The organism is Nostoc sp. FACHB-133, assembly GCF_014698055.1.
Taxonomy (GTDB): domain Bacteria; phylum Cyanobacteriota; class Cyanobacteriia; order Cyanobacteriales; family Nostocaceae; genus Nostoc.
Genome location: NZ_JACJSH010000034.1, coordinates 1 through 57,671 on the forward strand (window position 1 = coordinate 1; position 57,671 = coordinate 57,671).

Here is a 57,671-nt window from a genome sequence, read left to right on the forward strand (position 1 = left end):
CAGAGAAGGGAAAATATAGTACACAGCGTATAAGATTTAACTCCAATTCTTCTGCTTAATTTTTTGTTACATACTTATAAATTTTTCCCACGGCTTACTTAGACCGGAGAGTGTAAAACATAAAAATGGAACCCACAATTGAACAGTTAAAGGCTTTCTACGATTTATGTGTGCGAGTAAGTAAGCTACTACAAACAATTGATCTAAGTAGGTACAAAACCTGAACGCAAAGAGTAGTAGTGTTCGTATTCAATCGTACCAACTAGCTCCCAACTTTTCAGTTTCTTTTGATGCTGCACATACTCTCGTAATGTCTCTTCAATAACAGCGTCCTTAGTTAGATGACCAGCAAGTTCGAGAGCTTCTTTAATAAAGTTTTAGTCTATTTCTAGATTAGTAGCCATCTGCAAATTCTTCTACTTACGAATTACGTAGCTTGCTTCTCATTTTTTGAGAGTATTATGAATTACCTCTCTCACTCTACAAGAGATTTGAGTGCATTTAGTAGTTGCTGTTTAGTAAAAGGCTTAGTTAAATAAACATTTGCACCTTGTCGCATTCCCCAAATCCGGTCAATCGGCTGATTTTTAGAACTACAAATAATAATTGGTACTTTTTGAGTCACTGGATTTTTTTTAATTGACGGCAGAATTCAAAACCGCTAATTTCTGGCATTACCACATCAGTAATAATTGCATCCAAATGATGATTGATTGCTTTGCTTATCCCATCTTTGGCATCATAAGCTTTAATCACCGTGTATCCACTGTCTCTTAAAAAACTATTGATTAATTCCAATTGAGAAGGAGTATCTTCAACAACCAAAACTGTAGCCATATTTATCCTTACTAGCTCACCATTATTAGATTTTGTGGTTAATTTAAGTCAAATGCATGAAGACTATTTTAAGTAATTCTGCGCGAGTAAATGGTTTAGTCAGATATCCAGATGCCCCAACCAATTTAGCTTTTACTTTATCCACAATTCCTTTATTCCCAGTCACAAAAATAATGGGAGTCTTTTGAAATATCGAATTATTTCGTATAATCCGGCACAACTCATAACCATCTATTCCTAGCATATTTAAATCCAACAAAATTAAGTCTGGTTTGTGCCTTATAATTGATAAAACGGCTTTTACTGGATCGTTAATAGTCACTACAGAAAAATTTTCATTTTCTAAGAAACGACTAATTTCTTTGAGAATTGTGGGGCTATCATCTACAGAAACGATTTTGTGGACTTTTTGTGCCGTTACAGTAGCAGCTGTTACTTTTTGGGAAGCAGGATTTATGTTATTTGATATTGTTGGTTCCTGAAATTTTTCTTGGGGAGGAAGAGAAATCTGTGGTAATCGTGGAACAGGAGATATATTCTCTTCAGCAATATCAGGGTAAGAGTTGATGCTGCTATTTAGCTCTTTTGTGGTGTTCTCTATCTCTGGAATTAATTTTGAGAAAAGCGATTGCTCTTCAAATAGCTTTGGTAACTTATCAAATGGTGGATCGGGTTCATGTAAGATAATCGCACCATTAAGTATGTAAGGGTATAAATTGCGGGCTAATTGAATTTCATCTTGATTCAAAATTGTTGCCAGATGACACAAGCTGAAACCCTTCATCCAATTAATCAAATCTGGCTGAAGTTTTGGTAAATCTTTTTCCTCAATTTTGCTGTTAATCAACAGATATGGACGTTGATATGGAGAAGAGATTTGCGGAACAAAAGCTTGCCAATTCTGTAATCTTCCTTGACAACGTTCTAGAATCTTTTCTACATCTAGCCTACAAATTCTTGGCATTCTCTCAAGTGGTTCTGTTAATTCATAAGTACCTTCTTTAATAAGCAAAAATGATTCAACCACTTCTTTAACTAATTCTTGAATCAGCACTACTGCTTGTGTAGAATGTAGATGTTGTTGACTAACAAGCCAGGATATCGCCTGATATTCAGGAGGGTGGCTTCTGGAATTGCTGTCATATTCGAGTAACTGATTGTGTGAGTCAGGTTCAAACATCAGACGGACTTGAACCCGCACCTCGCTAGTAAGCAGGGGAATTTGGTGGCTGAGGCGGCGCAAATGGCGTTCTAGTCGATCAAAAGGTTCTACTGAATGAGTCGCGTAAGTTATTTTACCCTGTTCTAAGTAAATTGACCAACGAACTGAGTTACTTAATGCTTGTAAACAAGTACTATCAAAGCAATTGGATAACTGTCTTAACAAACTTAGAGGACGTAGTTTGGTGAATGCGCCTGAGTTATTCATATTTTTCAAGTTTCTTGCGGAATCAACAACTGAACATTTGTAGATTGAAAATATCAACGATGAAGTCTTCTCTTCTTTGTAATATTTATCTACGGACAAGTTATTCCTTTTAAAATATGTATATATTTTAAAAATTATAAGTTTTATAACTTATTTGTTACATTTGGTACTTTTACTTAATTTGTCTCAAACCACAAGTAGGTATGAATAAAGAGAAACATTTATCATAGCTAGCCTATCAGTAAATATTGGTTAATTCTGGATTTTACCAACTCCTGACAACTCTTACCTTAAGACCTTAGTAATGACGTTTATTTATGCCTACTCACAAAAATCATGCAAATTTGATTCCACGTTAAAGCAGTTACGCTGGTATACTTCTGGAGCTAAAGATATTAATTATGATTAATAATTTTTCTGTAAAGGAAAAATTCTTCTACATAAAATCTTTAAAAACTTATCTGGGAAAGTTTACGTATTTATTGTACTGTAGGTTTAATGGATATAAATTTTTGGTAGATACATTACAACAGGTAACACTGGGTTTTGATAAACTCTTTTTTGCTAAACTAAGCTGTACTCAAGTTTTTCTTAAAAAATATATTGAGAACTTCATGAAAATAATTTGTTTAATAAAGATTAGAGCATCTACCACTAGATACTATATTCTGTAGTGACCTCGACGGCTGAAATTATATACTCGGACAAAAAGGAAATAAAGCTTTGAACTTTAACATAACACAAAAAGTTATGCATGATACATTAAGACTTGATGAAGTAGTAGAATTTGCTGAGAACCCAGAACCTCGTTGTCCTTGTGTACTTTTACTAGATACATCTGGTTCGATGCAAGGAGATCCGATTGAGGCTTTAAATCAGGGTTTGCTCAGTCTAAAGGATGAATTAGTCAAAAATTCCTTAGCCGCAAGACGGGTGGAAGTGGCGATCGTCACTTTTGATAGTAATGTCAATGTAGTACAAGACTTTGTGACTGCCGATCAATTTAATCCGCCCATTTTAACGGCACAGGGCTTGACTACAATGGGTGCAGGCATTCATAAAGCTTTGGATATAATTCAAGAGCGGAAATCTCAGTATCGTACCAATGGGATTGCTTACTATCGTCCTTGGGTATTCATGATTACCGATGGAGAACCCCAAGGTGAGTTAGAGAATGTAGTGGAGCAAGCATCTGTGCGCTTACAGGGAGACGAGGCGAACAAGCGTGTAGCATTCTTTACGGTGGGTGTAGAAAATGCGAATATGACGCGTTTAAATCAAATAACTGTACGTACTCCCCTCAAACTCAAAGGACTAAATTTCATCGAGATGTTTGTCTGGCTATCAACTAGTATGTCAGCTGTTTCTCATTCGCAGGTAGACGAACAGGTAGCACTACCGCCGATTGGTTGGGGGACTGTTTAATTAAAAATCGCAGCTTGATGTTGACACAGCGAGCTGTTGAAAAAAAATCTATGAAAATATCAAAACAGATTGCTCAATGGCGGATTGTGGCTGCGTCGGTATGTGGTACAAGTCACTTAAAAAACAAGCAGTTATGTCAGGATGCTCATCACTGGCAAATATTGTCCGATAATGTTTTGGTGGCAGCCGCAGCAGATGGCGCGGGTTCTGCTAGCCTTGGGAAAGTGGGAGCGATGATTGCTGTGGAGACAGCAATAGAAAGCATTTCTAGCAGAGGAATCACCCAAAAAGTTTTGAGTGATGATACGTTTGTGCGATCGCTCTTAAATGATGCCATACTAGCTGCCAAAAAAGCTGTGGAGGCTGAAGCGGCTACTTGTGACAAACAGCCTCAAGACTTAGCAACTACCTTAATTATGATGGTTGCCACACCAGAAGTTGTAGCTGTAGTGCAAATAGGTGATGGTTTGGCAGTGGCAAAAGATAGCACGGGCAATCTCCTCGCTCTAACTATACCTGATAGCGGCGAGTACATCAACGAAACCACTTTTTTAACTTCTCCTACGGCCTTAGACACAGCGCAGATGAGATTATGGCGCACTGACATAGTTAATGTTGGTATCATCACCGACGGACTACAAATGCTGGCTTTGAATATGGTTGTTGGAGAACCTCACAAACCATTCTTTTTTCCACTGTTTGAATTTGTAGCTAATACCGAAGATAAGACAGAAGCGAAGGAGCAGTTAGTAAAGTTTTTACGCTCAGACCGAATTACACAACGCACTGATGATGATTTGACACTCATTATAGCTGCATTCAACGACTCATGAGCAATCAATTTACAGGTTTCACATCTTAAATAACTTCCGTTAGCGGTAATTTCATTATGCAGGTACTACGTTGTTCCCCTAGAAAAGAAATCCTCAGCCTCAATGTCAGTTTGGGGCGTGGCGGTGAAGCTTGTGTTTATGCAGTGCCATCTGATAATGACTTGGTGGCGAAGATTTACCACAAGCCAACTACAGCCCATGCTGACAAATTACAGGCGATGCTTGCCAACCCGCCAGAAAACCCTACAGCTAGTTTGGGTCATATCTCTATCGCTTGGCCAGAGGATTTATTGCGGACACCAGATGGCAAAAATAGCATCTTGGGCTTTTTGATGCCACGGATTCAGGGGATGCGTCCAATCATCGACTTCTACAACCCCAGAACCCGTCGTCAACACTGTCCCCTATTCAACTATCAGTACCTGCTCCGCACGGCTCGTAACTTGGCGGCAGCTTTTGCCGCTTTGCACGCTAGTGGATATTGCATTGGTGATGTGAACGAGTCAAATATCCTCGTCAGTGACACCGCACTGGTGACTTTGATAGACACAGACTCTTTCCAAGTACTCGACCCCAACAGCAATGTTGTTTATCGCTGCCCAGTCGGAAAACCAGAGTTTACGCCACCAGAACTACAGAATAAAACTTTTGCCCAACACGATCGCGAAATTTCTCACGATTTATTTGGGTTAGCAGTGCTGGTATTCCAACTCTTGATGGAAGGCACTCACCCATTTTCGGGGATTTTTCAAGGCTCTATTGAGCCACCGCCCTACGAAGCCCGCATTGCATCAGGGCATTTCACTTATAGCCAAAAGCGGTACGTACCCTATCTACCTACCCCCATTGCACCCCCTTGGGAAATTCTTCATCCCAGCCTACAAGAACTATTTGTCCGTTGTTTTGAAGATGGTCACAACAACCCACAGCTGCGTCCCAATGCCCAGACTTGGCTCACAGCCATCGCTGAAGCCGAAGATTCTTTAATTACCTGCACCACAAATCCCCAGCATCGCTACAACAACCACATGCGTAGCTGTCCGTGGTGTGAACGTACCGTGCGATTAGGCGGACGCGACCCCTTCCCATCACATCGGGCTATAGAAGCGAGAGAACATCTCCAACCGCGAATCAAAGCGAAAAAGCGCTACACCCAGACACCGCATTTTCCCCAGCGCAGTATGTCACCGCACTTAGGTAATTATTGGCAGCCAGTAATTACCCCAAGCGGTTCATCTTATAAACGTTCCAAGAAGTCAAAATTGTACCCGGTTCTTTGTTGTTTACTGGGTTTCGGTTTATTGGGTTATGCCGACGTAATGATTAAATTTACTCAGCCGTTGGTTTCCCAAAATGCTTACACTCAACAAACATTAAAGTCTCGTCAGACAATTAACAAACTCAGCTTCGCTGATTACTATCAGCAGAGTCAAACTGCTTACAAAGACCGAGATTACGAAAAAGCAATTGCCAGCTTAACCGCAGCAATTGAACAACAACCAACACATACCACAGCAATTGTAAATCGGGGCAATGCCCGCTATAACCTCAAAGACTACGAAGGAGCAGTTACAGATTATAGCCAAGCTCTTAAAATCAATCCCAATCAAACCAAAGCCCTTGTGAATCGGGGTAATGCCCGCTATATGCTCGCCGAATATAGCAACGATCCTGATGCAGAGTATAACCTAGCGATCGCAGACTATAATCGAGCTATCGGTCTGGATAAGAACGAAATTGAAGCTTATATCAGACGGGGGATTGTCCGCACCCAAATGGCTAAATATAGCGGTGAATCTCAACAAGCTTACAAAAGAGCGATCGCAGATTTCACTCAAGTCATAAAACGTAATGTATCGAAAGCAGAAGCTTATTTTCAGCGAGGTGTTGTCTATTATCAAATTGCTCAATATAGCAGCAATTATGAACAAGAATACAATCAAGCGATCGCTGACTTTAACCAAGCATTAACTATCAGCCCTAAACTAGCCAAAGTATATCTCAAACGAGGTATGGTTCGTTATGAACTGGCACAATATGGTGGTAGTGAATCTAACAAAAATCAGGCGAAAGCTATCGAAGATGTAGAGGCATCTGCCAAAATGTTTCTTGAGCAAGATGATATGGATAATTATCAGCAAGCACTCAGTAACTTATGCGTAGTCGTAGAACGCAAATGCGATCCTTTATTTCAAAGCTCAAGTAATTTAGAAAAAACTAACTAAAAACAAGTAAGTTTTTTTACTACCATATTATCGGTTTTGATTGGAGAAATCAAGCCTAACTAGGGTTAGCATCAGCTAGCCCTAGTTATTTATTTGGTAACATTTTTATTTAATTAAGTAATTTATTCTCATGTTTTTAGATATTCATAGAGCTTTTATATAGAAAAGATGTTAATTTATCTTTCCTTTATAATTTCGGGGGAAATTACAGTTAGATTGTTGACGGAGAAAAACAAATCAGAAATCAATTTTTCTCTATCTAAGTGCATCCTCTTCATGTCGAAAAGTCAAATAAAATAATATCCCTACAAATCTCCGAGGTAATTGCATGAAAGCGGTGATTTTGGCTGGAGGGCTTGGTACACGCCTCAGTGAAGAAACTAGTATCAGACCCAAGCCGATGGTTGAGATTGGTGGTAAGCCAATTCTCTGGCACATAATGAAGACTTACTCCGCCCACGGCATTAATGACTTCATCATTTGTTGCGGTTACAAAGGTTACATAATTAAGGAGTATTTTGCTAACTACTTCTTACACATGTCAGATGTTACCTTTGATATGCGATTTAACCAGATGAACGTGCATTCTGGTTATGCAGAACCCTGGCGTGTTACCTTAGTCAATACGGGTGATAATACCATGACAGGTGGACGCTTAAAGCGAATCAGGGAACATCTTGGTAATAATACCTTTTGCTTTACTTATGGTGATGGTGTAAGTAATATTAATATCACCGAGCTAGTGAAGTTTCACAAAGAACAAAATACATTAGGAACCCTCACAGCGGTTCAACCAGCCGGGCGTTTTGGAGCCATTTCCTTGGGCTATGAGCAAACTAAAATTACCAGCTTTCGGGAAAAACCCGAAGGTGATGGAGCTTGGATTAATGGCGGTTATTTTGTGTTAGAACCAGAAGTAATCAATTTGATTGCTGATGACTCTACAGTATGGGAGCAAGAGCCATTAGAAAAGCTAGCTGATATGGAACAACTATCTGCTTTTAAACATGATGGTTTTTGGCAACCGATGGATACTTTACGCGATAAAAACTATCTAGAGGGGCTATGGAAAAACAATCAGGCTCCTTGGAAGGCATGGTAGAAAGAAAGTCAAAAGTCAGGAGTCAGGAGTCAGAAGTTAAATGACTAATGACTAATGACTAATGACAAATAAATTTACTGAAATTTTAAGTGCGATAATACTAATGTATGATTTTGCGATTATAGGTGGGGGAATAGTTGGACTCTCTACAGCATTGGCTTTAGGAAAACGCTATCCCAATGCGCGTATTTTAGTACTAGAAAAAGAGAGTCAATGGGCATTTCACCAAACCGGCAATAATAGCGGGGTAATTCATTCTGGTATTTACTACAAGCCAGGGAGTTTCAAAGCTAAATTTTGTCGTGATGGTTCTCGCTCTATGGTAGAGTTTTGCCAAGAGCATGGAATAGAACATGAAGTTTGTGGTAAAGTCATTGTTGCAACAGAAGAACAAGAACTACCACGTCTAGAAAATCTCTACCAACGCGGCTTAGACAATGGTATAGAAGTTAAGAGAATCAGCCCCGAAGAAGTCAGGGAAATTGAACCTCACGTAAAATGCGTAGGTGGGCTTCGGGTATTCTCAACTGGGATTGTTAATTACAAGCAAGTTTGTTTGAAATATGCCCAGCTAATTCAACAACAGGGTGGAGATTTGCATCTCAATACAAAAGTTCTGAAAATCTCCCCAAGTGGTAAAAATCAGGTACTAGAAACAAACAAAGGTAACTTTGCAACCCGCTTTGTAATTAATTGTACGGGATTGCATAGCGATCGCACCGCCAAATTAGGTAAAGTTGAACCCCAAGCCAAAATCGTCCCATTCCGGGGAGAATACTACGAACTCACCCCAGAAAAACGCTATCTCGTCAAGACACTAATTTACCCAGTTCCCAATCCCGATTTTCCCTTCCTGGGTGTCCACTTTACCCGGATGATTGATGGTAGCGTTCATGCAGGGCCAAACGCAGTTTTGTCACTCAAACGCGAAGGTTACAAAAAAACCGACTTTGACTTACGAGATTTTCTTGAAGTCGTCACCTATCCAGGTTTCTGGAAATTGGCAGCAAAACACGCTGATGAAGGCATCCAAGAAATCATTCGTTCCTTTAGTAAAGCAGCCTTCACCAGAAGTTTGCAAAAACTAATTCCCGAAGTCCAAGCAGAAGACTTAGTTCCCACCCACGCAGGAGTTCGCGCTCAAGCCTTAATGAACGACGGCAAACTTGTAGACGACTTTTTGATTGTTTCCGGTCAAAACTCCATCCATGTTTGCAATGCTCCTTCTCCAGCTGCCACATCTTCTCTAGAAATCGGCAAAGCGCTTGTAGCAGAAATTCCCCAACCATCGCATCTAAATAATGTAGTAACTGCATAGATAACATTGTTATTACTTCCGGGCTGCTGAATAAAAGGATGAATCTTGTATAGTGGGCATCTTTTCCAGCCTGGAAATATAAGAGACGGGTAAGATACCTATCTCACAAGAAAAAAGTGTAGTGCATCAATTAAGAACCGCTATAAAGTGCAGTTACCCAATAGGTAAGTCGGCAAACTATGTAATGACTGTTAGCCGAGTTATATGACCTAACCCCCAATCCCTTCCCTACAAGGGAATGGGAGCAAGATTCAAGAGCAAGATTCAAAGCCTCTCTCCTAAGAGGAGAGAGGTTTGGAGAGAGGTCAAATTATTGCATACAAACGAAAAATATAGCGGTTCCCTCTTGGATGCAACACCCTTTAGGACGCACATCTGTGCATCCCTACTAAACGAAAAATTTAACTCATCAATACAAAGGCGTTAACCACAATGAAAATATTAGTAACTGGAACAGAAGGCTATCTAGGTTCATTATTACCGCCTCTGTTAATTGAACGTGGACATGAAGTTATCGGTCTAGATACCGGCTTCTATAAAGTTGGTTGGCTATACAACGCTAATGGGGTAACACCCAAAACCCTTAACAAAGATATCCGCAACATCACCCCCGATGATTTGGAAGGCGTTGAAGCAATAGTTCATATGGCGGAACTCTCCAACGACCCAGCCGGACAATTAGCACCCAATATTACCTACGAAATTAATCATGTAGGTTCAGTTCGTCTCGCTAGCCTAGCTAAAGCTATGGGTGTGCGTCGTTTTGTATATATGTCTTCGTGCAGTGTCTACGGTGTTGCTACCGCAGGTGATGTTACAGAAGAATCCCCAATTAATCCTCAAACAGCCTACGCAGAGTGCAAAACTTTGGTAGAACGGGATGTCACACCACTAGCTGACGATGACTTCTCTCCCACCTTTATGCGGAATGCCACAGCCTTTGGTGCTTCTCCCAGAATGCGCTTTGATATTGTTTTAAACAACTTAGCTGGGTTGGCATGGACTAGCAAACAAATCAAAATGACCAGTGATGGTACACCTTGGCGACCATTAGTCCACGCACTGGATATTTGCAAAGCAATAGTCTGTGCTTTAGAAGCACCACGGGACATTGTACATAACCAAATCTTTAACGTCGGAGATACAGCGAACAACTATCGTGTCAAAGAAATTGCAGAAATTATTGCTGATATTTTCCCAGATTGTAAATTGTCCTTTGGTGACAACGGCTCAGATAACCGCAGCTATCGGGTATCCTTCGAGAAAATCAACACAATTCTCCCCGGATTTAAATGTGATTGGAATGCCCGACTTGGTGCCCAGCAGCTATTTGATTTATTTAGCCAAATAGATATGGCTGAAGACACTTTCTTGTTTAGAGGATTTACTCGCTTAAAACAGCTAGAGTATCTAATCCGCACCGAGCAAATTGACAAAGATTTCTTCTGGAATAAAAAGTAGATAGAGTTGCCTATCAGCAAAGAAGAAATAATCTAAGTTTCCGAATCAACAATATTTGGTTCGGACTTATTTCATCCATCAAATTATTTGTAATCAGTGAGTTGAAATTTATGGCGAACGCAAAATGTCGTTTTAGTGGTCAACCTCTGCACCAAACCTTTATTGATTTAGGAATGTCACCTTTAGCCAATGCTTATCTGACAGCAGAACAGCTAAATCTTGCCGAAAAATTTTATCCACTCCATGCTTATGTGTCTGAAGAAACCCTTTTAGTTCAATTAGAACAATTTGAAACTCCCGATCATATTTTTAGCGATTATGCTTACTTTTCTTCTTACTCAGTAAGTTGGCTAAAACACGTCAAAGCTTACACCGATATGATTGTAGAGAAATTTGGTTTTAATCATCATAATCAAGTTGTTGAGATTGCCAGCAACGATGGCTATCTACTGCAATATTTTGTAGAAAAGGGAATCCCAGTTTTAGGAATAGAACCAGCCGCAAATATAGCTAAGATAGCTCAAGATAGAGGTATTCCTAGTATCAACAAGTTTTTTGGGGTTGAGACTGCCAAAGAACTTGTGATACAAGGAAAACTAGCCGATCTTTTGATAGGCAATAATGTTTTAGCTCATGTACCAGATTTAAATGATTTCATAGCTGGAATGAAACTCATCCTCAAACCGAATGGTATTTTGACGATGGAGTTTCCTCACATTTTGCAATTGATTCAACAAAACCAATTTGATACTATTTATCACGAGCATTTTTCTTACTTCTCATTTCTGACTATCGAAAAGATTTTTGCAGCACACAATTTGCAACTTTTTGATGTGGAAGAATTATCAACTCATGGCGGTTCACTAAGAATTTATGCCAAACATAACGATGCTGATAGTCCTAACATCAGTGACCGAGTTAGCCATCTAAAAGCAAAAGAAATTGCTGCTGGGCTGCACCGGATAGAGACTTATATTACATTTGGTGAAAAAGTCAAACAAACAAAGCATAAGCTATTAAATTTCCTTCTGAGTGCAAAAGCAGAAGGTAAATCAATTGTTGGTTATGGCGCACCAGCCAAAGGCAATACATTGCTTAATTACTGTGGAATTGGGAAAGATTTTATCGATTACACAGTCGATTGCAACCCTTACAAACAAGACTTATTTTTGCCTGGGACTCATATTCCCATCTTTGAACCAGACAAAATCCGCGAAACTAAACCAGATTATGTCCTAATTTTACCTTGGAATCTCAAAGAGGAAATTATGGAGCAAATGGCATTTATTGGCGAGTGGGGCGGACAGTTTGTTGTACCAATTCCTGAAGTAAAAATTTATCCGTGTCCTATTCCGGATAGGCTTTTAATAGCGTCGTAATTACTAAATATAACCCAAAAAGCGCCTTTTATTACTATTTTATTGTTTTCAATATGAGCATAGAGAAGAGGTAAAAAGTAATTAAAAGGCGTAGTTTCATAAAGCTTTTGTTGCTAAATATCAAAAAAACAAATTAAAAGCAGCTTGTTAATAAACAAGCTGTTGTTAGTAGCCTCCTAACTATAGATTTAAGCTTAATATGAATAAACTCCTGACTATTGCCATACCTACTTATAATCGTGCCAGTCTACTTGATAAACAGCTAACATGGTTGGCTCAAGCTATCAAAGGTTTTGAAGATGAGTGTGAGATTTTAGTATCCGATAATTATTCAACAGATAATACTCAGGAGGTGATCCAAAAATGGCAAGCGACACTTAACAATATTACATTTAAATCAAATAAGAATTTAAAGAATTTAGGCGTAGTTAAAAATATTATGTATTGCCTAAAGTCTACAACAACAAAATATGTTTGGACAATCGGTGATGATGACCCAATTCAAGATAGAGCAATTGCTTATGTGATTAGCAAACTCAGACAACACGAAGATTTATCATTATTATTCCTCAATTTTTCCGGTCGTAACCAAATTACTGGTGAACCAGTTCATCCACCAAAAATAGTTGGTAATCGCTGGTTTGATGTTGATAGTGAAGATGGTAAGGGTGATGGTAAAGCCATATTTGAACATTGTTTTTCAAAAAGTGTCGGTGCAGTCATTTTTCTGACCGCTACAGTCTATCGCACTGACTTAGTAAAACGCGCTCTACAAGATTGGCAAGATGCTGAGAATAACTGGATATCTTTAGCATATTTAGCCGGATATTGTGCTGCTAATGGTAGTGTCATTGTCACTAAAGAGACTTATTTAGAATGTATTGTTGGTGTGAGTTATTGGCAGAAAGAACCAAAATCAGCACTGTTAATGCAATACAAACATATTCCTGAAGTGATTTTGAAATTAGAGCAAAGTGGATATTCTAAACAATTTTGTAGACGGATGCTTTTGCAGAACGGTAAAGAAGTTAACTTAAAAGTTTTCTTGGGTGCTTTAAGAAGATGGCCGATGTCCGCCATCAAAACAGTAGTTCCATTTTTGGCTTTAGTCAGCTTATGTGCTTTTGATGTGATGGTTTCTAAAGAATTCGGTTTAGCAGAATCAAGCGAAATATCTACTGAAGAAGTACGTACCTATAAGCCATAAACGACCTAATTACTAACAACTATATATCAATAAGAGAAGGATTTGCGCCATGTTCGACGCGATTAAACGCAAAATAGCTACACTCTCATCTGACTTTGAATATTACCTAGCTCGTTGGAAGCATAGCAAAAATCTGCCAGCATTAGCAGGAAGCGATCGCAACATCCTTAAGACTCTCAAAAAAGATGGTGTTTACGTCACTAACTTGGCAGATTTAGGGTTCGACTCTAGCTCCGAACTGCTCAAAGCTGCTCACCATCAATTGCTTCAGATGGAAAATCCCACCAATGAGCATCTAGATGAAAGGTTGCCACAAATTTATACAGTTACAGGTTTACCAGAATTTTATGCCTGGGGGGTAGAGAAAAGGCTACTCAACATCATCGAAAATTATATCGGTCTTCCAATTGCTTTTCATGGTGTACATTTACGCAAAGATTTCAAGAGCAAATATCAGTTTGGGACGCTACTATGGCATAGCGATGCAGAAGACCGACGGATTATCAAAATCATTATTTACTTGAATGATGTAGAAGAAAAAACTGGGCCTTTTCAATACATCCCTCGCTCCCTAACTTCCTTATTTAGTTGGAATTATTTTCGCCTTTACTACAAACTTTGGAAGTCAGGCTATATGGGTATCGACGATGAACAAGTAAAACCAGTCATCCCCAAATCAGCTTGGAAATCATGCCCAGGTCCAACAGGTACAGTCATTATTGTAGATACGAAAAATGCTTTACATCACGGCACAGTTCGTACAGAAGACCGATCAACATTATTCTTTTGTTACACCGCCAATCCTCCTGAACGGCAAGACCTCTGCACTCAATACTGGGATGATACTTATCCCAGAATAGAGTTACAGTCTGCATCAGATGCAGTTAAAGTTTCGAATTAAAAACGTAAATTTAATTAACCGCAGAGGCACAGAGAACACAGGGAAAAAGAATGAGCTTCACGTAAAAGTAGAAATAAGGGTTTATGTGTCAATTCAAAAATGCCAGAAAAATCAAATTTTTAGGTTTAGGACTGACACAAAATATCTCTCAAACTCTCATATCTCCGTGCCCTCTGCGTCTCTGTGGTTCGTTAAGCAGTTAGCAACAACATTCATCTCAAAGGAATCATAATGATTTTCACCGCAACCGAACTCAAAGACGCATTCATTATTGACTTAGAAGAAAAGCCAGACCACCGTGGTTTTTTTGCTCGGTCTTTCTGCGCTCAAGAATTTGAAGCACACGGATTAAAGCCAACAGTTGCCCAATGCAACCTGTCTTTTAACTACAAAAAAGGCACTATCCGGGGAATGCACTATCAAATTCTGCCAGCAGCAGAAACGAAGTTAATTCGCTGTACTAAAGGCGCTATCTATGACGTAATTATTGATATGCGTCCTGAATCTCCTAGCTTTTTATCACACATTGGGGTGGAACTAACACCAGAAAACCGCCGCGCTTTGTATGTTCCAGAAATGTTTGCTCACGGCTATCAAGCACTGACGGATGAAACTGAAGTTGTATATCAAGTAGGTGAATTTTACACGCCAGGCTATGAAAGAGGTTTACGCTATGACGACCCATTCTTTGCCATTGATTGGCCTCTAGATGTGACTGAAATCTCTGAGAAAGATTTGAGTTGGCCTTTGTTGAGAATGATGACTGTTGGCGGTGCTTCTAAATAAAATTAGGGATATTGAATGGTTCGTGAAATTATTTTTTAACGAACCGCATAGACGCGGAGCGGCTACTCTTACGAGAACGCTTTCAGCGAACCCGCAGGGTAGGACGCAAAGAGCGCAAAGTAAAGAAAGAAATTAGAATTGATGTAGACACAACTATCAATTACTAATTAAATTTTGAGATATTAAGTTAATGAAATTAGGTAGAAATAAATGTCAAATAAGATTCTATCTCGTATCGCTAATACTATATCTTTTGTCTCCAACAAAGTACAAGCTCGGATTAATTACGCTAAGACCTTACAGGTTGTTTCTCTAAAACCAAAACAACCTTCTAAGGGGAATGTGCTTCTTTCTTATCGGATTGAGCCATTCCTCTTAAAACCTGGCCAGCCAATGCCTAATGACCATACTTGGTACTGGGAAGTTTGGCAAATAGCCCAAACTTTTTTAGACTTGGGCTATAACGTTGATGTTATCCAGTTCCACAATGATAAATTCGTTCCGCAAAAGCACTACGCATTTTTCATTGATATCCGTCATCGGATGGAAGCACTTGCACCAAAACTCAATAAAGATTGCATCAAAATTTTCCATGTTGACATTGCAAATATGGTGTTTCGCAATGCAGCTGAATGCAACAGGCTTTTAGAAGTACAACAGCGCAAAGGTGTAACCTTAAAACCACAGCGATTTGAGGTTCCTAACCTGGGAATTGAACATGCCGATTGTGCCATTGTGTTAGGTAACGATTTCACAACTGATACATTCAAGTATGCCAACAAACCAATGTATCGTATCCCAATTTCTTCGCCTAGCGTTTATCCTTATCCCGAAAAGAAAAATTTTGAAGCGGTAAGAAAACGTTTTCTGTGGTTTGGTGGTAGTGCTTTAGTCCTGAAAGGATTAGATTTAGTTTTAGATGCCTTTGCCCAAATGCCGGAATACCATTTAACAGTTTGTGGCCCGGTAAGTAATGACAAAGAATTTGAGCAAGCTTTCTATAAAGAACTGTACGAAACACCTAACATTCACACTTATGGGTGGATTGATGTTAGTAGCCCTGACTTTATAGAGGTTACAAATAACTGTCTAGGGCTGGTTTATCCTTCTGTTTCTGAAGGACAGTCAGGAGCAGTAATTAGTTGCTTACAAGCTGGGCTAATTCCCATTTTAAGCTACGAATCTGGTGTTGATGTTCATGATTTTGGTGTGATTTTTGATAACCTTTCCCTTGAAGAAATTAAAGACAAAGTTAGAAGTATTTCCAATTTGCCTGTTGAAAACTTAAAGCTGATGTCTCTGAAGGCGTGGGAATATGCCAGAGCAAATCATACCAAAGAAAAATTTGCTCAAGTTTACAGAAATGTTGTAGAGCAAATTATCGAAAATCACAGCCAGAAAAAACAGACTGCTTCCACATCATCTAGCAAACAACCAGTTACTAGCAATCACTAATCTTAATTCCGATGAAAATGTACTTAATATTTAGCTGTAAAAAATCATTAAGTGCAAGTTTATAGAGAATTTGTATCACAACCAACAGTTCCAAAAAGGAGTTTAGTTCATGATTATTATCGATCGCGCCTTACAAGCCCGTGCAGCAGCAGGAAATCCTATCAAAGTGGGAATGATTGGTGCTGGTTTCATGGGTCGAGGAATTGCCAACCAAATTGTCAATTCAGTGCCAGGGATGGAGTTAGTTGCTATCTCCAATCGTCAGATTGATGCAGCTAAACAAGCTTATTCGGAAGCAGGAATTGAAGATATTCAAGTTGTTGCAACTGTCAGCGAATTAGAAGATGCGATCGCAAACGGTAAGTATGCAGTCACAGAAGACGCTAAGTTACTATGTCAGGCTGAGGGCATCGATGCCTTAATCGAAGTCACAGGTGCAGTGGAATTTGGCGCTCACATCGTTATGGAAGCGATCGCTCATTGCAAACATGTGATCATGATGAATGCCGAACTCGACGGCACTATTGGCCCCATCCTGAAAGTATATGCTGACAAAGCAGGTGTCATTCTCAGCGCCTGTGATGGCGATCAGCCAGGGGTGCAAATGAACCTCTACCGCTTTGTAAAAAGCATTGGTTTAACTCCCTTATTGTGCGGTAACATTAAAGGACTCCAAGACCCCTATCGCAATCCCACCACCCAGGAAGGATTTGCTAAACGTTGGGGTCAAAAGCCCCACATGGTGGCTAGCTTCGCTGACGGAACCAAAATTTCCTTTGAGCAAGCGATCGTTGCCAATGCCACAGGGATGAAAGTCGCCAAACGGGGAATGTTAGGGTATGACTTCAACGGTTCTGTCGATGAAATGACCCAGCTATATGATGTTGAACAACTCAAAGAACTGGGCGGCATTGTCGATTATGTAGTTGGAGCAAAACCAGGCCCAGGCGTATATGTATTTGCCACTCACGACGATCCCAAGCAACGCCACTATCTCAACTTATACAAATTAGGCGAAGGCCCTCTTTACAGCTTCTATACTCCTTATCACCTCTGTCATTTTGAAGTTCCCCTGTCCGTAGCGCGTGCTGTCCTCTTCGGTGATGCCGTTATGTCTCCGCTAGCAGGCCCGTTAGTAGATGTTGTTACCACCGCCAAAATCGACCTGAAAGCTGGAGAAACCCTAGATGGCATCGGTTACTACATGACCTACGGACAATGTGAGAATTCCAATATCGTCCAACAGCAAAATCTCCTACCAATTGGTTTAGCTGAAGGATGTCGCCTGAAACGGGATATTAATAAGGATCAAGTTCTCACTTATGAGGATGTAGAATTACCTGAAGGCAGACTCTGCGACCAACTAAGAACTGAGCAAAACAATTATTTCGCCCCAGAAAAAATCTTGGTAGCAGTTGGGTAATATCGATTCCAAAAATATTTGCGACAAATGAATTGGCTGTAGGGACATACAGTTGTACGCCCCTTATAACGGATAAGATCCCCCCGCCTGCGGCGACCCCCTTAAAAAGCTACGGTGTATACACAAGTCCTTCTGACCCCCTCTAACTCCCCCTTGTAAAGGGGGAGAACCGGATATTTCCCCCCTTTACAAGGGGGGATTAAGGGGGGTAAATCCAGAATTTGGGCTTCATTACCAAGATGTGTAGCTGTAGCTTAAAAAGGGGGTAAAAATTACAAAAAGCCCCCCTTTTTAAGGGGGGTTGGGGGGATCTCCGAAGCCCCTACCAACATATTTGTCGCCAGAATTTCGTAAAGAGGATAGGAAGCTATACTGCGGGACACTAAAGTTGTTGATAATAACTTGCTGGGGAGCCTTGAAACAAACCCGATCGAAACTTTAGGTTAAATTCATGAAAATTGCTCTAGTCCACGATTATTTAACCCAGCGAGGTGGGGCAGAGCGTGTATTTGAACTGCTTTGTAAGCGTTATCCTGAAGCAGACATTTTCACATCTCTGTACGATCCTCAAAAAACTATTGATCTAGGCGATCGCATAGTCAACACAACCTTCTTACAAAAAATCCCTGGTGCAGCAAAGTATTTCAGGTCAATGGCTCCTCTATACTTTCCTGCCTTTCGCTCTTTGGATCTGCAAGACTACGATCTAATTATTAGCAGTAGTACCAGCTTCGCCAAAGCAGTACGAAAAAATCCCAATGCCCGCCATATTTGTTTTTGCCATAACGTCACCCGTTTCTTATGGGATACAGCAACCTATTTAAGAGAGTACGGAGACTATAGATATTTTGCACCTTTAATTGAACAAGTATTTCAAGTAATGAGAAAGGTAGACCTGAAATATGCACAGGAACCTGACCTTTACATTGCTAATTCTAGTGTTGTTGCCCGCCGTATTGAAAATATTTATGGCAAAAAGGCAATGATGGTAAACTATCCAATTGATACTAGTAAATTTGTTTTTTCAGATATAAAAGATGAATATTATCTGGCTTCAGCCCGGATGATTAGCTATAAACGCCTTGATATAATAGTCGAAGCTTTTAACTGGCTGGGATGGCACTTATTAATATCAGGTGACGGGCCAGAACTAGAACGGTTAAAATCTAAAGCATTACAAAATATTGTGTTCTTGGGACACGTAAGTGATAGAACCCGCAAAGACTTGTTTTCCAAAGCCAAGTCTATTATTGTCGCAGCCTTAGAAGATTACGGGTTAGTTCCAGTAGAGGCAAATGCTAGCGGCACACCAGTTATCGCTTATGGAGCAGGTGGAGTATTAGATACTCAAATACCAGGTGAAACAGGAGTCTTTTTCAAAAGACAAACACCTGACTCTCTACAAATTGCATTACAAGAAGCCAATGGCATTTCTTGGGATTACGATCACATCCGTAATCATGCAGTAGCAAACTTTTCAGAGAATGCATTCTTTGGGAAAGTTGAGCAAATTATTAACCAAGCTTGTGGCGGGCATCAAATATTCATTTGATTTCGGAATCTCTTGACACTATAAGATTACCTATTGATTTTCTCTCCTCCTTGGCGTACTTAGCGCACTTGGCGGTTCGTAAACAAATAGGTACTCTTCGGGATATCTCTTAGCGTAAGTCTTGAAGACAAGGATAATAAAAGTGGTTCAAACTAGCCTAAATCCTCAAATAAATCCAGCCTCTGAAACTGAACCAAGTTACGGACAATTGTTTGCCGTATTTGTGCGAAGATTTCCTTGGTTTTTAGCAGTATTGATTAGTTCTATTGCTATAGCAGGCATCGTAACTTTAAAAACTAAACCAACTTATAAAAGTTCAATGCAACTGCTAGTAGAATCCAACTATCAAGGTAAGAAAGAAGGAGCAGGGGTAGATAGCCAGTTTACTGACTCTAATATTGTCATAGATACTGCAACTCAGCTTAACTTGATGCAGAGTTCTGGACTTATCCAAAAAGCAGTTGATAAACTTCAGTCTGATTATCCAGATATCAGTACAGGTGAAATTAAAGCTTCTTTAGTCTTAACTCAATTGAGAAGCAAAGAAGATAATGTCGCTACAAAAATCTTTCAAGTTGAATACACTGCTGGAGATCCAGAAAAGACACAAAAAGTTCTCGGTGCAATTCGACAAGTTTATCTGGAATATAACAAACAACAGCAGACTTCGCGGTTACAAAAAGGTCTGCAAATTATTAGGGAACAGTTAAGTAAAGCCAGTGAAGAAGTAAACGCATCTGAGACTAATTTACAAAGGTTTCGTAGAAATCAGAACTTAATTGATCCAGAGTCACAGGCCAAAGCGATTGAGACAGCTTTGAATAATATCGCTCAAGAAAGACAGACAACTCGCGCTCAGTATGGCGAAGCCTTAGCACGCCAAAAATCTTTGGAAGAACAACTTAACCGTTCTCCTCAAAATGCTCTAGTTGCTTCTCGTTTGAGTCAGTCTACTCGCTATCAAGGCTTACTAAACGAAATCCAAAAAAGCGAATTGGCACTAGCACAAGAACGCTTACGCTTTACAGATCAGACTCCAAGTGTGCAAAAGCTCAAAGAACAGCTTCAGGGACAGAAGGAATTATTGCAACAAGAAGTAGGAAGAACTTTAGGCGAAAAGTCTGCTAGTGCATTCACTTCTGGAGACTCTCTTCTTGAAAAAGGACAACTTGGGCAAATCGATCTTAGCCTTGCTGGTCAGTTAGTAGAAACGCAGACAACTATAGTTGCTTTAACTGCCCGCGATCAAAGTTTAGCTCAGAAAGAAAACGAGCTACGTTTGGAAATCAAACGCTTCCCGCCTCTTTTGGCTTATTACAATCGGATGCTACCGCAGTTGCAATTTAGCCGTGAAAGGTTAGAGCAGCTTTTAAGAGCAGAACAACAATTGCGGCAAGAACTTTCCAAGGGTGGTTTTAATTGGGAAGTGGTAGAAGATCCCCAAAAAGGCGCACAATTAGGCCCCAATCTCCAACAGAACTTGCTGTTAGGTGCTGTAGTTGGGTTGATGTTAGGAGGCATTGCTGCCTTTATTCGAGATTCGGCTGATGATGCAGTTCATACCACTGCTGAGTTAGAGAAGCAAATGGCTCTACCTTTGTTGGGAACAACCCCCAAGTTACCGCCAGCTAAACCCAGAGAATCAATGATTAAATTGCCCTTTGGCAAGCCAGAAGTTCTTGCCCCTTGGACAATTCAGGTACTGCAATCTCCACCACGTTGGGAATCGCTGGATCTGATTTACAAAAACATTGAACTTTTAAATACTGTTGCTAACTTGAAGTCTTTGATGATTACCTCAGCTTTACCAGATGAGGGTAAGTCAGCTTTGGCGTTAGGTTTAGCGATGAGTGCTGCGCGTTTACACAAAAGGGTGTTATTAATTGATGCCAACTTACGCGATCCCAGCCTGCACCACCAACTAAATCTTCCTAATGAACAGGGGCTTTCAACTTTACTAGCGAGTGATGCAAGTCTACCCAGCCAGATTAGTCTTCAATATGCAGGTTCCGCCTACATCGATATTTTAACTGCTGGGCCCAAACCGACTGATCCAGCGAATCTGTTGAGTTCTCCGCGCATGATGCAATTGATGGCAGCTTTTGAGGAAAACTATGATTTGGTACTCATAGATGCTCCCCCAGTTCTTGGTTTGGTGGATGCCATGCTTACCGCATCATCTTGTCGTAGCGTAGTCATGGTGGCAAGCATTGGTATTGTGACACGAAGCCAGTTAACTCAGGCTACAGCAATGCTAAGTAAGTTAAACCTGATTGGGGTTGTAGCTAATGGGGTATCAAACTCTAGCAGTAATTACGTACCTTATATCAAACAACAGCAATTGGCTCTACGCCAAGCTGTGGAAAAATAGCTAGTACCGCGAGATGCAAGATCCCCGACTTCTCTAAGAAGTCGGGGATCTAATTAGTTTAATTACAACACATGGTAGGGTAGCACATCTGTGATGCCCTACTTTTTAATGAGCAAAATTTAATTTTATTGCTATCAGGAAAATTTTCGTATATTTATGCGATCTTTATGGGTTTTCAGAGAAATTACTGGCTCTTTAAAGAGTAAATAAAGAATTTATTTGAGCGATCGCTATTTCTAGATAGTCTTATATTCTAGAGATTAAAGCACCTTCAGAAAGGCTAGAAGGCAAGGGTGGACTAGTTTTGTTAAATCTATCGACACAAGAAACACCTCAGTACAATTAAAGGTAGATATGGATTTATGGGTAATTTCCCTCTACATATTTCTACTTTCAGTAGTTACCGGAAAATACCGATTGCCCATGAATATTGATAGTAACGTTGATTTGTAAACCTCTACACCAGCAGAATCCTGGACAATATGTGCTTGACTGGGTGGCAAATAGCAATAACATATTTTTGCCCTCAATTATCTCCAATTTTTTGGACTTACAACAAGATTCGGATTTGGGTCTTTGGCATTAATAGCCTTTGATAGCGCCTCAGTAATTCACTCCTGTATAAACCCAAAGACATTATGACAGCTTCAATAATTCCAACTCTAGAGAATTTATATGATGTAACCCAGGAACACCAAGATAATCGTGGGTACTGCACACTTCAGTGGCGGCGGGGTCAGTTGTTGGTGAAGCAGCCTGGACAAGTGAAACAACCATATCTGCCTGCATTAGATAGTAAGCGATCGCTAGTAAAATGCTTACAACATTCTCCAGTAAGTTTGGTAAGCATAGATCCAAAGCTGGGTGAGGCTTTGCTCAGGTTTTGGGCAGATGCGTGTCAAGAAGCTCAAAAACCAATATTCCTAAGCATACCTGCTGCTAATAAACCTTCTAATCAACCCTGGAGACAATTGCAGCGATTAATTGATTGGATTGCTGCTTTAGTATTGCTGGCATTAGTAAGTCCAGTCATGCTGGGATTGATCGCATTAATGCAGGTTTACTCACCAGGATCGCTTTTTTGTCGTGAATGGCGTGTTGGAGAACGGGGTAAACTCTTTCAAGCAATGAAGTTTTGCACGCACATCACACCACTAGGGCGTTGGATAGGTAAATACAATCTCGACAATCTCCCACAGTTATTTAATGTACTGCGGGGTGACATGAGTTTGACTGGCGGTGGATCTCATTGCTGGACTTTGGAAGATGCAGTACAGCTAAATAAACTACCAGATATTAAAGCTTCCTGGAAAGTAGAGGCATCTCACCTGTTACATCTAGATAGCCAAACACTGTAATTCATCTGTGCGGTAATTGATGATTTCATCTACCGCACTGAGGCTAACGCAAAAATTACTTACATTGCATCTATAGCGGTCTTTCTACCTTGCCAAACTATTATTATAAAATCGATGAATTCTCAACTTCCTCAAAAATTCCGTAGTCTGCTCAAAGCTTCTAGCTTTTGGCAAGACAACTATTTGATATTGCGAGAATTTAAACACTTTCGCAAAATAGTAATTTTAGCTCTAACATTCTCAATTTTAGCAGCAACCTTTGAAGGAGTAAGCATTGGTTTTTTACTCTCATTCTTGCAAAGCTTAACTAGTCCAAATGCTCAACCTGTCCAAACAGGAATAGAATGGTTTGATACTTTAGTCTTAGGTTCTAAGTCATCATCAATTAACCGTTTGTACCGCATATCTTCACTGATATTATTAAGTACTTGGTTACGTGTTGCCTTCAATTATTTTGGACTAGTTTATACTGAACTATCCCAGCTGCATTTTGGCGATCGCTTACGCAAGCAAATTTTTGAACAATTACAATCCTTATCGTTAAGTTACTTTGCCAAAACTCGTTCTGGTGAACTAATTAACACAATAACCACAGAAATAGAAAGAATTAGACAGGGTTTTAGTGGTGCAGCATTTCTAGTAACTAGAGGGATAACAACTCTTGTCTACTTAATCTCAATGTTTTTGATATCATGGCAACTAACTATAATTTCAGCATTACTATTTACACTTTTAGGTGTAGGGTTATCTAATCTGAATGCCAGAGTCAGAGAATCTAGTTTTGGCATGACAACTGCCAATGCTAACTTTACATCAACAGCCATAGAATTTATTAATGGCATTCGCACTGTTCATTCTTGTGGTACTCAAGAATTTGAGCGCCAGCGTTACTACAAAGCTAGTGACAAGGTAGTAAGTTCTACAACTAAAGTTGTATTCACTTGGACACTTGTCAAGCCAATTGCCGAAGGAGCAGCTACTACGGTATTGGTCGGAATGATTGTTTTGGCATTCACTAGCTTGGTTAGTAATGGAACGCTACAGGTCGCTTCTTTGTTAACATTTTTCTTTGTGCTATTTCGCTTTGTCCCGTTTGTTCAAGATATTAATGGCACGCGAGCATTTCTCAGTACTCTACATGGCTCGGCAGACAACATTAAAAATTTGTTGAAAAGTGATGATAAATATTATTTTAAGAATGGAAAACTTCAGTTTAAGGCTTTAGAAAGGGCGATAAATTTAGTATCTGTAGATTTCGGTTACGATGACCAGAATATAGTACTACATAACATTACCCTAACCATTGAAAAGGGAAAAATGACTGCACTAGTTGGAGCATCTGGTGCTGGTAAAACCACCCTTGCTGATTTAATCCCCCGATTTTACAATGCCACAGAGGGAAATGTTTATATCGATGAAGTTGATATAAGACTGTTTGAAATTAATTCTTTACGTCGTAAAATAGCTGTTGTCAGTCAGGATACATTTATCTTCAATACTGATGTTTGGCAAAACATTGCTTATGGAACTCCACAAGCCACTAATGAGCAAATTCAAGAAGCTGCTAAATTAGCAAATGCGCTGGAATTTATTTTAGAAATGCCCGAAGGTTTTAATACCCAATTAGGAGATCGGGGTGTTAGATTATCTGGAGGACAAAGACAGCGGATTGCGATCGCACGGGCACTACTACGGAACCCAGAAATTTTGATTTTGGATGAAGCAACTAGCGCTTTAGATTCTGTATCCGAGCGCTTAATTCAAGATTCGTTAGAAAAGCTATCTGTAGGTAGAACAGTAATTGCGATCGCTCACCGTCTTTCTACTATTGCAAAAGCAGATAAAGTCGTAGTGCTAGAAGCAGGACGGATAGTAGAACAGGGCAAGTATCAAGAATTACTCGCACGCCAAGGCAAGCTGTGGGAATATCACCAGATGCAATACTATAATTCGTAATTCGTAATGGGCTACGCCCCGCTACGCTGTTTTCATGCCCAAAGGGCTGTACGTAATTCGTAATTTACAAAATATAAATTACGAATTCATTTCCCTACTCAATTATTGATAATTTTAACGAGGAAAAATAAATGGTAAATATAGGCTACCACACTGCTAAAATTCAAGGTAAATTTAATCGTTCTCTATATAAAGCAGCCATTTCTCAGATTGTCAGCATCCCAATAAAGCAAACTCGGCAAGTTCCGGTAAGTATCTATGCTTTATCATGCGAACGCGATTTACCAGAACAAGTGGCAAGTATTCGCTCATTCATTCGTCATGTCGGCATTCCAGAGACATTTACTGTAGTTTCCGATGGCAGTTATACTGATTCTAGTTGTAATTTACTCCGCCGTATCCATCCCTGCGTTCAGGTAATACTTTTACAAAACTTTCTGAGAACAGATTTACCTCAATGTGTTCTTGATTATGCCCAACTGCATCCAATGGGCAGAAAGTTGTCGGCGTTGATGTCGATTCCTGTTAATGGTACTACGATTTACACTGATTCGGATATTTTATTTTTTCCTGGCGGGATTGACTTAATTGATTTGAGTAAGTCGGACGAAAAATATTCTCTTTATCTACCTGATTGTTCGATGTCGCTTGACGAGCGAATTATTTATGATGAGTCTGAAAAATCGAATCCTGTAAATGGTGGATTTATATTATTTAGGCATGAATTTGACTGGAGTTTTGCCATCGAACGTTTAGCAAATCTTCCAGAAGTTCCTAGTTATTTTACTGAGCAAACAATTGTACATTTGACCATGCACCACAATCATGGTAAACCTCTATGCTCAAATAAATATGTTCTCAATGTAGAAGATCAGTTTATTTATCCAGATAAATCTGCAAGTAAAAATATTGCTCTCAGACATTATGTGAGTGATGTTAGACACAAGCTTTGGTTTAATGTTGGCATATAAGTTGATGAAGATAAGCCTCTATTGATATGAGGAATCTAATTAATAGTAACGTAAAGACAAATGGTGATTAATGCTTAACTCAATCAATGAAGCCAAACAAGATAATAAACACTTGCATAGAGGGCTTTTTGAAGAAGACCTGATTTATCAATGCTCTAATTTTGATGTAGGTGAGGGCGGAGGTGTTGAAACTTATTTAGCTTCTCTGTTTGAACATCGACCACCTGAAGTTAGCGATCGCGTGATAAAATCGCTCAAGGGCGTTGAGCAAAGTAAATTCAAGCTGCTGCACATCCATAGCCCAGATTTATTATTGCAGCTTACAGGCGAATGTCCTACTGTCTTTAGTGTTCATAATCACTCATTGTACTGTCCTAGTGGCACAAAGTATTTAGCAGGGCAACGGACAATCTGCGATCGCAACTTTTCTTACTTAGGTTGTACTTGGGGTAAGTTAGTAGATAAATGTGGTAGCCGTAGACCTTTAAGAACTCTTAAAGAACTTCAAATTACTCATCAGTTATTAGATACCTTAAAAAAGGTAAAAATTACTTTTGTCGCTAATAGCGAATACGTGCGTCAAGAGTTGATTAAAAATGGCGTACCTTCTGAGCAAACTGTAACCCTACACTGTGGGATTTCTGTACCACAAATAAAGACCGCTCCCCTGAGCTTAGAAGTTCACCAAAATCATAGAATTTTATTTGTTGGTCGCATTGTTTCTGATAAAGGTCTGGAATGGCTACTTAAAACCTTAATACATACAAATCCGCAAATTCAACTTGATATTGCAGGTGAAGGTTGGGAACGGCCACGGTTAGAAAAGTTAGCAACCACACTCGGATTAAGTAATCGGATCACTTGGCATGGTTGGTGCGATGCTGAAAAAATAAATCAACTTTATCAACAGTGTTTTGCAGTCATCTTTCCTAGTGTCTGGCCTGAACCTGCCGGTCTTGTAACTCTAGAAGCATACTCTAATTATCGCCCTGTAATTGGTAGTGCAGTCGGAGGAATTCCAGAACATTTACGAGATGGAGAAACAGGTATTCTTGTTCCAGGTAATGATATCAAAAAGCTAGTTGATGCTATTAATTATTTGGATGGAGATTATCAAAAAAGCCGACAAATGGGCGAACAAGGCCATGCTTTATTGATGAAGGAATTTACAATGGCTGCTCATGTAAATAATCTGCGAACAATTTATGCAAAAACAATAGCCGAATTTCCTGCGAGAACGAAAAAATTATATAGTATTTCTCAAGTGAAATAAGCTTAGTTTGCTCCAAAGGTGCATCTTTTATCTATCTATGAAATATAAAGGAAAAAAATATGTCATTATCTCAAGAATGCCAACAGCCTTTAGTCAGTGTTATTATCCCTACCTATAACCGACCAGACTATCTCAAGCAAGCGATCGCTAGTGCTATTAAACAGACTTATCAAAATATCGAAATTATTGTTTCAGATAATTGCAGTCCAGAAAATCCTCAAGCACTTGTGGCATCTTTTGGTGATTCACGCATCAGATTTTGGCGGCACCAACAAAATGTAGGTATGCTTGCTAATCAACAGCATGGCTTCAATATGGCACGAGGTAAATATGTTGCTAGTCTTCATGATGATGATATGTGGAATGAAGACTTTCTAGCAAAGCTTGTACCAGTTCTCGAAGCCAATCCTGAATTAATTCTCGCTTTTTGTGACCAATATATCATAGATGCAAATAGCATAATTGATAATGCTGGAACTGAAAAAAATACACGCGGTTATAAGCGAGATAAACTCAAAGAAGGAATTTATCAACCTTTCTATAAAGTTGGATTAGTAGATAAAAGTATCCCTACTGCTGCATCTTGTGTAATTCGCAATAATCTTGTCGATTGGGATAGTATTCCTCCAGAAGTTGGTGGGATGTGGGATTTATATTTAACTTACATGTGTTGTATATCGGGTTATGGCGCTTACTACTATCCAGAAAGACTGACGCAATATCGTGCCCATGAGCAAACTGATACTATGCTTAGTGGTAGTCGAGATGTGCAGGCAAAAATCCGCAAAGCTAAAAGCGAAATGTTCTGTTATCAAGTCTTTATGGAAGACGCTCGGTTACAGCAATTTAGAACGTACTTTCAACAAAAATGGTTAGAGGCTAATACAACTTTGGGAATTGGTTTGCTGCGAAGTAAACAGATAGCAGTAGCACGTCCTTATTTTTGGCAGGCGCTGACTAAACAAAAATTTAATGCGCGAACTTTAGTAGCGCTAAGTCTTAGCTTTACTCCGCAATTTTTGGCAAATAAATTAATAGAATTGTCGAAATAGTAGAGCAATATGGCCTTGTAGGGGCAATTTATGAATTGCCCCTACCTGAAAATCTTTGTTTGTGTAAATGCTATTTTTTAACGAACCTTGAAGGTAAGAAAAGAAGATTATTTGACAATACGGTTAAGTTAAGAATAAAAATTTTTGTCAAAGTCATTTTTTGACGAACCCAGAGACGCAGAGGGCACTGAGAGAATAAAGAAATGTTTAATTGAACTGTATTGGATTATTTGAAACTTTTTAGTTGCTGTTTTACATAAGCTTAAATTACTAAAGAAGGTAGTGGATGAAACTTTGTATTGTTACTCATAAAATTAAGAAAGGTGATGGACAGGGACGAGTAAACTATGAGGTTGCTAATGAAGCAATTCGTCGTGGTCATCAACTAACATTATTAGCTAGTGAAATCGCACCAGAACTAGAAGCTAATAGTCAAGTTAATTGGATTCCAATTCCAGTGAAAGATTATCCGACAGAATTTGTACGTAATTTCATATTTGCCCAAAAAAGTACAGATTGGTTGCGGAAACATCGCTCTGAGATTGATTTAGTTAAAGTCAATGGCGCAATTAATTTGGCTGCGGCTGATGTGAATGCTGTACATTTTGTCCACAGTTCATGGTTGCGATCGCCTGTTCATATTTCTCGCAACCGCCGCGATTTATATGGTTTATACCAGTGGCTGTTTACGGCTTTTAATGCGCGTTGGGAAAAACTGGCTTTCCAAAAAGCGCAGGTTGTCGTAGCAGTATCAGAAAAAGTAGCTCACGAATTAGTCAACATTAGTGTGCCGCGTTCTCGCATTCGCGTAATTATCAATGGCGTTGACTTAGACGAGTTTACTCCTGGTGAAAGCGATGCCTGCGGCGGGCTACGCCTACGCCAAAAGTTGGGTTTACCGGAGAATGTCACCCTCGCATTGTTCGCTGGAGACATCCGCACACCCAGAAAGAACTTAGATACAGTACTGCACGCCTTGGTGAAAGTTCCCGATTTACATTTGGTGGTAGTGGGACACACCCAAAATAGCCCTTTCCCGCAGTTAGCAGCCTCTTTGGGGTTAAATGAACGTGTGCATTTTGTAGGATTTCGACGTGATATCCCCCAAATTATGCAAGCAGTAGATTTATTTGTTTTTCCTTCCCGATACGAAGCTTGCAGCCTCGTATTGTTAGAAGCACTTTCTTCAGGACTGCCAGTAATTACTGCCACAGCCACTGGGGGTGGAGAGTTGGTGACACCAGAATGTGGCATCGTCTTATCCGACTCAGATGATATTGATGCTTTGGCTCTGGCGTTGCTGACTTTGGTGAGTAGTCCCACCCTCATAAAGCAAATGGGCAAAGCTGCTCGTTCTGTGGCAGAACAACATAGCTGGACTACTATGGCACAAACTTATGTGGATCTATTCGAGGAGTTAAGCAAGAATGCGGAACACCGTTCTGATACCAACTTATCGCCGTCCACAAGACCTATCACGCTGCCTTTTGGCGCTACAGAAGCAAATTAAACCCGTCGATCAGGTGATAGTGGTCGTCCGCGATACGGATGCAGAAACTTGGCAATTTTTGGCGCAATTAAACGCGCCAAATCTTCCACTGCATACTGTGAAAGTCACACAACCGGGCGTAGTAGCAGCCCTCAACGCCGGACTAGCAGCAGTGGAGGGCGATATAGTTTCCATTACTGATGATGATGCTGCACCACACCCAGATTGGTTAGAGCGCATCGCCGCTTACTTTACCTTAAATAGTCGTCTTGGCGGTTTGGGAGGGCGTGATTGGGTATACCACGGCAGTAAATTAGAAGACGAATCTCGCCCAGTAGTGGGACAGTTGCAGTGGTTTGGGCGAGTGATTGGCAACCATCATCTGGGAGTGGGAGAACCCCGCGAAGTCGATATTCTCAAAGGCGTAAACATGAGTTTTCGTAAAGAGGCCATTGGACAATTACGCTTTGATGAGCGGATGCGTGGTACTGGGGCGCAGGTACATTTTGAAATGGCATTTACTCTGGCATTAAAGCGGGCTGGTTGGAAGATAATTTACGATCCTAATGTTGCTGTAGATCACTATCCTGCACAACGTTTTGATGAAGATCAGCGAAATAATTTTAACGAGATTGCCTTTATTAATTTAGTCCATAATGAAACCCTAGTTTTACTAGAGCATTTGCCATTTATCCGCCGGATTGTATTTTTATTCTGGGCAGTATTTGTAGGTACGTGCGATAGTTTGGGTTTCGTACAATGGTTGAGATTTTTACCTAGCCAAGGACAGTTGGCAGGTAAAAAGTTGCTGGCATCTTGGCGTGGGCGTTGGCAGGGATATAAACAATTTGTCATTGGTCATTAGTCATTTGTCATTGGTCATTGCAGACTGATTATTTCATTTGGGATTTTTTATGTGTAAATCTAAAATCTAAAATTGAATGAATTCTAGACAGATACTTTTCAATAGTTTTTTAGAAGAAAATTATTCTCCAGAAGAGCGATCGCAACAGGGGTGGATGGCGATCGCAGGCTTTATACTACTGATTGTAGTTTGCTATTTTGCTGGTGCTACTGCTGCATTGCGCCTAATTTATCCGGTGACGGCTTTAGCTGTAGCCGTGTTTTTATACTTGCGGCATCCCATTCTCTACATCAGCTTTACCTGGTGGATATGGTTTCTCACACCCTTAGCTACCCGCTTAGTTGACTATCGGGTAGGCTGGGACGCTACCCGCCAGATGCTCATAGCACCATACTTAGTGGTGTTTGTAACCATAGCAACATTCTTGCGACATTTTCCCCGCGCCTCACGTCAAGGGGGTTTGCCGTTTGTTATGGCTTTTATCGGAGTCTTTTATGGCTTTCTCATCGGTCTGATTTATAACCCACCAATCCCTGTAGCACGTGGGCTGCTGGATTGGCTCAGTCCGATTATCTTCGCTTTTCACTTATTTATAAACTGGCGAGATTATCCTAGCTATCGCCAGAATATTCAGCGAACATTTCTTTGGTGTGTGTTAATTTTAGGAACTTATGGCATATATCAATTCGTAGTAGCTCCTGAGTGGGATAAGTATTGGCTAATCCAATCAAAACTATTCATGAGTTCTGGAAACCCTGTACCTTTCGGGATGCGTGTCTGGAGTACATTGCACTCAGTCGGCCCTTTTGGTTCCGTCATGCAAGCTGGTTTACTGTTGTTATTTACCAGTTCGGGAAATTTAATTTTTCCGGCTTCAGCTGTTGGTTACTTGTCGTTCTTACTAACACAGGCGCGGACTAATTGGGGAGGCTGGTTATTTGGAATAATTATGATTGTGGCTTCAGTCAAGGCGCGAATTCAAATGCGCTTAATCATCATAATTGCGGTGATGGCAATTTGTGTTGTGCCATTGACAACTATTGAGCCAATTGCTGGAGTTGTATCAGCCCGTTTGGAAACTTTTTCTAATCTTCAAGATGATACAAGTTTTAAAGATAGATCGGGAAGTTATGACAAAAACCTTGGTTTAGCCCTTTCTAATGGTTTAGGTAACGGCTTAGGAAATATTTGGAAAGTCAACGAAAAAACTGGTCAAATTGAAGTAGTGGTGATTGATAGTGGCATTTTAGATATGTTTTTCACCCTTGGTTGGTTTGGAGCCATCTTTTATATGGGTGGATTAATCTTGTTAATTATTAGTGTTAGCAGTTATGGTGAAGGACGTTTTGATAGTTTTATCAGTGCTGCTCGCGCGATTGGTATCAGTTCTGCTACACAGCTAATTATTGGTAGTGGAATGTTAAGTGTGGCAGGGATGATTCTTTGGGGATTTTTAGCTATGGCTATGGCAGGACATAAGTATTATCAACATCAAAAGAATTATGAATTATGAATTATGAATTAATCCAAAAATATTTGACTATCCTATTGCAATGTACTTGTATTAAGCATTTTCTCATTCTCTCTGTGTCGCGCCAGTTGCTTCAAGTCGGGGAACCCGCCCAACGTACTGGCTTCTCTGCGTCTCTGCGGTTCGTTTTGGAGTTGTAAAAATTATCAAAACCGCCAAGTCGCCTTCTCTACGAGACACTACGTGAACGCGCAGCCTGTCGTAGAGAAGAGAAAAAAGAAAGAAGTTTACAAATTATTTAGGATTGATATAAATTATGAAAGCAATTATTATAATGCCACTAGCCGAACAACGAGGCGGCGGTGAAATGATGCTTTGGGATTTGGTACAGCAGGGACGTAATGCTGGTGTTGAGTGGCTGGTAATATTTTTAGAACACGGCCCGATGGTAGAACAAGTAAAGTCCCTTGGCATTGATGCACGAGTTGTAGAAAGTGGACGTTTACGCCAAATCCACCGTTTTATTGGTGCTGTTTTTCAGATAGCTGCGATCGCACGCCGCGAACGTGCAGATATAATTGTCAATTGGATGTGGATTACGCATATATCTGGAGGTTTGGCGGCGATGTTGGCTGGTTTACCTGCTGTATGGTATCAGCTAGAAGTACCTAGCGATAAAACTTGGTTGGTAAGACTCGCTACTTTAATCCCAGCCCGCGCAATTATCACTCTCTCCCAAGATGGTAAGCAAGCACAAGCAGAGATTTGGCCCCATAGACCAACACCCTTGGTTTATCCTGGTGTCGCACTAGACCGATTTGAGCCTGATGCTTTGCCAACTCCAGAAGAAGCACGGCGCAAACTAGGCTTACCTTTACACGGTCCATTGATTGGAATTGTGGGACGATTGCAACGATGGAAGGGAATGCACATATTGGTGCAAGCAATGCCCAAAATTTTAGAGAAGTATCCTGATGCTCATTGTGTGGTAGTTGGCGGTAAGCACGATTTAGAACCAGACTATGAGGACTTCTTAAAAGCCGAAATTGCTACCTTGGGCTTGAAAGAACAAGTAATTATGGCTGGATTACAGCGTAATATCCCGGAGTGGGTGCAGGCGATGGATGTATTCGTTCATGCCTCGGATAAAGAACCCTTCGGAATTGTGATTATTGAGGCGATGGCGCTGGGTAAACCTGTGATTGCTGGCGATGCAGGAGGCCCGACAGAGATTATTACCGATGGAATGAATGGACTATTAACACCTTACGGCGATGCGGATAAATTAGCGATCGCAATTCTCCGCTATCTTGACGAACAAGAATTTGCTCGCAGTACAGGAATCGCTGCTAGGCAACGCGCTTTAGATTTTTCAACGCAGAATTATGCTCAAAACTTTATTAGTGCAATTCGTTCTGCAATACCCAGTGTTTCATCTGCTGAATGAAATAGTAAACTTTTTGCAAAAGTCAGTTTTATGAAAACGAAAACACAGATTGATGCTAATGAATTATCTATGTACAGTCTGTGGTCAACAAATATCTAGCGATCGCAATTTTCCCCTATCTTGGCGAGTAGAGATGTTCCATTGCAACGTCTCTACTCTTATTTTTTAAATTAATTACTTAACTGTTTTATCTATCAGCCTACTTGAGTGATGTAAAAACTAACACTAGTCGCATCGCTTAACGATATGGATAAAGTGCAGCTAAATTAAGTGAGTGGGTGCAAATAATCGTCGTTGGGTTAAGACAATAGGCAATCTTACTAAAGTCAATAGGCATAAGGGTTTTAGCCTAGTTTATTTTTATTTATATAGTTTGATTTTATTGTGCCAACTTACTTAGTCTAGCAAAAAATTATTCCTTACCTAGCTGATTTTCTTTTGATTTCATGGCTTAAATTCTTTATCTAACTCTTATTAATTTGCTTCATTGCATAAAATTGATCGACTATTACTTAAATATTTTATACAAAGCTATAGATGTGCTGCTCTGTTATTTGATCCACCAAATTCTTCAAATTACCGAACTCATCAAATCTTCATATATTTGAAGCTTAGTTTGTCTTTTATTGTAAAAATAGTGGGAATAATAAAATAAATTTGATTGAACAAAGTAGTTAGCTATGAGCCAGATATGTTCTATCTCCAAAACCTGTGCTTGTCGCAATGTTGCACGCTGCCAGACTAAGGAGGCAGGCAGGCTCTTTCTCTGGTTCCCTGTTACACATACCCTCAAAAAAGTCACCTCCTACCTACAGCAGCTTGGCCTTGAGTATGAATTGATGCACGAGCGACCAGGTTTGAGTTTGAAGTGTAAAGCCGGACAGTCCATAAAAATTGCCCGTAATCTGGCCAAACTACTTGCACCTAGAGAATTAAAAGAGACGCAAGTCCTTTTCATTCAAGGTAATATCCAACCTCAACTACATGATTTTAGTGACATAGCCTCATTACAACGCTTCATTAAGTTGAACCAATCCGACTGGCTGGTTGAAATGCTGGCAACGGAACGATTCACCAGTTACTTTCAACCAATTGTCTCAATTAACGATACATCGGAGATTTTTGGATATGAATCGCTCTTGCGGGGACTGGATGAAGAAGGGAATTTAATGCTACCGACACCAATTGTGGAGTTAGCAACCGAAGCCGGACTAATACCACAACTCGACCAAGTTGCTCGCCTCAGCGCAATCACTGAATTCAGTCGGTATAAAGTGAGTGGGCATATCTTCATCAATTTTGCACCAACGTCACTTTATGACCCAGCTTTTTGCCTAAGTAGTTCAGTAGAGGCAATTGATACTGCCGAAATTTCGCACGATCGCGTTGTTTTTGAAGTTGTGGAATCAGACAATCCTCAAGATTTAAGCCATCTCAAGGCAGTGCTTAAATATTATCGAGATGCTGGATTTTTAGTAGCTCTTGATGATCTTGGTTCTGGCTATTCCAGCCTAAACTTGCTGCATCAGTTACGTCCAGACTTTATCAAGCTGGATATGGAGTTAATTCGAGATGTACATCAAGACCTTTACAAAGCTTCGATTACCGAGAAGCTTTTAGAGATTACTCAAAAGTTAAACATCCAGACGGTTGCTGAAGGAATTGAGTGTATTGAGGAACTGAACTGGCTGCGAGAACGAGGTGCAAATCTTGCTCAAGGCTATTTGATTGCTAAACCTAGTGCAGTGCCTATCACTACAACCCCTCACTTTGATCCGATCGCGTTCAATGTAGCATCGACAGATTCTAAGCTGGTTAAGCGCCATGTCCAACACCAAAATGAGTCCGAGCGAATTGTCGCAGCTGTGACGCAGCGCATTCGACAATCGTTAGAGTTAGACGAGATTTTGCAAACCACAGCAGCCGAAGTGCGGCAACTGTTTGAGGTAGACCGAGTAATAATTTACCAGTTTGAGCCAGACTGGAGTGGGTTAGTAGCTGTAGAATCCTTAGCAGAAGAGTGTATGTCCATTCTGGGATTTCACGTTATGGACACGTGCTTTCAATCTACCCGTGCAATTTACTTTCAACAAGGTAACACCAGAGCGATCGAAGATGTTGAAACTGCCGGATTATCGCCGTGTCATGTTGACCTCCTGCGGAGTTTGCAAATCCGGGCAAACCTTGTCGTGCCTATATTGCAGAAAGAGCGTTTGTGGGGACTATTAATTGCTCACCAATGCCGTAATGCCAGACAATGGCAGCAATCGGAGATTAACTTGTTTAACCAGTTAGCAGGACAAGCTGCGATCGCTATTCAGCAATCAGAACTTTACCACCAATTACAACAAGCAAACCAAGAATTACAGCGCCTTGCCTGTTCGGATGGTCTGACCCAAGTGGGAAATAGACGCTGCTTTGATGACACATTCAACACAGAGTGGCAACGGTTGGCACGAGAGCAAGATTCGCTATCTTTGATTTTGTGCGATGTCGATTACTTTAAGCTTTACAACGATACACATGGACATCTGGCAGGAGATGATGCCCTTAGACAGGTTGCCAAAGTAATCTCTCAGACAGTTAAACGCCCTGCTGATTTAGTCGCTCGTTATGGTGGAGAAGAGTTTGCAGTTATTTTACCGAATACTGATATTGAAGGGGCCATTGCAGTTGCAAGAGATATTCAGACCAATATTAGTGCATTAAAAATGCCTCATCCCCATTCTCAGGTTAGCGAATTCATCACTCTAAGTCTTGGTGTGGCAACCATCACTCCTCATAGCCAATTATCTCCCGCAACCTTAATTGCTGCTGCTGACCAGGGACTCTACCAGGCAAAAGCACAAGGAAGAAATTGTGTGGTGCAGATAAACTGTCAGGATATTGAGCCTAAATCTTTCCTTTAGTACCAGTTTCATTTCCTCTGCTGTATAACTACATCTAAAGGGGTAGTCAATTTATATTTTTTAATATAGCTTGCTTTATTTCCACCCATTTGACTTGAGATTACTGAGTAAAAAATATTATTTTCCAGTCCTCAGTTCCTACTTCATGTATTTTGGTATATGTAGTTTATTCCGGTTAATTAACAGCTTGCTACAGGCTACGCTTAAGCAGCTTAAACCAGTGTTCACTGATAACTAATATGAATTTAGAACTTACGTAAAACTATATGCAGTAGGGGTAATTCAATTGTCCCTACCCGAAAATCTTTCTTTTTGGATTCTTTTTTAAAATTGGTATAAGTCCTGGAATTGGATCGCTTATCAATGAACATACACTTAAGTATGCTCAAGTTAAAGGTGATTTATGTAACTCTTAAAACCGAAATTACACAAATATCTTCCTTAAAGGCTTTTTGGAAATCATCACTTAAATATAAAGTGATTTAAATGTTAATAGCTTGACAACAGATGATTATATGAAATAATTATCATCTATCTTATAGAGATATCAAGGTATCTCTCAATAGGTTTTGATAATAAAACGCTTACATTCTTACATTATTTAAGTTTTACGATCGCGTATGAATATATTAATCATTTTAGCTGAAGTCAGCCTTGTAATCTTTGTTTTTTTATTACTGAACTGGTTTGTAAGCAGGTTATTCAAGCTATTTACAAAGACCTCTATATTAAAGAGCGAAGATAGGAGTATCAAAACCTTGCGTCGGAACATCACAGGGTTATTGTTACTTGCTTGCTTGGTGTCATGTATTTTGATTGTGGGTGCTAATGGTTATCTAGTTTATCGTGGCGAAAACCTTCAACAATACACTATAGCAATGCTTGAGCGTATTCCATCAGGATTTTGGATAACTCTGGGAATTGGCATAGCTCAGAGCATTGGCACTTTCATATTAGCCGCGATCGCACTGAAATTTCTGAAATATTGGCTGAAGGTAGCTAGCACTCGCGCCAAGAACTTAGAAAAAAATACCGCCGATGATGAAAGTATTGATGCTTTCTTTAACGCCCTCTATCACAGAATTAGTGGTGGAATCTGGCTGTGGGCTGTCATTTTGTGCGCCCAGTTTCTCAAATTGCCAGCAACGGTTTCGGAATATTTGTACATTGCACTGCGAATCTATTTAATTATTGCCGTCGGGTTGCTGATTCTCAAAGCAGCCGCGGCGGTAGTTGATTTTCTTGATGCGCTCAGTGTCAGATACTCCAACCCTGATAACCTTTTGAGATTCTACGATCGCCTCCGACACCTGATACCCTTTTTAAAGCGGTGTCTGGAGTTTGTAATTTATGTCTGCATGGCAACATTAGTGATTCAACAGGTGCAGTTAATCGCCAATATTGCAGCTTTTGGCCCGCGAATCATCAAGATCATCGGCATCATCTTCATTAGTCGTGTGTTGTTTGAGGTCGTTTACTTACTTGTTGAAGAGGTGCTGTTTAAAGACCGGAATCTAACTGATATTCAAAGAAGTAGACGTTTGACACTCGTTCCTCTTTTTCGTAGTTTCTTACAATATTTTGTATACTTTGCTGCTATTATCTCTATTCTCTATACTCTTGACATTGACCCAACTCCTATACTTGCAGGTGCTGGTATTGTCGGTATAGCCGTAGGTTTAGGGGCACAGACACTGATCAATGATATAGTCTGCGGCTTCTTTATTCTGTTTGAAAACTACTACTTAGTGGGTGATTATATTGAGGCTGGGAAAGCCGAAGAGAAAGTTGTCGAAGGTGTTGTTGAGGCAATTGAACTCAGAACCACTCGTATTAGACATCCCAATGGTCAATTGCAGATTATTCGCAATGGAGATATTGGGTCAATTACCAATTATTCTAAACAGTATATCTTTGCAGTAGTCGAAGTTGGTGTGCCCTATAATTCCAACTTAGCTCATGTGTACAAAGTGATTGAGGAGGTAGGACAACAGTTAAAAACAAACGATCCAGATGTACTCGAAGGTACACAGATAGATGGAGTAGAAAGCCTTGGAGAGTCTAACTTATTGCTGCGGACATTAACGAAGGTGAAGCCAGGAAAACATCTTCAGATTCAACGCGTTCTTCGAAAGATTTTTACAGATGCACTACTGCGCGAAGGAATTGTAATTCCCATCCGTGCCGAAAGTGCTGAAGGTTAATTTGGCAGTTTATTTTTAACAAGCATTGCAAGTTGGTGTTATGTCAATACTACTCGGGTTTTGGATTTTGAACTCAGAATTGGGTTTGGGGAAAAGGTTAAAGGGAAAGGGTTAAAGGTTTTTTCTTTCCCTTTTCCCCTTCCCCTTTTCCCCTTAACCGACAAGTATTGGGTGTGATGTCAGGCTTGAAGAAATTTGAAAGGTAGCAAAAATTGTGTCCATTCATACAGCACAACAGTAATGATTGTTATAGGCTTGGAAAGCCCTTTACTTTTATACTTTTGGCGAAACTTCACCGCCAAACAAGCACCAGAGCGATAGGAAATTACTTATGACCAAATGCGATTGATAATTATCAAACGTAAATCTGGTTAAGTTGAACATATCCCTGTCAGCAGCATAAGTGACATCCTACGCCCTGGTTATCTCTTTTAACGGGACTTAAACAAAAATCAAGCCCAGCATCACAATAGTTTCTGATAGTTCTACAGCAATATATAGATAACTATGGAATCACTGAGCAAATTGATCAACTCAAGCCATAGTCAAACATTGAATACTAAACTTTATGGTGATTGAGTAAAAGTATAAAATTTGTCAGAACGTATTTGAGCGCCATTTCGCCAAACTTCCACTCTTTCAGGGCTGACTAAATAATAAAAACTACCATTATCTGCTCGATATCTGCCTTTACCAATATTCAAAGCTGGTATTTTTATAGGCTTGCTTGGGTCTTGCTTCAACCGCCCAATATAAAATAATTGGCCATTTTCTTCACAGACCTTGACACGAATATTTGCAGTTTCACCATCAATAATGGTAACTCCATTGCAATTAGTATCACTGCTTATATGTGCAAAACCCATTGGAGGCAATGAAGGTGAAACTTGCTTTGCTATGGGGGGTGTCAAGACTGGGCGGTTCGGGTTATCCACTTGCTGAATTGTAGAAGCAGGGGAAACACTTGCAGTTAAAGATGTCAATATACGAAGGGGATCAACTGCTATTCGACCATTTGGATGAACTTCAAAATGGAGATGAGGTGCTGTACTATTGCCTGTAGATCCCATCTCAGCAATAATTTGACCTTGAATGACCTGTTGATCCTTGCTTACCAGCAAACGGCGATTGTGACCATAAACAGTAGTGCTACCGTCAAGATGCTTAATAGTTATGGCATTGCCTAACCCCCAATTATCCCAACCTGCTTTTACAACAGTACCCGATGCAGCAGCAACAACTGGGGTTCCAGATGCCCCTGCAATATCAATTCCTTCATGTTGATATTTGCGAAAGCCTTGAGAAATAAACCCTTGAGTCGGCCAGATTAAGTTAGAAGCGGGGATAGGAGTTTGCCCAATTGGGGAATCGCTTGCTAACTGTGTTAGGGCAGATGTAGTTGTACTTAATACGGCGGTTAAGGAAATTAAACCAATTAGTCCATAAGTGCGGTATCGAAAAACGGTAAGTTTTTTCATAATTGCAAGCCTATTAAAACAATAATTCAGATAGTTTCTGATTATTTGCTGTTTCAAGCTAACTCGGAAAATATCAGGAAGTTTAGCAGATATGTTATTTTTAAGACCTTAGCCAGACACTTTCGTGCTAGAACTACATAAACATCTCCAGAAATCAAATATGTTTTATCCAGAAGCCTTGTAGAGACGTAGCACTGCTACGTCTCTACATTTATTTTCGAAGATGTCTAATATCTGCTCCGTATGCCAGTTATCGACGCATCGAATGGGGCATACGTTTATCAATTGCTAGAGTTTTGGGTTCAGACCCCCAATGTTGTGTCAGCTTTCTGCTTTCTTACGAGAGTTCAGTGGCTTCAATTTAGGAGGGGTCGAATCCTATTAGTAATATTGCTCCTGCCTTCTGCCTCAAACCTTAGTATAATTATCGATTACTTTGGCTAAGTCTGGAATAGCTTCTTCTACGTGCTTTTTGGCTGAACCGCGAAGTTTTTCATAGGTTCCTCGCACGATTTGGCGCTTGGCACTCTTGACTCTAGCATCAGTTACACCCAGTAGCGCGTCTGCCGTATGAGAGCGGTTTGCACTCAGGTGTCCAATTGGATCACCTTTCTGTACACCTTCGCTCCAGATGGGATCAAGTGCGGTGAGGCACTGCGGCAGGATCTGCTCAACTACGTAGGGGATATACCCTGGCTTGACTCCTTTCAGAGCAGCAAAGGCAGTTTTCAAAGCGATGCCGCTCATACCTGACTTGGATGCAAGCTGTACTTCTATCATGTTGCAACATTCATCTACGACCATCGCTTTTTTGGTCGGGTTCAAAAGTCCTTCGTTAAGTCCCATTTCACTTTTCCTTATCTCAGTACTTAATTTCTATTCGACTAACTTTTTTAGCAAGCAGGAAATTACAAAAAATGGTATCAGAGTTAGAGGATGTTATGAACATCACTTTCTCACTACTGAAGGCTTCGTCCATAGTGCAATAGGCTTGAGTTAAGGCTTGATTCTCTCTAACCCTCCTTTTTAAGGAGGGAATTAAAGCAAGCCTTGCGTTTACACGGTAGAGTTGGCAGAAAAGAGACAGGATGGTAAAAATTAGGTTATCCCGTCCTGCTGAGACCTGAGTTGTGTCTCTGGCTGACTTGAGCCAGCAGGTAAAGCCTTATGTTCAGATCCTGAAGCTTCATTAGGATAATCTGGAGGTTTTGAGCCACCCGATCGCTTCCGAGAAAATATGGACTGAGCTAGGGTCTTGACTAAGATATACAAAATTGGCACCAAGAACAAACTCAAGAACGTGGAAAGCAGCAACCCTCCAAAGAGCGCTGTTCCTAAAGACCAACGGCTACTGGCTCCAGCCCCTTGAGAGATCACCAAGGGCAAAAATCCTAACAGCGCTGCAAAAGAAGTCATTAAGATGGGTCGCAGACGTTCTTGTCCCGCTTTCACCGCCGCGCGTGTGTAGCTCATACCTTGCTCATGCAGCTGATTGGCAAATTCCACGACTAAAATCGCGTTTTTTGCAGCTAGACCAATCAAAGTTACTAGACCCACTTGACAATAGATATCATCCACTACTTTGGGGAAGAGACTACCTGCCATGAAAATATTGGAACGTAGCCAAATCGCCGTCATCGCTCCCAAAACTGCTAGGGGAACTGTCAGCAAAATAATAATTGGGTCAACATAGCTTTCATATTGAGCCGCCAACACCAGAAAGACAATAACGATCGCTAAAGCAAAAATCAAGCCTGTGGCTCCCCCTGATGTCTTCTCCTGGAGATAAGTCCCTGTCCACTCATAACCAAATCCTTGAGGTAAGACCTCTGCTGCTACTTGCTCCATCGCTTTAATCGCCTCTCCAGAACTAGAACCGGGAGCAGGAGCGCCTTGGACTTTGATTGATCGGTACAAGTTGTAATGGGAGACGGTTTTTGGCCCCACAAAGGGAGTAACTTTCACCAAACTGCTCAACGGAATCATCGCCCCGTTTGCAGAGCGAACATAGAGTTTGCCAATATCATCTGGATTAGAGCGAAAAACCCCATCTGCTTGGACGTATACTCGATACTGTCGCTGTCCTTGGACAAAGTTATTTACATATTGCGATCCCAAGTAAGTTTGCAACGCTCCAAAGATGTCGTTAATCTCCACATTGAGAGCTTTGGCTTGGTTGCGGTTTACCTGAATGTCAAATTGGGGAGTATCTGCGGTGAACTGAGTGAAAACTCGTTGTAAAACAGGCTTTTTATTTGCGGCTGCAATAAATTTTTGAGCAGTCTCAACTAGGGTTTCAATCGGCGCACTTCCAGTTCGGTCTTGAATGATAAACTCAAAACCACCTGTAGTACTTAACCCTCGAACCGGAGGAGCATTCACTGCGATCGCTCTAGCTTCTGTAATTGTTGAGAGTTTTTTGTTCAGCCTCTGAAGTATGCCATAGACAGACTCAGATTCTTTAGCTCTTTCTTTCCAGGGTTTCAGGTTAGCAAAGGCAATACCTAAATTAGAAGCATTACCATCGAAACCAAAGCCACTAATCATAAAACTAGCTCTAACTTCGGGAGCCGATGTTACTTCTTTGACAACCCGATCCATAACAGATTCGGTGTACTTCAAAGAAACCCCATCTGGCCCTTGGACAATTACAAAGAAGTAACCCTGATCTTCCTCTGGAATAAACCCGGTAGGAACTGCTCTGTACATTAAAACCGTTGCTACCAAACCAGTAATGAAAACCCCAATTACAATCGGCTTGACATGGGTAAGGTAGCTAACAAACCCGACATATCGCCGCGTGAACCAAGAAAATCCCCGATTAAATTGCGTAAAGAACCAACCCAAAGGGCCCCGTGCAGTCTGAGCAGGGCGCATGAGGATGGCTGCCATACTTGGAGAGAATGTTAAAGCATTGAAGGTGGAAATGGCAATGGAGCAAGCAACGGTTAACGCAAATTGTTTGTAGACAATCCCTGTAGTGCCTGGAATGAATGCAACGGGAATGAATACCGCCATCAGTACAAGTGAAGTGGCAATGATTGCCCCAGTCAACTCCTTCATCGCTTCGACAGCCGCCTCAAAGGGCCTCATGCCCTGCTCCAGTTTGACTGCAACTGCCTCCACTACAATAATGGCATCATCAACAACGATCCCGATCGCTAAAACGAAACCAAATAAGGTCAGTGTATTAATCTGAAATCCTAAAACCAAGAGAGCCGCGCATGTCCCAATCAGGGAAACGGGAATCGCAACAGTAGGAATGATCGTGGTACGCCAATCTTGCAAAAAGACGAAAATTACCAAGACCACCAGGATAATCGCCTCAACCAAAGTGTGTAGAACTTCTTCTAAAGAAATTTCCACAAATGGAGTGGTATCAAATGCCAACTGTGCTTTTAGTCCCGGTGGAAAATTCTTCTCCAGCGCTACAATCTGCTCTTCAACAGCATGAGCAACATCTAAGGCATTACTACCCGGAAGTTGATATATCCCCAAACCCACGGCTGCCTTGGGAGCATTTCCTGGGATGGTAAATTTGGCATCAGCAAGATAGTTTTCTGCTCCTAGTTCAACTCGACCGACATCTCTGACTTTAACTAAGGTGCTATTCGTAGTGCCATTGGTAGTGCCATTGGTAGTGCTATTAGTAGTACTATTAGTACCACCTTGACTGACCTTCAGCACCATATCCTCAAATTCAGCCGCATCTTTAAATCGACTGGTTGCCCGTAAAGCAAATTCAAAGCTTTGATTATCTGGTGCTGGTTCCTTACCAATCGCCCCTGCACCCACCTGAATATTTTGTTGTTGCAGGGCAGTTGTCACATCTTGAGGAGTTAATTGGTGTTGGGCAAGCTTGTTGGGATCGAGCCAAAGACGCATGGCATATTTGCGTTCCCCAAAAACCCTAGCACTTCCTACACCAGGAAGCCGTTTGATCTGATCGAGAATATACAGATCGACATAATTACTGATAAAAATGTTGTCATACTCATTATTTTCTGAGTAAAACCCATAAACCAGAAGGAGACTGCTTGATGCAGTTTCAACGGTGACACCTGTTCTTTGAACAGTATCTGGTAATTGAGGTGAAGCAAGTGCTTCTTTATTTTGAACGTTTACTTGAGCAATATCGCTATTAACATTAGTTGGGAAGGAGACAGTTATATTGCTAGAACCATCATTACCCGTGTTAGAGGATATATAAGATACATCTTTAACACCATTAATTTGTCGCTCGATAATGTTGGTGACACTGCTTTCTGTTGTTTGAGCATCCGCACCAATATTGTTAGAGCTAACGGTGATTTGCACCGGGGCGAGATCCGGTAGCTGAGAAATTGGCAGGATGGGAATACAGATGCTTCCCAGCAGCAAGATGATAAACGTACAGACTGTAGTTAAGACTGGACGTTTGATAAAGGTGTTGACAAACATAAATCCAGGAACAGTTTAATTCTGGTTACGGACAGAGTGGCTTTTTATTAATATAAGAATTTATTAAGGTTTCATGTTAAATATTTTCTCCTTCCCATACTCCGTATGAGAATACATAGGTCTGGGCTGCTGACTCAAGGGGAAATCAAGCTTTTTTCAACTTTGGGACTTACGCCAAACTAGATACGCTCAGGGGGCAATACCCTACGGGAAGACCTACGCTAACGCCAGTTCCTTTATGCCGGGGAAGCCGTCCACCGGACTGGCTCACAGCTCTGCGTCTACATGAATTGCCCTAAGAAGAAAATCTTTCTTTTCAGCGATTGTTTGCGTAAGTCCCGGACTTGTGTGTACACCATAGCCCCTTTGTAAGGGGCAATAGGACAGAATTTGGTCTAATCAACTGAAAAATGCGGTAATGAAGCCAAATTTCTAATGAGATTTGCCATTACCTTGAGAATTTAACAACTGATCGTCATTGACCCAAATCGCTTGTTGAGGTACAGAAATAGAGATTCCCTCTTTGTCTAGGGCGACTTTCAGGCGACGGCGGAACTCCCGTGCTACATCCCATTGCTTCAGGGGCTGTGTTTTAAACCATACACGAATAATCAAACCGCGATCGCCAAATTGATCTATTCCCAAAACTTGGGGCGGTTCCAAAATTTGACGCTGCCATTGCATTTCTTGATTCATCTCGAAAGCAACTGTTTCAATCAACTTTAAAGCGTGTTCTGTATCGGCTTGGTAGGCAATGGGAACCGTTAAATCGGCTCGTGACCAACGACTGGAAAGATTGGCAACAATTTTAATTTCACTATTGGGAATGGTGATCAAGCGCCCTTCAGAATCCCGCAGTTGGGTCATCCGCAGATTCAAATTTTCTACTAAGCCTCCTACGTCTCCCACATTAATCACATCGCCTAAAGCATACTGGTCTTCTAAGATAATCAGGAAACCGTTAATCGCATCTTTAATTAGGTTTTGCGAGGCCAGAGACAATGCAACACCAACCAAACTCGCACCCGCTAGCAAGGGAACGATATCTATCCCCAATGACACCAGCGCTAGCAAAAAGCCTACTCCTATGCAGATACCAGTAGCGATGCTTTTAGTCACGCCAGAAAATGTGGAAACTCGCAGTTGCAGCCGTTCTGAACTTTCTGGAGTCAGTAAAGCACCACTGCTAATTAGAGTGGTGGTGAAGCGGTCAATAAGGGCGTAGATAAGACGAATTGCTACATAAGTTCCCAAGAACACAACACCTAATCGCAAAGGAAATTGGGCAGCTGTGAGAATCCCTAGCTGAAATGGTCGTGTGTAGGGAAATAGACCCAAGATAAAGAAACTTCCACTACCCCAAATTCCAGCTTGAGTTAGCTGAAACAATCGTCTTTTGACTTCTTGGATATGCCGATGTTGCTGTTGATTTAGTTGTGTTGTAATTGGTTGGGCTGCTGCTGGAGAAATTGGGGAGTTTAGGGGCCATCTAAGAGGTTGGGAGGCAATGGGCTGTACTGAATCTTTTTTGGAACGGCGCTGCCAACTATATATCCCCCAACTCATGATAATCATTGCCAGTCCTGTACCCGCAGCAATTTTACCTTGGTTGATTAAAAATTGAGTTTGTCTTTCTTGCTTTGCTTGTTGCAAGTCTTCTTGTAACGATTCCGCGATTTGATTTGCCGATGTCGATATATCTACCTCTCGCAATCCAGCATCTTCAGAAGTGATCGTCATCAGGTATTGATCGTTGACATAAATTACTGGTAAGTCGTTTACTTTACGAACTTCTACCTTGACTGCTGTTTTTGCTGGTGATTGAATGTAATTTTGGCTAATTTTCTCCAACTTCTTTTGGATATCTTCTGAACGCTCAGGGAAGTTGGCTTTTGATGCTGCGATTTGAAATAACCGCCGACCATCTAAATAAATCCAGCCTGTGACAAGCCGATCGTTTGAATCATTACTCACAGTGCTGGGAGCTGGTAACTGAGGTAAAAATGGAATCTGGGCTGTGGCTTTTGCTATAGGTACAACGGCTATGGCCATTGAACTAGCGATGCCTACGGCGGGCAAAGCCAACGCCAAAAATTGAAAACGCACTCAAACACCTCCTTGAAAACAATTGACTATTGACTACTTCTATAACCATCCTCCGCAATTACTTTGAGTAAATGTACTTATCTAAAGTTGAGGTTTTCTCTTTAGATGATGAAAGTTCGATGTTGTTTTATTTGTCCTCTATCTTTAGATAGATGACAATGTACTTAGAATCAGCAAGCAAAGCTTAGAAGAGTCTTACTCTTACCAAAGATAAAACAAAAGGGAAGAACCTGGCGATGAAGTTGACATTAGGGTAATCAAACGTCAAGCTAGTTTTCAGGACTATTGACGAGTGATTTGCTTTCTTTCAAGCCAAAATCGCAAGTTGTACAATAACCTAGTAGGGTGCGTAAAATTTACGTAACTTTTTTAATTTTTTGAGGTAACTTTTGATGACCGCAACTTCTCCCCGATTAAAGCACGAGGTTAAAGACCTCGGCCTAGCTGCCTTGGGAAGACAGCGCATTGAATGGGCTGGACGCGAAATGCCAGTTTTGAAGCAAATTCGCGATCGCTTTGCGATTGAAAAGCCTTTCGCTGGTTTACGCCTTGTAGCTTGCGCCCACATTACAACAGAAACAGCACATTTGGCGATCGCTCTGAAAGCCGGTGGTGCAGACGCGCTTTTAATTGCTAGCAACCCCTTATCAACTCAAGATGACGTAGCCGCTAGCCTCGTCCTCGATCACGAAATTCCCGTCTTTGCTCAAAAAGGCGAAGATAACGCAACTTATAACCGCCACGTCCAAATAGCTTTAGATCATCGCCCCAACATCATTGTTGATGACGGTAGCGATGTGGTTGCAACTTTGGTACAAGAACGCCAACACCAAATCGCTGATTTGATTGGTAGCACCGAAGAAACCACCACCGGTATCGTGCGGTTACGCGCCATGTTTAGAGAAGGCGTTCTCACCTTCCCCGCAGTCAACGTCAACGACGCTGATACCAAGCACTTCTTTGATAATCGCTATGGTACTGGGCAATCAACCCTAGATGGCATTATCCGCGCCACAAATATTTTGTTGGCTGGTAAAAACATTGTCGTCGTCGGTTATGGCTGGTGTGGTAAAGGTACAGCCCTCCGCGCCCGTGGCATGGGTGCTAACGTCATCGTCACCGAAATCGACCCCATCAAGGCAATTGAAGCCGTAATGGATGGCTTCCGCGTCCTGCCAATGGCAGAAGCTGCACCCCAAGGTGATATCTTTATTACTGTGACTGGTAACAAGCACGTCGTTCGCGGTGAACACTTCGATGTGATGAAAGACGGTGCGATCGTTTGTAACTCCGGTCACTTTGACTTGGAACTTGATTTGAAATACTTGGCTGCACAAGCTAAGGAAATCAAGGAAGTTCGTCCTTTCACCGAAGAGTACAAATTGAAAAATGGTAAATCAGTTGTCGTTCTTGGACAAGGACGCTTGATTAACCTAGCTGCGGCTGAAGGACACCCCAGCGCGGTAATGGATATGAGTTTTGCCAACCAAGCTTTGGCTTGTGAATTCCTGGTGAAGAATAAAGGTAAATTGCAACCTGGTTTGCACTCAATCCCTGTTGAAGTCGATCAGGAAATTGCTCGGTTGAAGTTGCAGGCTATTGGTATCACGATTGATAGCCTAACTGCTGATCAAATTGAGTACATCAATTCTTGGACAAGTGGAACTTGATACATTGATTAATTGATTTTTTTGGGGATAGGCTTTTGGGCTTATCCCTTTTTTTATTAGTAAAATATCAATTACTCATCTTCCAATCAGATGTACTTAATTATTGAGTTAAACAACAACCTTCAGTAAACTTAGAACTGTTTGCCATTCCTTCATGCAATACTACTTTCCAGTGATTGTTGGAAAATCTATCCCTTAAACGTTCAGCTTCTTCTAATAAAAATTGTCTCACTCGCTCAATGGATTTTGCTTTTATGTGTGTTTTAATACTAGATTGTGTTTCTGATAATACTTCTGGTGAACGCTTCCGAAATCTTTCTAGCAATTTTAATTTAGTATAATGTGATTTGATTAAACAAAATTGACTATCAGAAATACCACTTGTTTGCATTAAAGAATATTCTGCAATTGGGACATCATCATTGTAAGAAATAGAAACATTTAAATAACGCTCAGATATCAAATTATCATAATATAAATTGATTATTTGTCTTTTGCCTTCTAAATTATTAATAAATACGTTAGATTTGTGCTTATTACAGGTATCGCAGCAAGGCAATAAATTTAAAGAGAAAACTGCAAATTCGGGAAAAATGCTTCTTGGCAAATAGTGGTCAAATGTATTAGCAGAACCCATCCCACAGTACTGACATTGACTACGTATAGGCAAATCCTGTGACTCTATAATATCAGCCAAAAGTCTATTCAGTGGATTTGTCTTACCTAAATAACAATCTTCTAAATCTTCTTTCTCTAATCCGGTAAAACCTATTCGATACATTACTGAAAGGTCAGATATAGAATCACAATAAATTTTATAATAATTACAGATTTCTGGAGCTATTCTTTTCAAACTTTCTCCTCTTTCTAATCTTTTAGCTGAAGCTATATCATTAAATACCTGATGCGGTTCTAATGAAGATGGAACTAATTTCCTCATACATAATCTTCCTCTATTTTGTCTTCATAAATTGAGAGTAAAAAAGATTTAGCATTCAGGCTTAACTGCCTATCAAATAATTCAATTATTTCCTCATAACTATAAGTTTTCGATAGGTTTTTAAGATGGGTACGGTAATTATTACGCTCTTCTGATGTCTCAAAAACCTCATCTGTTATAGTTGTCAAATTTTCACCAAAACACTCAATTCCTAGCTGGCTAACAATTGGATAATTACCTTGCTTTCTAAAAACTCTGACGCATTTAGCAGGGATTTCTTGTAGAATGATAGGTGAATGAGTAGCAATAATAGCATAAGAATTAAATGCTTCTAAAAGTATATGAAATGCTCTAGCGACTGAAGCGACTGCATCAGGATGTAAATGGATTTCTGGTTCATCAAATAGTATAATTGATTCTTCTGAAATATTTGCAATGACTTCAGTCATAACTAAAGCAAGAATACGTTGTCCTGAACTTAAACGTTCATAGAATAGTAAATTAGAGTCAGCAGTAGTGTTTGTTATCTCTTCAATATCAATTGTTGTATCTAAAAGTGCTTCAATAATTTTAGTCCACTGTTGTAAGCGGCTATTTTGTTGTATTTGAAGAATTGCATTGACAAGTTTGCTACGAATTTGTTGAGCATTAAGAAGCCGATCATTTTCTCTAATACCACAATATTTATAACTAAAAGTAAGATGAGTTTCTGGAGGACGATCAAATTCATCAAATACACTATATGATATTGCAATTACTTTGCTAAAGCTCGGACGTGCTGGCATAAATGTTCCTGAGTTTCGTTTTAGTCCACTCATGGAATGAGCAAAATTTGCAAGTACTTGTGTCTTTCCAGTTCCATTCTTACCAATAATTGCTGTAATTCTGTATAGTCCTGTTTCATTTTGTGAAAAATCAAAATCAAGTCTATGTTCTGCTAATGCACCTGGTACCGTACATGAAAAATTAAATATAAAGTTTTTTGCTTCAATGAAACTTTCTTCATCTCTAAATATAATTCCGGCTTCATTGAAAGCTTTTTCTGCTTCACTAAACCTTAACAACGAAATACGAAATCCAGGGAGTTGTTCAAGCTCGTCTATATTAAATTTACAGTAAACAATATCATTAAGAGCAGTTAATATTTGATGGTATATTGATTCACCTAAGTTTTTTAGATTGATATAGTATTCCATATCTTGCCCAAGAGAGACATAATCTTTATCTAATGAATCAAATATTTGACGTATATTAGTATCGTCTTCACTTATGTGCAAGATTTTTATACTTTTATTGAATTGCAAATTAGCATTATCATCATAATAATGCATATCAAAAGAAGTCTTGTATCCATAATCATCCCAATTATCATAGAATAGTACAACACATGGATATTCGGCATTTTGTGGCGGTTTTTTGCCGCTGACTCGCCTTGGTTGCAATTTATAAAATTTCATTGCCAAAGAATAAGTAATTAGGAGTTACGTTATTTATGCATTTTATATAATTAAAGTCAATAATTTCTGCGCCTTTATACGAAACAAAAATTAAAAACTGTGCTAGTACATATTGTAATATAAATTTACACCTATGCCAGCTAGAGACATTTACCATAATGCCGTTAGAAATGCCCTAGAAAAAGATAGTTGGCAAATCACCAAAGATCCATTTATTCTCAAATGGGGTACAAGAGATTTATATATAGACTTAGGTGCAGAAAAACTCATAGCCGCCGAAAAAAGCGGAGAGAAAATAGCAGTCGAAATTAAAAGCTTTATAGGTGCTTCTCCAGTCACTGACCTAGAAAATGCTTTAGGGCAATATATCTTATATTACGATATTCTTACTCGGTTAGAACCTTGCCGTCGCTTGTATCTGGCTATCCGTCAAGAAACCTACTCAGAACTATTTCAAGAACCAATTGGTAAAATATTATTAGAAAATCAACGCCTTTGTTTACTTGTCTTCGACTCAAAACGAGAGGTGGTACTGCAATGGATACCTTAGATAATTATCGCCAAATCATTCAAAAAATATTAAACGAATACGCTCAACTACCCTACGCTTATGGAGAACTAGAAAGACAACTAATTATAGACCAAACCGCTAACCATTACCTACTACTAACATTAGGCTGGGAAAATAATCAACGGGTGCATGGTTGCTTAGTCCATATTGACATCATTAACGATAAAATCTGGATTCAAAGAGACGGTACAGAATACGGTATAGCCAATGAACTTGTTAACGCTGGTATTCCTAAAAATCAAATTGTTCTCGCCTTCCAACCAGTCGATATTAGACAGTACACTGAATTTGCAGTTACTTAATTAAGTGTAATTTAGTAGGTGCGTTACGCTGTCGCTAACGCACCCTACGAAAGTTGTAGGTTCTCAAGTCTAAGATCCTAAACTATTTGAAATAGTCACTGGCTTATAATCTGGCAATTATTAACTTTTCGCTGTTCGACTGAAGACTCGATAGTATAGCGATGTACTAGTTTCTTTTAAGGGAAACAGAAGGTAGGTGAGAGGATTTATTGCCACAATAATATTTCGGAAGTCTCGCCGCGCGAAAAATAAGATGGCACGAGCAACTTGCTGTGCAGACATAACACCATAGGGATTAAGTTGACTCTTAAACGGGCCAAGAATTAACTTGCGAATTACACAATCCCCATCTAAACGCTTGAGAGTAACAATATCACCTAGCGATCGCTTGCTGAGTTCATAAAGCGGACTCAGCGCGGGAGAAACCTCAGCCTCAGAAGTGTTTACCCAGATTTCCTTGGTTGCTTTTGCTTGTGGCCCTGTTACAGTTGTCGAAAATATATCCATCAACCGCAATGCTGAAAAGGTATTCACCTCATAAGAAGAGTTGATAGCCTCCGATGTGCGGCTGGCGTAGACATTGATTCCGTGGTTGATAATTAAAATATCTACTTTCTCTAGACTATTCCTTAGTTCGGCTTCATTACCCAACTGCCAAGGAACCACCTTTACCCCAACTTGCTCTACTAATTTTTCTGGATTAGTGGTTAATGCCACGACTTTAGCATTATTCTTTACCAGTTCAGCCGCCAAAGCTTGCCCTAACGCTCCTGATGCTCCGGTTAAAGCGATAGTTTTCCCCTTGAGAGACAGCCCTGTACCAAGGATTTTATCAACTAAAGGAAAGACACCACTGTAGTAAGCGTTGACATCATCAAAATGATGCCGCCAATGGTAAGAACGATTTACCCACCAAATGGATGGAATTGTCTCTAAAGGGCCGGGTAGATGGTTGTAGTCTGTATCAATTTTTCCCTGGAAATACCGCACAGACGCGCCATACAAGAAGGTGGAACCATAAGCTACTCCCAGCCATAACCCCCATTGTTGGACAATCAAGGCAACGGCTACCAACACCACCAGCAGTAGACTCGATTCTAAAATGTCGTGATAGAGTTGCGATTCTTGGTAAATTTTCAGGGAAACTATCGATAAATCTCGGCGATAGGCCATGTGGTGCTTGTTGTGCCATTTAGCAAGCCAATTGACTTGGTGACACAAAGCATGATAAGTGTCTCTCAAGACCTCAGCAAGTAAGAGTGAAAAAAGTGCCCAGCTAGCAAACTGTACGCTGGCATTTAGCCAAACCCAATTAATTTGTAATCTTGCATCAATTCCCATCAAGTTTTCAGCTAGCATTTTTATCATATTTGTCTATACTCGTTTTTATTAATCATTCTTCATGATCTGACAAAGGTGCGTTAAGGTCGAGTCTAGAGCAAATTAAAATCAAAGGGAATGGGGAATGGGGCAGGGGGAATGGGAAATGGGGAAATGGGGAAATCAAGGAGAATAACCATGCCCAATTAGAAATTAGTTAAGATATCCCAGTTGACTTTCACATAACCTGGTTCAATGTGGGTAAAGTGTTGGCTCAATTGCTGATTTGCTTTTGGCAGAGCGTGAAAGGGAATTGATGCGTACAAATGATGCTCTGCATGAAATGGCATATTCCACATAAAAAATCTTACAGGCCAAAGGGTTAGGGTTGTGCGCGTATTTGTGAGCAGATTAGCGTCAAGAGTGCAACCTGTATGTTCTGCTAGCAGAATGAAACGGAGAATCGGCTGACCGATAAACAGGGGTAGCAGCCAATACAGGAAAAACCAAGGCTGACCAAATAGTATTGAGATTGCGATCGCACTTACATAAATACCTAATTGCCATCGAGTAGAGCGAATAACTTCGGCTCGTGCGGCTTCTGGCACAAATGGAAAATCGTCAAATTGACCAATCGCCACCTGAAAATGCCCGCTTACTTTACCCCACCACCACGGTAAACCGCTAATTATCAACAAGTAGTTACCCAGATTACTCGGTTTGAGATCGGTTAGTTCGGGATCTTTGTCAGGAACGCGAGTGTAGCGATGATGCCATTTATGATAACGACGAAAGAATGTGCTGTTGTAAAATGAGAGCAAGCCGGAAAACCAAGCTACAGCTTCATTTAATTGATTGTTGGCAAAAGCCGTTCTGTGAACACATTCGTGCATCGGTGCAAACATGGAAGCCAGACTGAAGCCATAGATTACCAGTGCTGGTATAGCCAGTGACCAATTACCAAAGTTTGTTCCCCACAGGTAGCCACTGCAAATCATGACTGTGAGGTGCAAAGCCAGTTGAACTAGCCCTTTGGAGTTGGAGCGATCGTTTAGAACACTTAACTCCTGTACACTGAGAATCTGAGAGCGGTTTTGCTCTTTATCAGCTTTGTCATCCAATAATTCAGATTCAATAATTGCGTCAGACATAATTTTAAGTAGGTCGGCGTGAATAGTTGCGCGTGGGTTGCCTTCTAACTTCTCAATTCTGACTCTTGACTCCTGAATTCTAATCTAATTTTAATAGACGCTGTGAATTTAGCTGACTATACCAGCACGAAAAATTTGTTCTGCGGTTAAATTCAACTCTGGGAAAGTTGGTGATTGGATACGGTCATTACCTCGAAATTTATTAATTAGATACTCACCTTCTTCTAAACAGCAAACCAAGATAGTAGGTTGTTTTGGTTTGCCAATAAATTCCCGACCACCCAATGGAGAAAAAAACTTATTCTAAGCATATTGCAATTCAAAGGCTTGTTCAGCCTTTCAACTCCGTCAACGAGTGTTTGAACTGGATGAATCCACCTTTTATCTCCGTCAACGAGTGTTTGAACTGGATGAATCCACCTTTTATCTCCGTCAACGAGTGTTTGAACTGGATGAATCCACCTTTTATCTCCGTTAACGAGTGTTTGAACCGGATGAATCCACCTTTTATCTCCGTTAACGAGTGTTTGAACCGGATGAATCCACCTTTTATCTCCGTTAACCTAGCTCTTGTAGGGAATATTCTACTTTCTTCAATCTCAAGTGTCACACTATGGCTCTTCGATGTTTGGAGGCTGTGGATTTGCGATCGCAATTATGGACAAGTTAATGAAAGTGAACTAACAAAAAAAACTATGATACATAAAAAACTCCCCTCTAAAATGAAGGGAGTCAAGAGTTAGTGATTAAAAAGAATAAATCAACCAAGCGTTATTTGTTCAGTCGGGAGAGTGTCAAATTGGCTGTTTGCGCCAGCTACGTTTTTTCATCTTGGTTTGCCAAGACTCCATGTAGGTGTAGAAAACGGGCGTTAAATAAAGTGTGAGGAACTGCGAGAACACTAACCCCCCAACAACTGCTAAACCAAGGGGACGACGTGTATCTGCTCCGGCTCCCAAACCGAGGGCAATTGGTAAAGTTCCCATGAGTGCTGCCATTGTCGTCATCATAATTGGACGGAATCTTACCAAGCAGGCTTCATAGATAGCATCATAAGGGGTTTTGCCGTTATGACGGGCAACGATCGCAAAGTCAACCATCATAATCCCGTTTTTCTTCACAATGCCAACTAGCAGAATGATGCCGACGAAGGCGTAAATATTCAAGTCAACTTGAAACAGCAACAGGGTCAGTATTGCCCCAAATCCAGCAGAAGGTAAGCTAGAAAGGATAGTTAGGGGGTGAATGAAGTTCTCGTAGAGAATCCCCAACACGATATAAATCACCAAGATGGCAACTAGCAGTAGCAGTCCTAAACCCTGAATCGAAGATTGGAATGCCTGCGCTGAACCTTGGAAGCCTGTACTAATAGTAGGTGGGAGTGTTTGGCGGGCAAGTTCCTCAATTTTCCCAGTGACGTTACCTAGTGACACCCCTGGCTTCAGGTTAAAGGAGAAGGTGACAGAAGCAAGCTGCCCTTTGTGGTTGATAGTTAAGGGGCCTACGTCTTTGCTCAAGGTTGCTATGGCGTTGAGAGGCACAAGTTGTCCACTAGGGGCACGAACTGAAAGTAAATCTAGGGCGTTGGCATTTTGTTGATATTTTGGTTCCACGCCCATAATTACTTGGTATTGGCTATCGGGGGCGTAGATGGTAGAAACTTGGCGAGTACCATAAGCATTACTCAGAGCAGTTTCGATTTGATTGGCGGTCAAACCTAGAGCCGAAGCTTGGTCGCGGTTGATGTCTACTTTTACTTGCGGATTCTTGATTTGCAAATCGCTGTTAACATCTTGTAAATCTGAGAGCGATCGCAATTTCTCTTCTAAAGCTGGAGCGTACTGGTAAAGTTCCTGGATATTAGGACTTTGCAGCGTAAATTGATACTGTGCTTTTGTCTGTTGTCCACCCACATTAATCGCTGGGGGATTTTGTAAGAATACCTTAATTCCAGGTACGCCTGACAGCTTAGGTCGGAGTTCCTGGACAACTTCATCAGCACTGAGACGGCGCTCATGGCGGGGCTTGAGTTCAATTAAAAGCCGTCCCGCGTTGGCGGAAGCATTTGGGCCACCAGCCCCGACACTGGAGTTGATGGAATCGACATTAGGATCGCGATAAGCGATCGCAGCTACAGCCTGTTGATGTTTTACCATCTCATCAAAGGATATATCCTCTGATGCCTGAGTAGTTGCCGTAATTTGTCCAACATCTGCGTTGGGAACAAACCCTTTAGGCACAATAATAAATAGATATACTGTCGCTACAAGAATCGCTCCCGAAATCACCATAGTCGTGCGGTGATACTTGAGTGATTTCTTCAAACTCCAATCGTATCCGCCCAATATCACATTAAAAACGTTTTCCGAAAAGTTGTAGAGACGACGGTTAAAGTTTTGAATTCGGGACTGGGGACTAGGTGCTGGGGACTCGGAGTTAAGAATTTCTCCCTCTCTCCCCTGCTCCCCTGCTCCCCTGCTCCCCTGCTCCTCATCCCCCTCACTCTCCTGCTCATGATGAGGTGGACTCAAGAATCTGGAACACAACATTGGTGTCAAGCTGAGAGAAATTACGCCAGATACCAAAATTGCAACGCTAATGGTAACGGCAAACTCCCGAAACAATCGCCCCAGAATGCCTTCCATGAAAAGGATCGGGATGAATACTGCTACCAGAGAGATGGTCATAGATAAGATTGTGAAACCAATCTCTCTAGAACCATTTAGGGCTGCTTCCATCCGGCTTTCGCCCATTTCCATGTGGCGGACAATATTCTCTAGCATGACTACCGCATCATCTACCACGAAACCTACTGAAAGGGTCAATGCCATCAGTGATAGGTTATCAAGTGAGAAGCCCAGTAGTACCATGACCCCAAAAGTCGCTACTATCGAAAGCGGTACTGCCAAACTGGGAATAAGAGTAGCAGAAATATTGCGAAGAAATAGAAAGATTACCAGCACTACCAGAGCAATGGTAAGCAATAGCGTGAATTGTACATCATCCACCGACTCCCGAATTGATTGGGAGCGATCGTAGAGAATATCCATGTTCACAGCTGCGGGAATCTGTGTGCGGAAGGTAGGTAGGAGTTTCTTGATTGCATCCACCACTTGAACGGTATTAGTTCCCGGTTGGCGCTGAATTGCCAAAACGATCGCCCGCACGCCAGAATTTTGGACTTTAGATTGCGACTTCTCCCCTGCTCCCCTGCTCCCCTGCTCCCTTACTCTCTTACTCTCTTTCTTAACAGGAAAATACCAGCTTGCAATCTTGTCATTTTCTACGCTGTCCAGAACTTGACCGAGTTCTCCTAGCTGCACTGGTGCCCCGTTCTGATAAGCCACACTTAGGGAGCGATAGCTGGCGGCATCGTTGAGTTGACCGTTTGCTTGAATCGTAGAATTTTGCTGCTTACCGTAAAGTGTTCCCGTAGGCAGATTGACATTTCCGTTAGCGATCGCAGTTGCTACTTCATCGATTCCTATGCCTTTGACACTCAGCGCTTCCGGGTCAAGCTGAATTCGTACCGCGTAT

Annotated in this window: 41 protein-coding genes and 2 pseudogenes (1 of these 43 running past the window's edge); 30 read left to right on the forward strand and 13 right to left on the reverse strand. The window is 40.7% G+C overall.

Annotation, left to right across the window (positions count from 1 at the left end; all coding sequences use genetic code 11):
- Positions 1-125 precede the first annotated feature (125 nt).
- Positions 126-224, forward strand: coding sequence for a DUF6888 family protein (locus H6G86_RS40200; RefSeq protein ID WP_442936464.1), 99 nt, complete (start codon positions 126-128; stop codon positions 222-224).
- Here the strand turns inward: H6G86_RS40200 and H6G86_RS39640 are convergent.
- From H6G86_RS39640 to H6G86_RS23960, 3 genes and pseudogenes are all read right to left on the reverse strand, one after another.
- On the reverse strand, positions 204-371 hold the full coding sequence (locus H6G86_RS39640) for a type II toxin-antitoxin system VapB family antitoxin (RefSeq protein WP_313931442.1): 168 nt from the start codon (positions 369-371) through the stop codon (positions 204-206). The genes H6G86_RS40200 and H6G86_RS39640 overlap by 21 nt on opposite strands.
- Positions 372-475: 104 nt before the next feature.
- A pseudogene (locus H6G86_RS23955) lies at positions 476-837 on the reverse strand (response regulator transcription factor).
- Between the two features lie 43 nt (positions 838-880).
- A complete protein-coding gene (locus H6G86_RS23960; protein ID WP_190936419.1) occupies positions 881-2,266 on the reverse strand; it encodes a response regulator in 1,386 nt (461 codons plus the stop codon).
- A gap of 750 nt (positions 2,267-3,016) precedes the next feature.
- Here H6G86_RS23960 and H6G86_RS23965 point away from each other — a divergent pair.
- The 25 genes from H6G86_RS23965 to H6G86_RS24090 all read left to right on the forward strand — a co-directional run bounded on the left by H6G86_RS23965 (position 3,017) and on the right by H6G86_RS24090 (position 38,699).
- Positions 3,017-3,691, forward strand: a complete 675-nt coding sequence (locus H6G86_RS23965; protein WP_114082323.1) for a vWA domain-containing protein — start codon at positions 3,017-3,019, stop codon at positions 3,689-3,691.
- Positions 3,692-3,741: 50 nt separating this feature from the next.
- Positions 3,742-4,524: a PP2C family serine/threonine-protein phosphatase gene (locus tag H6G86_RS23970; protein WP_190936420.1), complete on the forward strand. Its 783-nt coding sequence runs from the start codon at positions 3,742-3,744 to the stop codon at positions 4,522-4,524.
- 56 nt (positions 4,525-4,580) lie between these two features.
- Positions 4,581-6,749 (forward strand): tetratricopeptide repeat protein, encoded by a 2,169-nt coding sequence (locus H6G86_RS23975; RefSeq protein ID WP_190936421.1) that lies wholly within the window; start codon positions 4,581-4,583, stop codon positions 6,747-6,749.
- A gap of 328 nt (positions 6,750-7,077) precedes the next feature.
- The gene (rfbF, locus tag H6G86_RS23980) at positions 7,078-7,851 is read left to right on the forward strand and encodes a glucose-1-phosphate cytidylyltransferase (RefSeq protein ID WP_190936422.1); all 774 of its coding nucleotides are present in this window, start codon (positions 7,078-7,080) and stop codon (positions 7,849-7,851) included.
- 103 nt (positions 7,852-7,954) lie between these two features.
- A complete protein-coding gene (gene lhgD / locus H6G86_RS23985; protein ID WP_185581659.1) occupies positions 7,955-9,169 on the forward strand; it encodes an L-2-hydroxyglutarate dehydrogenase in 1,215 nt (404 codons plus the stop codon).
- A gap of 432 nt (positions 9,170-9,601) precedes the next feature.
- Positions 9,602-10,630 (forward strand): NAD-dependent epimerase/dehydratase family protein, encoded by a 1,029-nt coding sequence (locus H6G86_RS23990; protein WP_012407825.1) that lies wholly within the window; start codon positions 9,602-9,604, stop codon positions 10,628-10,630.
- Positions 10,631-10,740: 110 nt separating this feature from the next.
- Positions 10,741-12,009: a class I SAM-dependent methyltransferase gene (locus tag H6G86_RS23995; RefSeq protein ID WP_190936423.1), complete on the forward strand. Its 1,269-nt coding sequence runs from the start codon at positions 10,741-10,743 to the stop codon at positions 12,007-12,009.
- Positions 12,010-12,208: 199 nt separating this feature from the next.
- Positions 12,209-13,216 (forward strand): glycosyltransferase family 2 protein, encoded by a 1,008-nt coding sequence (locus H6G86_RS24000; RefSeq protein ID WP_190936424.1) that lies wholly within the window; start codon positions 12,209-12,211, stop codon positions 13,214-13,216.
- Positions 13,217-13,265: 49 nt separating this feature from the next.
- The gene (locus H6G86_RS24005) at positions 13,266-14,117 is read left to right on the forward strand and encodes a phytanoyl-CoA dioxygenase family protein (protein WP_190936425.1); all 852 of its coding nucleotides are present in this window, start codon (positions 13,266-13,268) and stop codon (positions 14,115-14,117) included.
- Positions 14,118-14,348: 231 nt separating this feature from the next.
- Positions 14,349-14,903, forward strand: coding sequence for a dTDP-4-dehydrorhamnose 3,5-epimerase (gene rfbC / locus H6G86_RS24010; protein WP_190936426.1), 555 nt, complete (start codon positions 14,349-14,351; stop codon positions 14,901-14,903).
- Positions 14,904-15,113: 210 nt separating this feature from the next.
- On the forward strand, positions 15,114-16,358 hold the full coding sequence (locus H6G86_RS24015; protein WP_190936427.1) for a glycosyltransferase: 1,245 nt from the start codon (positions 15,114-15,116) through the stop codon (positions 16,356-16,358).
- A 109-nt stretch (positions 16,359-16,467) separates the two neighbouring features.
- Positions 16,468-17,781 carry an NAD(P)H-dependent oxidoreductase gene (locus tag H6G86_RS24020; RefSeq protein ID WP_190936428.1) on the forward strand — a complete coding sequence of 438 codons (1,314 nt, stop codon included), beginning with the start codon at positions 16,468-16,470 and terminating at the stop codon, positions 17,779-17,781.
- Between the two features lie 451 nt (positions 17,782-18,232).
- Entirely contained in the window at positions 18,233-19,333 is a 1,101-nt protein-coding gene (locus H6G86_RS24025; protein ID WP_190936429.1) for a glycosyltransferase, read from the forward strand.
- 142 nt (positions 19,334-19,475) lie between these two features.
- Positions 19,476-21,704: a GumC family protein gene (locus tag H6G86_RS24030; RefSeq protein WP_190936430.1), complete on the forward strand. Its 2,229-nt coding sequence runs from the start codon at positions 19,476-19,478 to the stop codon at positions 21,702-21,704.
- A gap of 638 nt (positions 21,705-22,342) precedes the next feature.
- Positions 22,343-23,062, forward strand: coding sequence for a heterocyst development glycosyltransferase HepC (gene hepC, locus H6G86_RS24035; protein WP_190936431.1), 720 nt, complete (start codon positions 22,343-22,345; stop codon positions 23,060-23,062).
- A gap of 114 nt (positions 23,063-23,176) precedes the next feature.
- Complete coding sequence (gene hepA, locus H6G86_RS24040) at positions 23,177-25,018, forward strand: heterocyst formation ABC transporter subunit HepA (RefSeq protein WP_190936432.1); 1,842 nt, start codon at positions 23,177-23,179, stop codon at positions 25,016-25,018.
- Between the two features lie 131 nt (positions 25,019-25,149).
- On the forward strand, positions 25,150-25,989 hold the full coding sequence (locus tag H6G86_RS24045; RefSeq protein WP_190936433.1) for a hypothetical protein: 840 nt from the start codon (positions 25,150-25,152) through the stop codon (positions 25,987-25,989).
- A gap of 70 nt (positions 25,990-26,059) precedes the next feature.
- Positions 26,060-27,262: a glycosyltransferase family 4 protein gene (locus H6G86_RS24050; protein WP_190936434.1), complete on the forward strand. Its 1,203-nt coding sequence runs from the start codon at positions 26,060-26,062 to the stop codon at positions 27,260-27,262.
- Positions 27,263-27,321: 59 nt separating this feature from the next.
- A complete protein-coding gene (locus H6G86_RS24055; protein WP_190936435.1) occupies positions 27,322-28,314 on the forward strand; it encodes a glycosyltransferase family 2 protein in 993 nt (330 codons plus the stop codon).
- Between the two features lie 286 nt (positions 28,315-28,600).
- Complete coding sequence (locus tag H6G86_RS24060; protein ID WP_190936436.1) at positions 28,601-29,824, forward strand: glycosyltransferase family 4 protein; 1,224 nt, start codon at positions 28,601-28,603, stop codon at positions 29,822-29,824.
- The gene (locus H6G86_RS24065) at positions 29,742-30,668 is read left to right on the forward strand and encodes a glycosyltransferase family 2 protein (RefSeq protein ID WP_190936437.1); all 927 of its coding nucleotides are present in this window, start codon (positions 29,742-29,744) and stop codon (positions 30,666-30,668) included. Before H6G86_RS24060 ends, H6G86_RS24065 begins: the two co-directional genes overlap by 83 nt.
- A gap of 76 nt (positions 30,669-30,744) precedes the next feature.
- Positions 30,745-32,181, forward strand: a complete 1,437-nt coding sequence (locus tag H6G86_RS24070) for an O-antigen ligase domain-containing protein (protein WP_190936438.1) — start codon at positions 30,745-30,747, stop codon at positions 32,179-32,181.
- Between the two features lie 274 nt (positions 32,182-32,455).
- On the forward strand, positions 32,456-33,586 hold the full coding sequence (locus H6G86_RS24080; RefSeq protein ID WP_190936440.1) for a glycosyltransferase family 4 protein: 1,131 nt from the start codon (positions 32,456-32,458) through the stop codon (positions 33,584-33,586).
- Positions 33,587-34,266: 680 nt separating this feature from the next.
- Positions 34,267-36,495, forward strand: a complete 2,229-nt coding sequence (locus tag H6G86_RS24085) for a bifunctional diguanylate cyclase/phosphodiesterase (protein ID WP_190936441.1) — start codon at positions 34,267-34,269, stop codon at positions 36,493-36,495.
- Between the two features lie 620 nt (positions 36,496-37,115).
- Entirely contained in the window at positions 37,116-38,699 is a 1,584-nt protein-coding gene (locus H6G86_RS24090; protein WP_190936442.1) for a mechanosensitive ion channel family protein, read from the forward strand.
- A gap of 566 nt (positions 38,700-39,265) precedes the next feature.
- Here H6G86_RS24090 and H6G86_RS24095 read toward each other — a convergent pair.
- The 4 genes from H6G86_RS24095 to H6G86_RS24110 form a co-directional block, all read right to left on the reverse strand.
- Complete coding sequence (locus tag H6G86_RS24095; protein WP_190936443.1) at positions 39,266-40,177, reverse strand: M23 family metallopeptidase; 912 nt, start codon at positions 40,175-40,177, stop codon at positions 39,266-39,268.
- Positions 40,178-40,585: 408 nt separating this feature from the next.
- Complete coding sequence (locus tag H6G86_RS24100; RefSeq protein ID WP_190936444.1) at positions 40,586-41,023, reverse strand: DUF6918 family protein; 438 nt, start codon at positions 41,021-41,023, stop codon at positions 40,586-40,588.
- A 252-nt stretch (positions 41,024-41,275) separates the two neighbouring features.
- A complete protein-coding gene (locus tag H6G86_RS24105) occupies positions 41,276-44,617 on the reverse strand; it encodes an efflux RND transporter permease subunit (RefSeq protein ID WP_190936445.1) in 3,342 nt (1,113 codons plus the stop codon).
- A 432-nt stretch (positions 44,618-45,049) separates the two neighbouring features.
- The gene (locus H6G86_RS24110) at positions 45,050-46,723 is read right to left on the reverse strand and encodes a DUF8459 domain-containing protein (protein ID WP_520448990.1); all 1,674 of its coding nucleotides are present in this window, start codon (positions 46,721-46,723) and stop codon (positions 45,050-45,052) included.
- 392 nt (positions 46,724-47,115) lie between these two features.
- On the opposite strand from H6G86_RS24110, the gene ahcY reads away from it, so the two are divergent.
- The gene (gene ahcY / locus H6G86_RS24115; RefSeq protein ID WP_190936446.1) at positions 47,116-48,393 is read left to right on the forward strand and encodes an adenosylhomocysteinase; all 1,278 of its coding nucleotides are present in this window, start codon (positions 47,116-47,118) and stop codon (positions 48,391-48,393) included.
- Between the two features lie 100 nt (positions 48,394-48,493).
- Here ahcY and H6G86_RS24120 read toward each other — a convergent pair whose 3' ends face one another.
- Positions 48,494-49,333 (reverse strand): HNH endonuclease, encoded by an 840-nt coding sequence (locus H6G86_RS24120; RefSeq protein ID WP_190936447.1) that lies wholly within the window; start codon positions 49,331-49,333, stop codon positions 48,494-48,496.
- Positions 49,330-50,790 (reverse strand): AAA family ATPase, encoded by a 1,461-nt coding sequence (locus H6G86_RS24125; RefSeq protein ID WP_190936448.1) that lies wholly within the window; start codon positions 50,788-50,790, stop codon positions 49,330-49,332. Before H6G86_RS24125 ends, H6G86_RS24120 begins: the two co-directional genes overlap by 4 nt.
- A gap of 133 nt (positions 50,791-50,923) precedes the next feature.
- On the opposite strand from H6G86_RS24125, the gene H6G86_RS24130 reads away from it, so the two are divergent.
- Both H6G86_RS24130 and H6G86_RS24135 read left to right on the forward strand, forming a co-directional pair.
- Complete coding sequence (locus H6G86_RS24130; RefSeq protein WP_190936449.1) at positions 50,924-51,340, forward strand: element excision factor XisH family protein; 417 nt, start codon at positions 50,924-50,926, stop codon at positions 51,338-51,340.
- Complete coding sequence (locus H6G86_RS24135; protein ID WP_190936450.1) at positions 51,328-51,663, forward strand: XisI protein; 336 nt, start codon at positions 51,328-51,330, stop codon at positions 51,661-51,663. The genes H6G86_RS24130 and H6G86_RS24135 overlap by 13 nt, the downstream gene beginning before the upstream one ends.
- A 120-nt stretch (positions 51,664-51,783) precedes the next feature.
- Here H6G86_RS24135 and H6G86_RS24140 read toward each other — a convergent pair whose 3' ends face one another.
- The 3 genes and pseudogenes from H6G86_RS24140 to H6G86_RS24150 all read right to left on the reverse strand — a co-directional run.
- Positions 51,784-53,031, reverse strand: a complete 1,248-nt coding sequence (locus H6G86_RS24140; RefSeq protein ID WP_190936451.1) for a bifunctional sterol desaturase/short chain dehydrogenase — start codon at positions 53,029-53,031, stop codon at positions 51,784-51,786.
- Positions 53,032-53,189: 158 nt separating this feature from the next.
- On the reverse strand, positions 53,190-54,134 hold the full coding sequence (locus H6G86_RS24145; RefSeq protein WP_190936452.1) for a fatty acid desaturase family protein: 945 nt from the start codon (positions 54,132-54,134) through the stop codon (positions 53,190-53,192).
- A 108-nt stretch (positions 54,135-54,242) separates the two neighbouring features.
- Positions 54,243-54,428, reverse strand: a pseudogene (locus H6G86_RS24150) (Uma2 family endonuclease); the annotation flags it as partial.
- On the opposite strand from H6G86_RS24150, the gene H6G86_RS24155 reads away from it, so the two are divergent.
- A complete protein-coding gene (locus tag H6G86_RS24155) occupies positions 54,419-54,877 on the forward strand; it encodes a hypothetical protein (RefSeq protein WP_190936453.1) in 459 nt (152 codons plus the stop codon). The pseudogene H6G86_RS24150 and the gene H6G86_RS24155 sit on opposite strands and share 10 nt — an antisense overlap.
- A gap of 51 nt (positions 54,878-54,928) precedes the next feature.
- Here the strand turns inward: H6G86_RS24155 and H6G86_RS24160 are convergent, their stop codons facing one another.
- Positions 54,929-57,671 carry the 3' portion of an efflux RND transporter permease subunit gene (locus H6G86_RS24160; RefSeq protein WP_190936454.1) on the reverse strand. Its footprint extends 545 nt past the window's final position, so only the last 2,743 of its 3,288 coding nucleotides appear in the window; the start codon falls outside the window, past its right edge; it ends in the stop codon at positions 54,929-54,931.

What these genes read in the sequence shown, in the direction of transcription:
- H6G86_RS24085 (WP_190936441.1), top strand. Translation starts at nt 34,267, where the DNA reads ATGAGCCAGATATGTTCTATCTCCAAAACCTGTGCTTGTCGCAATGTT.
- rfbC (WP_190936426.1), top strand. Translation starts at nt 14,349, where the DNA reads ATGATTTTCACCGCAACCGAACTCAAAGACGCATTCATTATTGACTTA.
- H6G86_RS23990 (WP_012407825.1), top strand. Translation starts at nt 9,602, where the DNA reads ATGAAAATATTAGTAACTGGAACAGAAGGCTATCTAGGTTCATTATTA.
- ahcY (WP_190936446.1), top strand. Translation starts at nt 47,116, where the DNA reads ATGACCGCAACTTCTCCCCGATTAAAGCACGAGGTTAAAGACCTCGGC.
- H6G86_RS24055 (WP_190936435.1), top strand. Translation starts at nt 27,322, where the DNA reads ATGTCATTATCTCAAGAATGCCAACAGCCTTTAGTCAGTGTTATTATC.
- H6G86_RS24130 (WP_190936449.1), top strand. Translation starts at nt 50,924, where the DNA reads ATGCCAGCTAGAGACATTTACCATAATGCCGTTAGAAATGCCCTAGAA.
- H6G86_RS23995 (WP_190936423.1), top strand. Translation starts at nt 10,741, where the DNA reads ATGGCGAACGCAAAATGTCGTTTTAGTGGTCAACCTCTGCACCAAACC.
- rfbF (WP_190936422.1), top strand. Translation starts at nt 7,078, where the DNA reads ATGAAAGCGGTGATTTTGGCTGGAGGGCTTGGTACACGCCTCAGTGAA.
- H6G86_RS23960 (WP_190936419.1), bottom strand. Translation starts at nt 2,266, where the DNA reads ATGAATAACTCAGGCGCATTCACCAAACTACGTCCTCTAAGTTTGTTA.
- H6G86_RS24120 (WP_190936447.1), bottom strand. Translation starts at nt 49,333, where the DNA reads ATGAGGAAATTAGTTCCATCTTCATTAGAACCGCATCAGGTATTTAAT.
- H6G86_RS24005 (WP_190936425.1), top strand. Translation starts at nt 13,266, where the DNA reads ATGTTCGACGCGATTAAACGCAAAATAGCTACACTCTCATCTGACTTT.
- H6G86_RS40200 (WP_442936464.1), top strand. Translation starts at nt 126, where the DNA reads ATGGAACCCACAATTGAACAGTTAAAGGCTTTCTACGATTTATGTGTG.
- hepA (WP_190936432.1), top strand. Translation starts at nt 23,177, where the DNA reads ATGAATTCTCAACTTCCTCAAAAATTCCGTAGTCTGCTCAAAGCTTCT.
- hepC (WP_190936431.1), top strand. Translation starts at nt 22,343, where the DNA reads ATGACAGCTTCAATAATTCCAACTCTAGAGAATTTATATGATGTAACC.
- H6G86_RS24070 (WP_190936438.1), top strand. Translation starts at nt 30,745, where the DNA reads ATGAATTCTAGACAGATACTTTTCAATAGTTTTTTAGAAGAAAATTAT.
- H6G86_RS24095 (WP_190936443.1), bottom strand. Translation starts at nt 40,177, where the DNA reads ATGAAAAAACTTACCGTTTTTCGATACCGCACTTATGGACTAATTGGT.
- H6G86_RS24125 (WP_190936448.1), bottom strand. Translation starts at nt 50,790, where the DNA reads ATGAAATTTTATAAATTGCAACCAAGGCGAGTCAGCGGCAAAAAACCG.
- H6G86_RS23975 (WP_190936421.1), top strand. Translation starts at nt 4,581, where the DNA reads ATGCAGGTACTACGTTGTTCCCCTAGAAAAGAAATCCTCAGCCTCAAT.
- H6G86_RS24050 (WP_190936434.1), top strand. Translation starts at nt 26,060, where the DNA reads ATGCTTAACTCAATCAATGAAGCCAAACAAGATAATAAACACTTGCAT.
- H6G86_RS24135 (WP_190936450.1), top strand. Translation starts at nt 51,328, where the DNA reads ATGGATACCTTAGATAATTATCGCCAAATCATTCAAAAAATATTAAAC.
- H6G86_RS24045 (WP_190936433.1), top strand. Translation starts at nt 25,150, where the DNA reads ATGGTAAATATAGGCTACCACACTGCTAAAATTCAAGGTAAATTTAAT.
- H6G86_RS24060 (WP_190936436.1), top strand. Translation starts at nt 28,601, where the DNA reads ATGAAACTTTGTATTGTTACTCATAAAATTAAGAAAGGTGATGGACAG.
- H6G86_RS24100 (WP_190936444.1), bottom strand. Translation starts at nt 41,023, where the DNA reads ATGGGACTTAACGAAGGACTTTTGAACCCGACCAAAAAAGCGATGGTC.
- H6G86_RS23965 (WP_114082323.1), top strand. Translation starts at nt 3,017, where the DNA reads ATGCATGATACATTAAGACTTGATGAAGTAGTAGAATTTGCTGAGAAC.
- H6G86_RS24025 (WP_190936429.1), top strand. Translation starts at nt 18,233, where the DNA reads ATGAAAATTGCTCTAGTCCACGATTATTTAACCCAGCGAGGTGGGGCA.
- H6G86_RS24140 (WP_190936451.1), bottom strand. Translation starts at nt 53,031, where the DNA reads ATGATAAAAATGCTAGCTGAAAACTTGATGGGAATTGATGCAAGATTA.
- H6G86_RS24090 (WP_190936442.1), top strand. Translation starts at nt 37,116, where the DNA reads ATGAATATATTAATCATTTTAGCTGAAGTCAGCCTTGTAATCTTTGTT.
- H6G86_RS24000 (WP_190936424.1), top strand. Translation starts at nt 12,209, where the DNA reads ATGAATAAACTCCTGACTATTGCCATACCTACTTATAATCGTGCCAGT.
- H6G86_RS23970 (WP_190936420.1), top strand. Translation starts at nt 3,742, where the DNA reads ATGAAAATATCAAAACAGATTGCTCAATGGCGGATTGTGGCTGCGTCG.
- lhgD (WP_185581659.1), top strand. Translation starts at nt 7,955, where the DNA reads ATGTATGATTTTGCGATTATAGGTGGGGGAATAGTTGGACTCTCTACA.
- H6G86_RS24145 (WP_190936452.1), bottom strand. Translation starts at nt 54,134, where the DNA reads ATGTCTGACGCAATTATTGAATCTGAATTATTGGATGACAAAGCTGAT.
- H6G86_RS24020 (WP_190936428.1), top strand. Translation starts at nt 16,468, where the DNA reads ATGATTATTATCGATCGCGCCTTACAAGCCCGTGCAGCAGCAGGAAAT.
- H6G86_RS24155 (WP_190936453.1), top strand. Translation starts at nt 54,419, where the DNA reads ATGGAGAAAAAAACTTATTCTAAGCATATTGCAATTCAAAGGCTTGTT.
- H6G86_RS24015 (WP_190936427.1), top strand. Translation starts at nt 15,114, where the DNA reads ATGTCAAATAAGATTCTATCTCGTATCGCTAATACTATATCTTTTGTC.
- H6G86_RS24080 (WP_190936440.1), top strand. Translation starts at nt 32,456, where the DNA reads ATGAAAGCAATTATTATAATGCCACTAGCCGAACAACGAGGCGGCGGT.
- H6G86_RS24105 (WP_190936445.1), bottom strand. Translation starts at nt 44,617, where the DNA reads ATGTTTGTCAACACCTTTATCAAACGTCCAGTCTTAACTACAGTCTGT.
- H6G86_RS24065 (WP_190936437.1), top strand. Translation starts at nt 29,742, where the DNA reads ATGCGGAACACCGTTCTGATACCAACTTATCGCCGTCCACAAGACCTA.